The organism is Streptomyces sp. NPDC001493, from assembly GCF_053597235.1.
Map to the genome: position 1 here is coordinate 281921 of NZ_JBSFHV010000005.1, position 56662 is coordinate 338582.

Genomic DNA, 56662 nt, shown 5'->3' on the forward strand with positions numbered 1-56662 from the left:
ACCATCGCGGCGATCGGCAGCAACAGCGCGGAGAAGCCCGCTATCGCCTTGGTCCTGGCGCTTCTTCTGAGCGCCCAGCCGAATCTGGTCCGGCGTTCGGGGGTTGCGGTGCTCAACGGTGCTCCTCGGGTGAGGTCCGACAAACGGGGGGTGGTTCGTGGACTGCAGACCCTGCGCCGCCCTGAGTACGCTTTGTCATGCGCGCGCTCATCGCAGTGTGTTGCGGTGAGACTAGGAAGGTCTGGACCAATCGTCAAGAGGTCTGGACCATGGGAACTACTCGGTGGTAGTGGGTGTGATCACAGGCCCAACTCCCTTGCCAGTACCGCCGCCTGGGCGCGACTCCGCAGCTCCAGCTTGGCCAGAACCCTGCTGACGTGCGTCTTCGCCGTGGCCTCCGCCATCGAGAGCCGCTCCGCGATCTCCGCGTTGGAGAGGCCCGCCGCGAGGCATCCGAGCACTTCCCGTTCCCGCCGGGTGAGCGCCTCGACGGCGGCCCGGCCGGCCTCGTCGCCGCGTGGCGCGGAGGCCGTCGCCCCTGCGAACTCCGCGATCAGCCGGCGCGTCACCGCGGGGGCGATCAGCCCCTCGCCCCGGGCGACCGCGCGGACCGCCGCCAGCAGGTCGCGGGCCTCGATGTTCTTGAGCAGGAAGCCCGACGCCCCGGCCCGCAGCGCCCCGAAGACGTAACTGTCCAGGTCGAACGTGGTCAGCACCAGCACGTCGGCGGTTCCCTCGGCCACCACCCGCTCCGTCGCCGCCACCCCGTCCAGGCGCGGCATCGACAGATCCATCAGGACGACGTCGGGGCGCAGCTCCCGGGCGAGCCGTACCGCCTCCTCGCCGTCCTCCGCCTCGCCCGCCACCTCGATGTCCGGCGCGCTCCGCAGGATCAGCACCAGCCCCGCGCGAACGGCCGACTGGTCCTCGGCCACCAGTACTCGGATCGTCATCGGCTCATCGTCCCCTCTCCGTCCTTTCCGGGAGCGGGAGTTCGGCCCGCACCCGCCAGACCGCGGCGCCCTCCTCCTCCCGCTCCTCGCCCGCCCGGACCGTCCCGCCGAGCAGCTCGACCCGCTCCCGCATACCGATCAGCCCCGCACCCGAGCCGGGCGCCCGGGGGCCCGGCCGTTCCCCGTACACGCTGGTCACCTCCACCGTCAGGACGCGGCCCGGCCGGGCCAGCCGGACCCGCACGATGCCCGGGGCGGCGTGCTTGAGCGCGTTCGTCAGGGCCTCCTGGACGATGCGGTAGGCGGCCAGTTCGACCGGTGCGGGCAGTGTCCCGCCGCCGTCGCGCGCGTCCTCCAGTACGCATGTCAGGCCGCTGGAGGCCGCACGGGCACGGGACTGCTCGATCAGCGCGTCCAGGGCCGAGAGCCGGGGCGCGGCGCCCGGCACGTCCGGATCGCCGCCCCGGCGCAGGAGGCCGATCAGGCGGCGCATCTCGGCGAGTCCGTCGACGGAGTTCTCCCGGATGACCTCCAGCGCCTCGCGGGAGGTCTTCGGCTCGTCGATGGAGAGCGCGGCCGTGGAATGGATGGCGATGGCCGAGAGATGACCGGCGACCATGTCGTGCAGCTCGCGCGCCATCCGCGAACGCTCCGCGGCCACCGCCAGCTTCCGGTCCGTCTCGGCCAGCAGCGCGGTCTGTTCGGCCCGCAGCCGGGCCGCGTCGGCGGCGTCCCGGTGACCGCGCACACTGACACCGGTGATCGCCGGCACGAAGGAGACCAGCCCGGCCAGGACCCCCACCAGCACGGCTTCGGCCGGGGGCAGCCGCGTGAGCAGACCGAGCGTGAGCGCCACCGTGCACAGCAGCGACACCACCGGGATGCGCCGGGCCGCCGCCGGGGAGCCGTACACCACGGCCGCGTAGACCACGTCGGTGTACATCAGGACCGTGGCCACGTTCCCCGGGGTGAGCTGATCCGCGATCAGGAGCGGTGTCGCGAGGGCGAGCGCCGCCATGGGCCGGGTGCGCCGCAGCAGCTCCGCCCCCGCCATCGGGACCAGCGGTACGAGGGCGGTCCAGAGCGCGTCGAAGAGGCGGCCGCTCTGCATGTGCAGCCCCAGCAGCCCCAGCAGCAGGCCGCCCGACAGCCCGAGAACCGCGATCAGTACGTCATGGCGGTGCGGGCGCGCGACGGGATCCACCCCGCCATCCAACACGGACGGGAGGCTTCCGGGGACGCACTTCGGACGAGCCGCCCGGACCGCTTCACGCGCTCCTCTTCGCTCTCCCCGTCCCCGCTCCCCGGGGAGCGGCGGGCCGACTACATCGAAGGATGCAGCCGTAATTCCTCACCGGTGACGACGATCCGGGCCCGTCCGGGCGGGACCCTGGAAGGGACGTGGGAGGAGCAGACCGTGATCGTCACGCTGATCGTCATCTGCGAGATCGCCTTCTGGGCGCTGCTGGCCACCGGACTCGCCCTGCGTTACGCGGCCCGCAGGCCACGCCTCGGCGCCGCGGTCCTGCTGTGCGAACCACTGCTCGAAGTGGTCCTGCTCGTGGTGACGGCGATCGACCTGAAGAACGGCGCCGACCCCGACTGGAAGCACGGACTGGCCGCCGTCTACATCGGGTTCACCCTGGGACTCGGCCGCTCGACCATCCGATGGGTCGACGCACGGCTCGCCCACCGGTACGCCGGCGGACCGAAGCCGGTGAAGCCGCCGAAGTACGGGTGGGCCCGCGCCGCCCACGAGTGGCGCGTCGCCGCCCGCTGGACCCTGGCGGCGGGTACCGCCATCGCCCTGCTCCAGGCGGCCGTCTGGTACGTCGGCGGCGACGGGAACACCGACCCGCTGCGGGCGTGGCAGCTGCGGATGGTCTGGGTGATCGGGATCAACCTGGTCGTCGCCGGGTCCTACACGGTGTTCCCCAAGCGGGCACCGGCGAATAGCCGTCCGCCGGGCGAACGACGGCGAATCTCTGACTCAGGTCACTAGCGGTCCCCGCCCGGCACCCAGAGCACGTCCCCGACCTCCTTGTTCGCCGTCCTCGCCAGGATGAACAGCAGGTCGGAGAGGCGGTTGAGATACGTCGCCGTCAGCGGGTTCATCACCTCGCCGTGCACCTCCAGTGCCGCCCACGTGGAGCGCTCCGCGCGCCGGACCACCGTGCACGCCTGGTGGAGCAGCGCCGCACCCGGCGTACCACCCGGAAGGATGAAGCTCCGCAGCTTCTCCAGGTCCTCCAGGAAGTGGTCGCAGTCGGCCTCCAGCTTGTCGACGTAACTCTGCTCCACCCGCAGCGGCGGGTACTTCGGGTTCTCCACCACCGGCGTCGACAGGTCGGCGCCCACGTCGAAGAGGTCGTTCTGCACCCGGACGAGGACCTTCACCACGTCTTCGGAGAGCTGCCCGAGCGCCACCGCCGTCCCGATGACCGCGTTGGCCTCGTTGGCGTCCGCGTACGCCGAGATCCGCAGATCGGTCTTGGCGGTACGGCTCATGTCGCCGAGGGCGGTCGTGCCCTTGTCGCCGGTACGGGTGTAGATGCGCGTCAGATTGACCATGTGACCAGGCTATGCGGAGCCGAGGGTGCTCAGGCGTGTTCCTCGCGTGGCCGTGGTCACGCGGCAACTGCCCCCGGAGCGCCACCGCCTGACGCCGGGCGGTGTGATGTCCGTCATGTGAGACGTGACGCGCATCTCTAAGCGGTCACACCGCCCCTCACGGGTACTAATCTCCGCCGAGGAGCACATGCAGGACAGTCGGAGAGAGTGCGTCAGAAACTGCCGCACGGGTGACAAGACCAAAGGGGTGTGACGTGGCCGGGAAGCTCGCCGTCATCGGGGCCGGACTCATGGGGTCCGGTATCGCACAGGTCTCCGCCCAGGCCGGCTGGGACGTCGTGCTGAGGGACGTCACCGACCAGGCACTCAGCCGTGGGCTCGACTCGGTGAAGGCGTCGTACGAGAGGTTCGTCGCGAAGGGCAGGCTGACGGCGGACGACGCCGAGGCCGCGCTCGCCCGCATCACCACGACCACCGACCTGGACGCCGTCACCGACGTCGACGTCGTGGTCGAGGCCGTGTTCGAGAAGCTGGAGGTCAAGCACGAGATCTTCCGCACCCTCGACAAGGTCGTGCGGGAGGACACCGTCCTCGCCTCCAACACCTCCGCCATCCCGATCACCAAGATCGCGGCCGTGACGGAGCGCCCGGAGCGGGTGGTCGGGGTGCACTTCTTCTCGCCGGTGCCGATGATGCAGCTCTGCGAACTCGTCCGGGGCTACAAGACGAGCGACGAAACCCTGGCCACGGCACGGCAGTTCGCCGAGTCGGTCGGCAAGACCTGCATCGTCGTCAACCGGGACGTGGCGGGGTTCGTCACCACCCGTCTCATCTCCGCGCTCGTGGTCGAGGCCGCGAAGCTCTACGAGTCGGGCGTCGCCACCGCCGAGGACATCGACACCGCCTGCAAGCTCGGCTTCGGCCACGCCATGGGGCCCCTCGCGACCGCCGACCTGACCGGCGTCGACATCCTCCTGCACGCGACGTCCAACATCTACACGGAGTCGCAGGACGAGAAGTTCGCCGCCCCGGAGCTGATGCGCCGGATGGTCGACGCGGGTGACATCGGCCGCAAGAGCGGGCAGGGCTTCTACACCTACTGAGCACCACCCCGGTCCCCCCGGGGGTCCTCGCGCCGCGCGCCGCGCCGTCGCCCGGGCCCCGGGGCGCCCGGGCCACGCGGGGCCGGACCTGTCCGGCCCAGGGGAAGCCGCACCGGAAACGGTGCGGGACCAGCGGACCGACATCACCCCACAGGGTGAATTCGGTATCGGTTCGCTTACAGGCGGCAACTTCCCCGCTCCAGCCACAGTCAGTTGTGGCAGGAGCGGGGCGGCCACACGGACTCTTGTACGAAGCGACACCGGGGAGCGCATATGCACATCAGGGGCGACCACGCCGAGCTGGTCGTCGGGGGCCGCCTCGACGTCCGAAGCGCGGCGGACGCCCGTACGGCTCTGCACGCCGCCGTCGACGACGGTGTCGGCGACCTCGTGCTCGACCTGACCGAGCTGGACTCCTGGGACGCCACCGGGCTCGGCGTCATCATGGGAGTGCACCGCAGGGCGGGCCGTGCCGGACGCCGCCTGGTGCTGCGCGGGGTACCCCCGCAGATGCAGCGCCTGCTGGTGGCGACCCGGCTGCACCGCATCCTGGCCATCGAGGGCGGGATCGCCGCCGAGTCGCTGCCGCGCGTCTGACGGGACGCCGGCCGTCCGACGGCCGGTGCCGGGGGACGGAGACCGGGCGGGGTCGTCGGGATCCTCGCCGCGGCGGATCCTGCGGGGCGGATCTGCGGGGCGGATCCTGCGGGGCGGATCCGGTGGGGCATGACCGCCTGCCGAACCGGGCAATACACATGAGACCGTGACGTCCCGGGCCACGTCCACCCCCGCCGACGCGACGGAGCGGACGACGGATTAGGGTTCGGCCGTCCGCCGATCGACCGAACCCACGGGCGGACACCACGAGCAACAGCGGTACGTGCGCGCCGGACGGGCAGCAGCGCGACGCGTCTGGGGGACTTGGACGATGAATCCGACACCACGGGACCCGGAGCAGTACGGCGGTCGCGACACCGACGGGAACGGCGAGGCGCCCGCCCGGCGCAGGCCGTCCCGTGACGTCCTGCCGACCGAACTCGTGCCCCAGACCGGGGCCAAGGCCCGCGTCGTGCGCCTCATATCCGGCGACCTCCTGATCACGGTCAACCCCGTGGACGGCAGCGAGGCCGAACCCTGCCCGCCCGGCGTACGGCCGGCCGCACCGCAGAAGCGCACCGCCGAGGACCGCGCCGCCCGCGAGCGGGCCGCGGAACCCCCCGTACCGCCGGGCCCGCCCGCCCCGCAGCTGCCGCTGCTGGAGCGTCAGGAAGAGCGCGGACGGCTCGTACGGCTCCTCACCCGGGGCCGCTCCGTCCGCCTCAGCGGCCCGTCCGGCTCCGGCCGCACGGCCCTGCTGGACGCCGTCGCCGCCGACTGCGCGGAGCTCGCGCCCGACGGTGTCGTCCGGCTCTCCGGCCACCGGCGTACCGCCCCCGACCTGCTCCAGGCGCTCTACGAGACCGTGTACGACGCCCCGCTGTACCGGCCGGGACACGACGAACTGCTGACCGCCCTCTCCGGGATCGGCGCGGTCGTCGTCGTGGACGACCTGGAGATCGAAGGCGCCGCCCTGGACGAACTCCTCGACGCCACACCCGAGTGCGCCTTCCTCTTCGGTACGACCCCCGACGTCGCCGCCGAGGCCGAACTCGACGAGGTCTCCCTCGCCGGACTGAGCCGCGCCGCCGCGACCGACCTGCTCGGCCGGGTGGCCGGACGGCCGCTCACCGACGAGGAGGCGAACTGGTCGGGCGACCTCTGGTTCGAGTCCGAGGGGCTGCCGCTCCGGTTCGTCCAGGCGGGCGCCCTGCTGCGCCAGCGCGACCAGCTCCGGGAGATCCCGGAGGACTTCGACGAGTACGGAGCCTTCGAGGAACGCCCCGCCGGGGCTCCGCCCGTCCCTCTCGTCCCGGTCCCCGGCGACGACGTGCCGCTGCCCAGCATCGGCGAGGCCGCCGCGCCCGCCCTGCTGCTCGCCTCCCGCCTCAGCGAGGCCGCCCGCGAAGCCCTGCGGTTCGCCGTGGCGCTCGGCGGTGAAGTACCGCACCAGGCGCACCTTCCGGCGCTGATCGGGCACACCCACGCCGATGCCGCGCTCGGCGAGCTCGCCGGCTGCGGGCTCCTCTCACCGGCCGGCTCCCGCTACCGGCTGGCCGCCGGGGCGCAGACCCAGCTTGAGCTGGGCGGCTACGCCGAGGACGCCGAGGGCCGCGCCCGTACCGCGGCGGACCACTACGCCTGGTGGGCCAAGCACCCCTCGGTCACCCCGGCCCGCGCGGTCGCCGAGGCCGACGCCGTCCTCGCGGCGATGGCCGCCCTGCTCCCCGGCGGCCCGGAGGCGGCCCCGGCCGTCGTCCGGCTCGCCCGGAGCGCCGGACCCGCCTTCGCCGCCGCCCTGCAGTGGGGTGCCTGGGAGAAGACTCTGAGGGTCGGTCAGGAGGCGTCCCGGCTGGCCGGCGAGGTCGCCGAAGAGGCGTACTTCCACCATGAGTTGGGCGTCCTCGCGCTCTGCGCCGGGCACCTGGACCGGGCGCGGGCCGAGCTGGAGGCGTCGATCGGGCTGCGCGGCGCGCTCGCCGACCGGTCCGGCACGGTCGCCGGCCGCCGCGCGCTCGCCCTCGTCACGGACCTGTCCGGCGTCCTGCCGTCCGGGCCCGTACCGGCCGCGCTCCTGCCCGGGACGGGCGGGGACACCGCCGCGGGCGGGTGGGGCGACCACGCCGTGACGGAGATCCTGCCGGCCCTGCCCCCGCTGCCCGCCCTGCCCCGGCAGACGCTGGTGGTGGAAGAGCCGCACACGGTGGTCACGCACGCGGCCCCGGGCAAGGGCGGACGCCCGGCCGGAGTGAAGGCCGTGGGCCGGACCGTCGTCGCGGGGGCCCGGCGCAACCTGGTGGCCGTGGGCGCGGGAGCGCTGCTCGTCGCGGTGCTCGGTACCGTCGTGACGCTCGGCGCCACCGCGGGCAGCGAGGACACGGGCAACCGGAGTGTCACCCCGGGGCACTCGGCCGAGGACGGCGACCAGGAGAGCACGGTCCCGGACGAGGACACCCCGGCCCAGGACGACGGCACGGGCGGCTCCGCACCGAGCGGCAGCGCCTCCGCCCCGCCCGGCCCGTCCGGTACGCCCACCCCGGACAGCACCGGCACCCCCACCCCCGGCAGCAGCGGTACGGCGCAGAGCCCGTCCCCGGGCGCGACCTCGCCCACCGCGGGCGACACCGACAGCTCGGTGCCGACCCCGCCGGCCGGCGGCTCCGCCTCGACCCAGCCCTCGGGCTCGGGCTCGGGCTCGGCGAGCTCCACCCCGACCGCCCCGGCAACCGGGGACGGCAGCGAGTCACCCTCCACGGCGCCCTCGGACACACCGACCGGCCCGACTCCCGGGACCGGGGACAGCGGTGGGGACGGGGACGGGCCCGGGACCGGTGAGGGCGGCGACGCCACGGCCACCGCGTCCGGTACCGCCGAGGCGAGTCCCTGGGGAAGCCCGTCCACCGCGACGGTCACGCCGACCGGAGCGTGAAGGCGGGGGCGCGTGCGGGCGGGGGCGCGTGCGGGCGGGTCGACGCCTGCACCGCCCCGTCCGGAACCTGAGACATCGATTTCCGGACGACATGGCGTTTTCCGGACAGTCAACGCCGCCCGAAACATCGATAACCGGACGGCTTGTCGATCAAGCCGTCCGGTCGTCCGTGCCCGGTGCGGGCCGGCGGAAAGTCAGAACAGACGCAGTTTGTCGTCCTCGATGCCGCGCATCGCGTCGTAGTCCAGGACCACGCAGCCGATCTTGCGGTCGGTGGCGAGAACCCGCGCCTGCGGCTTGATCTCCTGCGCCGCGAAGACTCCGCGCACCGGCGCCAGGTGGGGATCGCGGTTGAGCAGTTCCAGATAACGGGTGAGCTGTTCCACGCCGTCGATGTCACCGCGCCGCTTGAGCTCCACGGCCACGGTCGCACCCTCGGAGTCCCGGCAGAGGATGTCCACGGGGCCGATGGCGGTGGGGTATTCGCGGCGGATCAGGGTGTAGCCCTCGCCCAGGATCTCGATCCGGTCGGCGAGCAGCTCCTGGAGGTGCGCCTCCACACCGTCCTTGATCAGGCCCGGATCGACACCGAGCTCGTGCGAGGAGTCGTGAAGGATCTCCTCCATCGTGATGATCAGCTTTTCGCCTGCCTTGTTCACCACGGTCCAGACGCCCTGATCGTCGCCGGAGCCCTCCTTCAAGGTGCACGGCGGGGACATCCAGTTGAGCGGTTTGTACGCCCGGTCGTCGGCGTGGATCGAGACGCTGCCGTCCGCCTTCACCAGGATCAGACGGGGAGCGGAGGGCAGGTGGGCGGTGAGCCGGCCCGCGTAGTCGACGGAGCAACGGGCGATGACGAGACGCATGGTCGGCAACGCTACTCGACAACGGGCGGTCGGCGCGATTCGCACCTCCTGAGCCACTCCAGCACCTGTGGGAGCGCACAGGGTCTTGCCCCTCTTTGCTCGGGTTCGTTGTTGGCCGGTTGTGTTCCCAATCTCCTGGTGCGACCAGGACCGCGCCCTTACCGTGGATGCAGGAGGTCGCCGGGTGTGCACGCTGCGTCGCCGTCCTTCTGCCGTGCCCGTAAGGCCCCGGTCACCCGCCGGGGTCGCGAGAGGAGAACCCATGTCGCTCGACGTCTCACCGGCCCTCTTGGAACAGGCCGAGCGAGGCGAGGTCGACGAAGCCGACTTCGTCGACTGCGTCCGGACCTCCCTGCCCTACGCATGGGAGATGATCAGCTCACTGGTGGCCCAGCTGAAGGTGGACGGCGGACAGTTCGCCGACAACCAGACGCCGCCGCCCAACGAGCAGGCACGTGGTCAGCTGCTGCGCGCGCTCGCGAGTGACGCGATACGCGGAGCCCTGCAGCGGCACTTCGGAGTGCGACTGGCATTCCAGAACTGCCACCGTGTCGCGGTCTTCCCGCTCGACCCGTCGGTCGACGACCGGCTGGCCAAGTTCACTTCGGTGAGAGGCCAGTTGCTCAACCAGTCGCCCGAACTCCGGGACTGCTGACCATCTCCGCCGCCGCTCCGGGCCGGGTTCGGCGCCCCTGGGAGAAGGTCCCGCCCCGGAGCGGCGGCGTCCCGTGCCCCCGCACCGACAGGTCCTCGCCGCGCCCCTCACACCAGCAGCGGCAGCACCTCGGTGCCCAGCCGGCGCAGGTTCTCCTCCGTCGCCGCGAGGTCGCCGGACCCCTCGGAGAGGAGCGCGAAGCGGGTGATGCCCGTGCGTTCGGCCGTGGCCGCGAGCCGGTCGGCGGCGAGCCGGGGCGGCCCCACCGGGTGCAGCCCGCAGAGCAGTTCGGTGTACTCCACGGGGTCGCGCATCGCGCGGTACCGGCCGTCGACGGTCACATGCTTGCCCAGGCCGTCCCGCAGCCACTCCGGCATCGCCTTCACCAGCGTCTGTACGGCGTCCTCCTGACAGTCCCCGATCTGGGCCACGCCCGCCGAGACGTGTCCGGCCGCCGCGACGACCTCCGGCGGATGACCGGCCTCCCGGGCGCTGCGCCGCCACAACGCGACCATCTCCGCCTTCTCCTCGTCACCGCAGTGCATCCCGAGCAGCATCGGCAGGGCCTTCTCCGCGGCCAGCCGCACCGTCTTCGGCGAGGTGCACGCCACGATCACCTCCGGGCCGGGCTTCGGCGCCCCGTCCGCGTCGAGGAGTTCGTCCGCGCGCGGCACCACCGTCACCTCGCGGAAGGGATAGCGGCTGCCGCGCCCGGCCACCCGGGGCTCGCGCAGCCAGTCGAGCAGCAGGTCCAGGGATTCGGGGAAGCCGCTGTCGTACGCCTCCAGGCCGGCGCCGAAGACCTCCAGGTCCACCCACGGCCCGCCCCGGCCCACGCCGAGGCTGAACCGGCCGCCGGTCGTCAGGTGGAGCAGCGCCGCCTGTTCGCCGAGCGCGACGGGGTGCTGGGTCGGCAGCACGCTCACCGCCGTGCCGACCCGGATCCTGCGGGTGCGGCCGAGCAGCAGCGCGGCCAGGGTCACGGCCGAGGGGCAGACCCCGTACGGCACGAAATGGTGCTCCGCCAGCCACACGGAGTCGAGCCCCGACTCCTCCGCCACCTCGGCGGACCGGATCGCCCGGTGCAGGGCCTCGCCCTGTCCCTGACCCGGGAACTGTGCTGCCAGTACGAACGTTCCCACGCGCATCGCCTTCTGCCTCCTTGCGGCCGACGCGGTTTTCCCCTAGTGGCATCAACGCCTGACACGTGCCAAAGGCACGGGCCACGGGAGAAATTGTTGCGATTTTCCGGTAACCACCTCCGGTGCCCGCGTCCGGGCCGGCCATGCACGGGTGCTCCCGCGCCCCGCACGGGTGCTCGTACGGCCCATGCGGCCCCACTCGGTCCGCACAGGGTCCGCGCGCGACCCCCGCACACCGCGCGCGACCCCTCGGCCCGCTGGCTCTAGGCTTGACGGAAGTCCCTGTCCCCGCACACCCCCGTGAGGTGTCCCGTGTCCCCGCGCCGCAACCGCCCCAAGGGCGGCGAGAGCCCGTCCACCGATGCGAGCGTGACGGGGGACCGGTACGGCGGCGGCTCGGCCACCGAGGAGTGGCAGGGCGAGGAGTGGTCGGTGCGCCCGGTGGCCGGTGCGAGCGCGCAGGGCAAGCGCTACCGCTGCCCCGGCTGCGACCAGGAGATCCCCTCCGGCGTACCGCATCTGGTGGCGTGGCCCGAGTACGGCGGCATCGACGACCGGCGCCACTGGCACAAGGCGTGCTGGAACGCGAAGGACCGCCGCACCACGCGGGTGCAGCGGTCCCGGAACGCCCCGCGCCACTGACTCCCGGGGAGTGCGTGGCGGCGGCGCGTCAGACGTCGCGGCGGTTCAGCGCCAGGTGGGCGGCGCCGAACACGACGGCGGTCAGCAGGAACATGATCGCCACCGAGTCCCAGCCGGTCGGTCCGGAGCCGGAGACCGAGGAATCGTAGAGCGCCGCGATCTGGCTGGGGAGGGAGTACTCGAAGAGGAACTCCCGGAGCCGGTTCAGCTGCTCCACGGCCATGAACAGGGCCAGTACCAGCGGCAGCAGCACCACCCCGATCATGATGGTGATCGCCCCCGCCGAGTGCCGGACGATCGTGCCGACGCCGAGCGAGAGCAGCCCCAGCAGCCCGGTGTAGAGCCCCACCCCCACCGTGGCCCGCAGCCAGTCGGCGCCCGAGGCGGCGGAGCCCCCGCCGAGGACGGCCGTCTGGAGCATGGCGACGACGGTCGTCGTCACCGTGGTGAGGACGAAGACCAGCAGGAAGAAGACGACCGCCTTCGCCGTCAGTACCCGGCTCCGGCTCGGGCACGCCGTCAGCGTCGTACGGATCATGCCGGTGCCGAACTCCGACGCGATGGTCAGCACGCCGAGCGTGATCACGCAGATCGAGCCGAGCAGCACCCCGAAGAAGCCGAGGCTCAGCACGTCCGAGTCACCGTCGTCGAAGCCGGAGTCGCTCGCCGCGCTCACCCCGAAGGCGACGAGCATGCCGATACCCATCAGCAGCGCGACCATGACGCCGAGCGTCCACATCGTGGAGCGCACCGAGCGGATCTTCGTCCACTCGGAGGCCAGCGCGTCGCCGAAGGTGGCCGGGCGGACCGGGATCGGCGAGACGTAGTAGCTGAGCTGCGGAATCCCGCCGGGGGGAGTCGGCCCCTGGACGGCCGGACCCGGCTCGGGCTGCGGGTGGGCCTGGGGGAGCGGCGGTGTGGCCGGCGTCGTCATCGGGGGTCCTCGCTGGTCTTCTGCTCGGCGGCGGGCGCCGCCGGCGCGGGCTCGGCCTGTACGGATGCGGCGGCGGCCGGGGCGGGAGAGGCCGGGGCGGGCACGGCCTGTACGGATGCGGCGGCGGGTGCCGCTGCCGGACCGGAGGCGTACGGGTTCTGGCCGGGCGGCGCCGGCGCGTACCACTGCTGCGCCCACCCCTGCGACTGCTGTCCGTACGCGGCGGCGCCCTGGTCGGGCTGCGGGACCGTGTACGGGGACGTGGGCGGCCGGAGCCCCGCCTTCGCGTCATCCGTCGAACGGTAGTCCACGACGTGCTGCGTCATCCGCATGTACGCCTCCTCCAGGGACGCCTGGTGCGGCGACAGCTCCCACAGCCGCACCTGAGCCCCGTGGGCGAGGTCGCTGATCCTCGGCAGCGGCAGCCCGGTCACCCGCAGCGCCCCGTCCGGCTCGGAGAGCACCCGCCCGCCCGCCTCCGCCAACGCGGCGGACAGCTTCTCGCGGGGCTCCGGGGCGTCCTCGGCCACCCTGATCCGCGCGAAGTCCGCGGAGTTGACGGAGATGAACTCCTTGACGCTCATGTCGGAGAGGAGCCTGCCCCGCCCGATGACGATCAGATGGTCGGCCGTCAGCGCCATCTCGCTCATCAGGTGGCTGGAGACGAAGACCGTACGGCCCTCGGCCGCCAGCGCCTTCATCAGATTACGGACCCAGAGGATGCCCTCCGGGTCGAGACCGTTGACCGGCTCGTCGAAGAGCAGCACCTGCGGATCGCCCAGCAGCGCCGCGGCGATGCCGAGCCGCTGCCCCATCCCCAGCGAGAAGCCCCCGGAACGCCGGCCGGCCACCTCCCGCAGACCCACCACGCCGAGCACCTCGTCGACCCGCGCGGCCGGGATGCCCGCGAGCTGGGCCAGCGACAGCAGGTGGTTGCGGGCGCTGCGTCCGCCGTGCACCGCCTTCGCGTCCAGCAGCGCGCCCACCTGGCGCGGCGCGTTCGGCAGGCTCGGGTAGGGGTGACCGCCGATCGTCACGTGGCCGGCGGTCGGCCGGTCGAGTCCGAGCATCATCCGCATGGTGGTGGACTTGCCCGACCCGTTCGGTCCGAGGAAGCCCGTGACCATCCCCGGCCTGATCCGGAAGGAGAGGTCCTCCACGGCCGTCTGTGCGCCGTAACGCTTGGTCAGGCCGACTGCCTCGATCATTCCCAGCCCCATCGACTCATCCGTCGTCGGGGCCCGGCCCGCTCGGCCGCACACCCCCGTATGAGTGAGGAGGATAACCAGGCCCGGACGGTTCCGGCGAAGGCGCCGTCGATGCACGCCACTCCGGGGGCGATCCGAACGAAAGGCCCTACGCGTCCCGCTCCCGGAGCACGAGGTAGCCGCCCACCAGCGCCGCGACCACCCAGATCGCCATGATGCCGAGCCCGGCCCACGGCCCGTACGGCGCCTTGTCGCTGCCCATGGCGTCCGGCACCACCTGCATGATCTTGGAGCCCGCCTGGTCCGGGAAGTAGCGGGCCACCGTCTTGGCGCCCGGGACCGAGGAGAGGATCTGCGAGACGAGGAAGAAGAACGGCATCAGGATGCCCAGCGAGAGCATCGAGCTCCGCAGCATCGCGGCCACGCCCATCGAGAAGACCGCGATGAGCCCCATGTAGAGACCGCCGCCGACCACCGCGCGCAGCACGTTGTCCGCGCCGAGGTCCGTGCCGTGGTCACCGAGGAGCGCCTGCCCCAGGAGGAAGGTGACGAAGCTGGTGATCAGCCCGACGACCAGGGCCAGCACCCCGGCCACGGCGATCTTGCTGAAGAGGAGCGTGCCGCGCCGGGGCACGGCCGCCAGGGAGGTGCGGATCATCCCCGAGCTGTACTCCGTACCGACCACCAGCACGCCGAAGACGACCATCGCGAGCTGACCGAGGATCATCCCGGAGAAGCTGACGAAGGTCGGGTCGAAGGTGGCGCGCTCGGCGGCGTCGAGGTCGTCGAACCGCGACTTGAACAGCGCGCTCAGGGCGGCCCCCATGGCCACCGTGACGACGAACGCCGAGATGAGCGTCCAGGTGGTGGAGGAGACCGTACGGATCTTCGTCCACTCGGAGGTCAGGACCGCGGGCACCGATGCCATCGGTCACACCCCCTTGCCGTCGGTACGGGTACCGGCGCCGCCGGCGGGATCGTTCCAGCCGGCACCCCAGCTCCCGGCGGCCCGACCGGGCCCGCCGGCCGCCGCCGGGGGAACTGCGACCCCGCCGGCCCGGCCGTCGGCGTCGCCGTGCGCGTGATACTCCACCGAACCCGCCGTCATCTGCATGAACGCCTCCTCCAACGAGGCCCTTTGCGGGCTCAGTTCGTGGAGGACGAGCTGATGGCGGGCGGCCAGCTCACCGAGCTGCTCGCTGGTCGCGCCGTCGACCTCCAGGGTGCCGTTCCCCGCCTCCACGGGGGTGAAGCCCCCGGCGGCGAGCACGTCGCGCAGCCGCTCCTGCTCGGGGGAGCGCAGCCGGACGAAACTCCGTGAGTTCTGGTGGATGAAGTCGGCCATCGAGGTGTCGGCGAGCAGCCGCCCCTGGCCGATCACGATCAGATGGTCCGCCGTCAGCGCCATCTCGCTCATCAGGTGCGAGGAGACGAAGATCGTCCGGCCCTCGGCGGCGAGCGAGCGCATCAGGTTGCGGATCCAGTGGATGCCCTCGGGGTCGAGACCGTTCACCGGCTCGTCGAACATCAGGATCTGCGGATCGCCCAGCAGCGCCGACGCGATCCCGAGCCGCTGGCCCATGCCGAGGGAGAAGCCCTTCGACTTCTTCTTCGCCACCGCGCTCAGCCCGACGGTGTCCAGCACCTCCGCGACCCGTGACGAGGGGATGCGGTTGCTCTGGGCCAGACAGAGCAGATTGTTGTACGCGCTCCGGCCCCCGTGCATCGACTTGGCGTCGAGCAGCGCCCCGATGTACTTCAGCGGCTCGTCCAGCTCCCGGTACCGCCGGCCGTCGATGCGCACCGAACCGCTGGTCGGGTTGTCCAGATCGAGCATCATCCGCATCGTGGTGGACTTGCCCGCGCCGTTCGGGCCGAGGAACCCGGTGACCATCCCCGGTCTGATCCGGCAGGACAAGGCGTCGACGGCGACCTTCTGGCCGTAGCGCTTGGTCAGTCCTTCGAGCTCGATCATGCGTTCACGCTAGAACGGCCGCGCGCCCGGCGCCACCACAAGGGCGGAACCGGGCGCACGGAGGTGGGCCGGAGGCGTGAGAGGGCGTCAGCGGGTCTGCTGGGCCGGGACACCACGCGTGGCGGGCTCGTCGTCCACCGGGGACGAGGCGGCGGCCACGGCCGCGCCGGTCAGCGTCGCCAGCATCTCGCGGACGTTGGTCAGCTGGGCGTTGATCGAGTCGCGGCGGTTGGTGAGCGCCGCCAGCTCGCGCTCCGACTCGCTGCGGATGCGGTCGGCCTTGGCGTTCGCGTCGGCCACGATGTCCTCGGACTGGCGCTGCGCGGTCTCCACCGTCTGGCGGGCCCGGCGCTCGGCGTCCGTACGGAGCTTCTCGGCCTCCAGGCGGAGCTGCTCCGCGCGGTGCTCGATCTCCGCCAGACGCTTCTCGGCCTTGGCCTGACGGGACGCGAGGTCGCGCTCCGACTGGTCGCGGCGCTTCGCCAGGTTGGTCTCGAAGTCCGCGGCGGCCTGGGCGGCCTTGGCGCGGGTCTCCTCGAAGAGGGCGTCCGCCTCCTCGCGCTTCTGCTGCGCGTCCTTCTGCGCCTCGGTGCGCAGCGTGGTCGCCTCGCCCTTGGCCTTGTCGACGATGCGGACCCCGTCGTCCTCCGCCTTCGCCTTCCGCTCGGCGGCGAAGTTCTCCGCGTCGTTGCGCACCTGCTGGGCGGCCGACTCGGCCAGCTCGCGGTGCTGCTCGGCGGCGCGGCGGGCCTCTTCACGCAGGTCCTTGGCCTCCTCCTCGGCGAGGCGGAGGATCTTCTCGACGCGGGCACCGAGGCCGGCGTACGAGGGCTCGGCGTCGCTCACCTGGGCCTGGGCGTTCTGCGTTTCGAGGTGGAGCTCCTCGATGCGCTTCTCCAGGGAGGTGATGCGCGCCAGCGCACTGTCACGGTCGGCGACGAGCTTGGTGATGCGGTCGTCCACCTGACCGCGGTCGTAACCACGTCGCACGAGCTCGAAGCCGAAGGGGGAAGAGGGGTCGCTCATGGGTTTCCTGTCGAATGAGACCGGTGAGGTGATAGAGGGAATCCTAGGGGCCAAAGCGGCGTGTCAGCGTGGAGATACCAGTTTGATCTGGAGAATGACACCTCTTTCGGGTGGCCGGCCCGTGGAGCGATGATCACTCCCCGGTACGTCGGAATCACTGTCCGGGCGTGAGCGCCCGGCCCGACTCTCTCCTCCCGCGACCGTCCCGTCACCCCCGCCGTGTGCCGTCGGGGGACGCCGGGGGTACGCCCCCTCAGCTCTCCGTCGGCTTGCCGCCCGCCCGGGTGCCCGCGCCCGCGGCGGCCTTGATGCCGGCCCCGAGGGTGCCTCCGCCGGAGGTCTTCCCGCCCCCTGTCGGAACCTCGAAAGACTCCAACGCCTCCAGCACGTCCTGGACACGGGAGATCTCCGTATTGATGTCCGCGCGCCTGCGCACCAGGACGTCGAGCTCGCGCTGTCCCTCGTCCACCGTACGCTTCGCCTCGGCCGCGGCCTCGGCCCGCAGCTTCTCGGCCTCGCGGATGAGCTCGGCCTTCTTGGCCTCCGCCTCCTTGAGCAGGGACTCCGCGCGCTTGACCGCCGCGATACGGACCTTGCCGGCCTCCGAATTCGCGTCCGACAGCAGCTCCTTGGCCTTCTTCTCGGCCTCGTCGCGCTGCTCGGTCGCCACCTTCATCAGATGGTCGACCCGCTCGCCGGCCGTCTTCATCTGCTCGGAGGTCTCCCGGCGGGCCCGCTCGTGCAGCTCCTCGACCTCGGCCTCCGTGCGGGCGCGGTGCTCCTCCGCGCGCTCCCGGGTGGCGGTGGCGTCGCGCCGCGCGCCGACCAGCAGCTCGTCGGCGTCCGTACGCGCCCGCTCCACCAGGGTGTTGCCCTCCACGGTGGCCTCCGAGGTGATCCGGACGGCCTCCTTGCGGGCGGCGTCGACCATGGTGTCGGCCTGCGCCTCCGACTCGGTGGCCGTCCGCAGTGCCTCCTCGCGCGCCTTGTTGATCAGCTGGTCGGCCTGCTCGGCCGCGTCCGTCCGGCGCTTGGCCGCCGCCTGGCGCGCCTCGTCCAGCACGCGCTCGGCCTCCTTGCGGGCGTCGCCCCGCAGCTTCTCGGCCGCCTCCTCCGCGTCTCCCCGCAGCTTCTCGGCCGCCTCCTCCGCGTCGGACCGCACCTTCGCGGCCTCCTCGCGGGTACGGTCCGCGTGCTCCTGCGCCGAGGCGACCGTCTTCGCAGCCTCCGTCCGCCGCCGCTCGGCCTCCTTGGTGGCCTCGCCGACGAGCTGGTTCGACGAGTCGGTCGCCTCCTGGCAGATGCGCTCGCCCTCGGCCGTCGCCTCCGCGACCAGCCGGTCGGCCTGCGCCGCAGCGTCCGACCGCATGCGGTTGGCGTCCTCGCGGGCCTCCGCACGCGACCTCGACGCGTCGCGCTCGGCGGAGGCGAGGGCGTCCGACGCCTCGGTACGCACCCGCTGGCTGTACTCCGCGGCCTCCGTGCGCAGCCGCTCGGCCTCCGCGATGGCGTCGGTGACGGTCCGTTCGGCGAGCGCCTTCGCAGCGTCCGACTCCTCGGCCGCGACCTGACGGATGCGGTTGGCGTCCTCCCCGGCCCGTTCCCGCTCGGCGGCGGCGTCGGCGCGCAGCCGGTCCGCCTCCTCCTGGGCCTCGTTCCGCGTCCGGGTGGCCTCCTGCTCGGCGGCCGTGCGCTGCGCGGTGATCTCCGTCTCGGCCTGCTCGTGCAGCCCGGCGACCGCGTCGCGCACCTGCTGGGCGGTCTGCTCGGCGGCGGTGACCATCTCCGCCGACCGGCTCTCCGCCTCCCCGACGAGCCGCTGCGCCTCGGCCTGCGCCTCCTCGACCCGCGTACGGGCGGACGCGAGGAGCTCCTCGCTCTGCTCCCGGGCCCGCTCGCGCTCCTGACCGGCCTCGGACCGTGCGGCCTCCAGGGTCTCCTCGGCCGTGCGGCGGCGCCGGTTGGCCTCCTCCTGGGCGGCCTCCAGCGCCTCCGCCGCCTCGGCCGCGACGCGCTCGGCGGCGGCAGCCGCCTCGGCCCGCACCCGGTCGGCCGTCTCCTGCGCCTCGGACTTGAGGCGCTCCGCCTCGGCGGCCGCCTCGCCGCGCAGCCGTACGGCAACGGTCTCGCCCTCCGCACGCGACTGCGCCGCGTCGGCCGCGGCCTCGTCGCGCAGCCGCTGCGCCTCCGCCTCGGCCTGCTCCTGGAGGGTGCGCAGCCGCTCGGCGGCCTCGCCGCGCAGCCGCTCGGACTCCTCGGCCGTCTCGCGGCGGATCCGCTCCGCCTCCGTACGGGCCGTGCCGAGGGCCTCCTCGGCGTTGGCGACCCGGGTCTCGGCGTCGGTGCGCAGCCGGTCCAGCTCCGCCGCCGCTTCCTCGGCGCGGGCCGCGACCTGGCGCTCGGTCTCGGCGCGGAGCCCGGCGGCGGCCTCCTCGGCCGCCGTCTTCGTGGACTCCGCCTGCTCCTCGGCCTCGGCGCGCAGGGTCTCGGCCTCGGCGCGCGCGCTCTCCAGCGACTCCTCGGCCTGCTTGCGCAGGGCGGTGGCGCGCTCGCCGGCCTCGGTACGGACCCGCTCGCTCTCGGCGGTCGCGGAGGCACGCTGCTCCTCGGCGTCCGTCCTCGCCTTGGTCAGCAGCTCCTCGGCGGTGCGGGCACCCTCCTCGATCTGCTGGACGGCCTCCCGGCGGGCCTCGCCCCGGATGCGCTCGCCCTCGGCGACCGCCTCGGAACGCAGCTGCTCGGCCTCGCCGCGCAGCCGCCGGGCCTCCTCCTGGAGCTCGACCGTCTTGGCCCGGTACTCCTTGGTGCCCTCCTCGGCGGCGCCCTTGAGCTGGTCGGCCTGCTCGGCGGCCTCACCGCGCAGCCGGTCCGCCTCCGCCTCCGCCTCGCGGCGGATGCGCTCGGCCTCCTCGGCCGCGGCGCGGGTGGTGGACGACGCGTCCTCGGACGCCTTGGTCAGCACCTCCTCGGCGCTGCGGGCGGCCTTGGCCAGCTGGGCGGCGGTGTCCTCGGCAGCCGCCGTACGCGCCTTCTCGGCCGCTTCCGCGAGGAGCCGCTCGGCCTCGGCGCGGGCGTCGGCGAGCGACTGCTCGGCCTCTTCCTTCAGCGTCTCGGCGTTCTTGGTGGCCTCGCCGACGAGGCGGGCGATCTCCGACTTGGCGGTGCGGGTGCGCTGTTCGTTCTGCGACTCGGCGCCGGCCAGCGTCTTCGACGCGGACTCCTTGGCCTCGGAGAGCAGCTTCTCCGCCTCCAGCCGCGCCTCGCGCAGCCGGGTCGCGGCCTCCTGGGCCTGCTGCTCGGCGGTGCGCTGGAGCTCGGTGGCCTGCCGACGGGCCCGGTCGGCCTCGGCGGTGGTGGTGGACCGCAGGTTCTCGGCGTGCTGGGTGGCCTCCTGCGCCTGGCCGGCGGCGGTGCTCAGCATCCGCTCGGCGTCCCGGCGGGCGCGCAGCAGGATCGCCTCGGCCTCGGCGCGGGAGGTCTCGGCCTCGGCGCCGAGCCGCTGGCGGGTCTCCTCGGCGACCCGGGCGGCCTCGCCACGGGCGGCGTTGACGGACTGCTCGGCCTCGGCGCGCGACTCCTCCATGAGCCGGCGGGCCTGGGACTCCGTACGGGCGCGCAACTGCTCGGCCCAGGCGACGTTCTCGTTGACGTGGGCCTCGACGGTCTGCCGGCGCTCGGCCAGCTCCTGGTCGAGGCGCTGGCGGCGCTGGACCGCCTCGTTGTGGAGTTCGGCCTGGAGCCGGGCCTGGTGCTCGGCGTGCTCCTGGAGGATGCGCTGGGTCTGCGCCCGGGCGTCGCGGAGCTCGCGTTCGGCGTCGGCGCGCAGCTGCTCGGCCTGGGCCTGGGCGTCGCGGAGCACTTGCTCGGCCTGGTATCCCAGGTCCGCGCCGCCGTAGGCGGGACGCGTCGCGAGACTGCGCCGCGCCTCGTGCAGCTTGGCGCGCAAGACCTCGACCTGGTAACCGAGGTCCTCGGCGTGCTGGACGGCCTTCTCCCGGTCGGTCTTCAGCCGGTCCATCTCGGCTTCGAACCGCGAGAGGTGGTCGTCTTCAGCTCGGTGGCTCTCCTGGCGTTCGTAGCCCCGCACTGCGCGGTCCCATCCGTCCCCTGGTCGCAACTCTCCACACAGGACCGCCCGCCGGCGAGCGGTCCCCCGGGGAATGGTGACAGACAAACGACAGGGACGTGATGACGGCCCCGACCCGGCCCCGGCCCGGAACGGCCCACTCTACCGGGCCGGGTATCCGGCGGTCAGTGCTCCGTCCGGGACGTGACCAGTTCGGTGAGCACCCCGTGGCAGTCCTTCGGGTGGAGGAAGGTGATCCGGGAGCCCATGGAGCCGGTGCGGGGCTCGTCGTAGAGGACCCGTACCCCCTTCTCGCGGATGTCCGAGGAGTCCTGGTCGACGTCCTCGGTGCCGAAGGCGATGTGGTGGACGCCCTCGCCGTTCTTCGCCAGCCACTTGCCGACGGCCGAGTCGGGCCGGGTCGGCTCCAGCAGCTGGAGGTAGGAGGCGCCGCCGTCGGAGGTGCCGTTGATCCTCAGCATGGCCTCGCGTACGCCCTGCTCCTCGTTGACCTCGGAGTGGTGGACTTCGAAGCCGTACGTGGAGCGGTAGAACTCCACCGTCTTGTCGAGGTCGAAGCAGGCGATCCCGATGTGGTCGATTCGCGTCAGCATGGGACCAGTGCAGCGCCCGGGAGGAGGATTCGCAAGGTGCGCGCGATCACACACGCTGCCGGATGACGCGCGGTGGGGCGCTCAGTACATTCAAGTCAACCCTCGTTAACACCCTCACCTCTTAGGGGCCGTGCCCATGTCAGGAACGACAGGTACCACCACCTCAGTGATCGTCGCGGGCGCCCGTACGCCCATGGGCCGGCTGCTCGGCTCCCTGAAGAGCTTCTCCGGCGCGGACCTCGGAGGCTTCGCCATCAAGGCGGCGCTGGACCGGGCCGGCATCGGCGGCGACCAGGTCGAGTACGTGATCATGGGCCAGGTGCTCCAGGCCGGCGCGGGCCAGATCCCGGCCCGGCAGGCGGCCGTCAAGGCGGGCATCCCGATGAACGTCCCCGCGCTCACCGTCAACAAGGTGTGCCTCTCCGGGCTCGACGCCATCGCCCTGGCGGACCAGCTGATCCGCGCCGGCGAGTTCGACGTGGTGGTGGCCGGCGGCCAGGAGTCGATGACCAACGCCCCGCACCTGCTGCCGAAGTCCCGCGAGGGATACAAGTACGGCGCGATCGAGATGCTCGACGCGATGGCGTACGACGGTCTGACCGACGCCTTCGAGAACATCGCGATGGGGGAGTCGACCGAGAAGCACAACACCCGTCTGGGCCTGGAGCGCGCCGAGCAGGACGCGGTCGCCGCCCTCTCCCACCAGCGGGCCGCCGCCGCCCGTAAGAACGGTCTCTTCGAGGCCGAGATCACCCCGGTCGAGATCCCGCAGCGCAAGGGCGATCCGGTGCTCTTCTCCGAGGACGAGGGCATCCGCCCCGAGACGACCGCCGAGTCGCTCGGCAGGCTCCGCCCCGCGTTCGCCAAGGACGGCACGATCACCGCCGGTTCCTCCTCGCAGATCTCGGACGGCGCCGCCGCGGTCGTGGTGATGAGCAAGGCGAAGGCCCAGGAGCTGGGGCTCGACTGGCTCGCCGAGATCGGCGCCCACGGCAATGTGGCCGGCCCGGACAACTCGCTCCAGTCCCAGCCGTCCAACGCCATCCGGCACGCCCTGAAGAAGGACGGGCTCACCGTCGGCGACCTGGACCTGGTGGAGATCAACGAGGCGTTCGCGGCGGTCGCCGTGCAGTCCATGAAGGACCTCGGCATCACCTCGGAGAAGGTCAACGTCAACGGTGGCGCCATCGCGCTCGGTCACCCCATCGGGATGTCCGGCGCCCGCGTGGTGCTGCACCTGGCGCTGGAGCTGAAGCGGCGCGGCGGCGGGACCGGTGCGGCGGCGCTCTGCGGCGGCGGCGGTCAGGGCGACGCGCTGATCATCCGCGTACCGGGCAAGTAGCAGGGGTAGCCCACGGGCGGCACGGTACGCGCGGTGAGAAGGAACGGAGCGGTGATGGTGGACGTCCCCACCCTGGTCGAACAGGCACGGCAGGGCAGGCCCCGCGCCGTCGCCCGGCTCATCTCGCTGGTGGAGGGGGCCTCGCCGCAGCTGCGCGAGGTGATGGCCGCACTCGCCCCGCTGGCGGGGCACGCGTACGTCGTCGGGCTGACCGGTTCGCCGGGGGTCGGCAAGTCCACCTCCACCTCGGCGCTGGTCGCCGCGTACCGGAAGGCCGGGAAGCGGGTCGGGGTGCTCGCGGTCGACCCGTCGTCGCCGTTCTCCGGCGGGGCGCTCCTCGGCGACCGGGTGCGGATGGCGGACCACGCCTCCGACCCCGGCGTCTACATCCGGTCCATGGCGACCCGGGGCCATCTGGGCGGCCTCGCCCGTTCGGCGCCGCAGGCCGTCCGGGTGCTGGACGCGGCCGGGTGCGACGTGGTGCTGGTGGAGACGGTCGGGGTGGGCCAGTCCGAGGTGGAGATCGCCTCGCAGGCCGACACCTCGGTGGTGATGCTCGCGCCGGGCATGGGCGACGGCATCCAGGCGGCGAAGGCCGGAATCCTGGAGATCGGCGACGTGTACGTGGTCAACAAGGCGGACCGGGACGGCGCGGACGCCACCGCCCGGGAGCTGAACCACATGCTCGGCCTCGGGGAGTCCAGGGGCCCGGACGACTGGCGGCCCCCGATCGTGAAGACCGTGGCCGCCCGGGGCGAGGGTGTCGACGAGCTCGTCGAGGCGCTGGAGAAGCACCGGGCGTGGATGGAGGAGCACGGGGTGCTGGCGGCCCGGCGCACCGCGCGGGCGGCCCGGGAAGTGGAGACGATCGCGGTGACGGCCCTGCGCGAGCGGATCGCCGACCTGCACGGCGACCGCCGGCTCGAAGCGCTGGCGGAGCGCATCGTGGCGGGCCGGCTCGACCCGTACGGCGCGGCCGACGAACTGGTCGCGGGGGTCACCTCGGCAGCGCCCTGAGCGGGCGCGCGTACCGGTGCGGCGTGCGGGCCGCCCCGGTACGCACTGGGCCGTGCTGTGAAAGAACAACACGGCCTCGGGCAGCGGTTACGGCCGGCCGCGCCGGCCGCGCAGATGCTCCGCGATCGGGGTGAGGGCCGCGTGCAGTTCGGCCAGCGCCTCGGGGGACAGCAGGTCCATGAAGTGCTTGCGGACGGAAGCGACGTGGTGCGGCGCCACCTTCCGCATCGTCTCCCCGCCGAGGTCGGTGAGGACCGCGAAGAGTCCGCGCCGGTCCGACTCGCAGTTCTCGCGCTTGACCAGCCCGGCGTTCTCCATGCGGGTGATCTGGTGCGAGAGCCGGCTCTTGGACTGGAGGGTGAGCGAGGCGAGGTCGCTCATCCGCAGGCGCTGCTCCTCGGCCTCGGAGAGGTTGACGAGGATCTCGTAGTCGTTCATGGTCAGGCCGAACGGCTGGAGGTCTCTCTCCAGCTGGTGCGTGAGCAGTCTGCTGACGTCCAGGTGCGTGCGCCAGGCACGCTGCTCCGTGTCGCTCAGCCAGCGTGTGGCCGTCTCGGTCTCCATATATGGATTCTACCTAAGAAGTTGAAAGCCGGACGAAGTGGGGGCTGTGACCCCCGGCACCGCCCGGCGCCCACCGCGGCATCCGCCGCCGGTCACCGGGCCGCGCGCGGCCCGCGCCGCGGGCCGGGCACGCGAAGGGGCCGGGCCCGGGGCGTACCCCTGGGAATCACGCTCCGCAGAGTACAGCTCACAGACCGAACCGACGCTGGAGATCCCCCAGCTGGCCGGGGAGGCGGGGTGCGGACCCAGGTTGACCCCCGCCGTGGACGCCGGGACGGCCCCCGCCCGGCACCCCCGCCTCCACCGGAACCGCGCCCACCGGCTGCTCCGCCATCAGCACCTCGGTCGACTGCAGCAGCACCGTCCCCGCCCCGACGAACTCGAACTGGTGCTCCTCGCCGGACGTCCCGCCGATCCCCGTCAGCGACCGCAGCCCGCCCATCACGCCCCGCATGTACCCGTGGTCGTAGTGGTGGCACGGGGACGGGCAGTCGGCCCAGCCGACCAGGGCCTGCGGATCCACCCGCAGCGGCGGCTCCATGAAGACCACCGGCCCGTTCGAGGCCGCCACGAACTTCCCCGTACCGATCAGCGTGAGGAACCCCGGCACGATCGACTGCTTCAGCGCCAGCGACGGCTGGAAGGCCAGCAGGTTCCCGGAGCGGATCGTCAGGTTGCCGTCGTCGAGGTCGTACGAGTTGACGTCGAAGGCCCGGTCCGCGAGGAGCATCTTGCCGCTGCCCTCGGCCACCACCCAGTCGCTCGCGTGCATCGGCGAGTGGAAGCTCGTCCGCAGCAGCCGGTCGAAGCGGCCGTTGCCCACCCCGTCGAAGTCGATGCGCCCGTAGTAGGCGATCATCTTCCCCTTCTGGAGGAACCACTGACCGCCCTTCAGCTCCACGCAGAAGGTGTAGGCGTTGACGTTGTCGTCCGACGGCAGCGTCATCGGATCGAAGATCACGGGCGTGCTCACAGCTTCTCCTCCGACGCCTGGACGTACACCGCACCACTGCCGCTCAGCTCCAGCTGGAACGCCTCGCCCGAGCCGCGCCCCACCATGTCGCGCCAGCCGAGCGCGGTGGAGAGCTTGTTCCGCACGTCCCCGTGGTGCGCGACGTACGCCTGCGGGTCCACGTGCACCTCGCGGCCGGGCGTGATCGGCAGCTCGATCACCCCGCCGTGGGCCATCACCGCGACCGCGCCGTGGCCCTTGAGGGTCGTGGTGAACAGGCCCTGCCCGGTGACCTGACCGCGCACCATCCCCATGACCCCGCCCTGCGAGCCCATGAACATCGTGCCCTGCTGGAGCGTCCCGTCGAACGCCAGCAGCCGGTCGGCCTCGACGTAGAGGGTGTCGCCCGCGAGGTTGATGACCTGGATGTGGTGGCCGCCGTGGCCGAACATCACCGTGCCGCTGCCCTCCACCGTCATCAGTGGGGTCGCCTCGTTCGCCACCCGCCGGCCGATCATCGACATCAGCCCGCCCTGGCCGCCCTGGATGTTCGGGGTGAACGAGACCTCGCCCCGGTAGGCGAGCATCGCGCCGCGCTGGCTGTACATCTTCTGACCGGGGACGACCGTCGCCTCGATCATCTTCGAGTTGATCTCGCGGAACGGCATCAGACGTCGCCCCCGATCGTGTTCCGCTCGCTGGGCTGCACGTACACGAGTCCCTCGCCCTCGAAGCGGATCTGGAACGACTCCCCGGAACCCTCGCCCATGAAGGTGCGGAAGCCCACCCCGGACTGGAAGTGCTGCTGGAGGTTGCCCTGGTGGGCGATGTACGCGCCGGGGTCCACGTTGAGCGGGTACTGCGGGGTCACCCGGAGCACCACCGCCGAACCGTCCGACATGATCGCCGCCTGCCCGGTGCCCTCCACGGTGGTGGTGAACAGGCCGTTGCCCGTGGCCCCGCCGCGCAGCCCGGTGAAGCTGGTGCCGGTGCGCAGGGCGGCGTCCGTGCAGAGCAGGTTGCTCGCCTCCACCCAGAGCTTCTCGCCCCGCAGCGAGACGAGGTTGATCTCGCTCGCGCGGTCGGCGAAATAGCAGGTGCCCTGCCCCTGCACCTCCATCACCGTCATCTGCTCGCCGGTCAGCCGGCGGGTCACCATGCCGCGCAGCCCCTCACCGCCGCCGGAGAGTTTTTTGAACGCCATCCGGCCGTCGTACGCGACCATCGAGCCGTTCTTCGCCTTGACGGCATCGCCCGTCAGATCGACGGCGAGCGTCTTGCTGCCTTGGAGTCGGAACATCGCCACGGACCGACGGTAGCCGCCCGCGAGCCGCCCGGGCCAGTGTCCGGGGAAGGATCACAGAGCGCCGTCGCGGCCCGCGGCGACCCTCGCGCCCCACCCGTCCCGCACGCCCCCGGGGCGGGAGCGGCGGGCGGGCGGTGCCACAATGGGTGCGGCTTGTGCTCGCGTTCACAAGCCGTGACGACCCTCCCACCGAAGGTGCCCCCGTGGACATCAAGACCGCTACCGCCCTGCACCGGCTGCGCCTCATCTCGATTCCCGAGGCGCTCTCCTTCCCGGCCCTGATCATCTTCGGATCGATCCTCAGCCGGGTCTCCGACATCGACTTCCTGATGATGCCGCTGGGGGCCCTGCACGGCCTCCTCTTCGTGATCTACGTCCTCTTCCTGCTGGACGTGTGGATCAAGGCGAAGTGGCCCGTCAAGCGCGTCGCCCTCTTCTTCGTGCTCTGCCTCCTGCCGTTCGGCGGGCTCTACGGCGACAAGCTCCTCAAGCGGTACGAGACGGACGGCGTCATCGCCGCCCGCGCCCGCCGCGAAGGCACGGTGAACGCGTGATCGTCGCCTTCTCGGTCTCCCCGCTGGGCGTCGGCGAGGACGTCGGCGAGTACGTGGCCGACGCCGTCCGCGTCGTCCGCGAGTCCGGACTGCCCAACCGCACCGACGCCATGTTCACCTCGATCGAAGGCGAATGGGACGAGGTGATGGACGTCGTCAAGCGCGCCGTCGCCGCCGTCGAGGCCCGCGCCGGACGCGTCTCCCTCGTGCTGAAGGCAGACATCCGACCCGGCGTCACCGACGGACTCACCTCCAAGGTCGAGACCGTGGAACGGTACTTGGCCACCTGACGCCCCGTCCGGTCCCCGGACCGCCCCGCACTCCCGAGGAGCCCCCCGCCGCAACACGGCGGGGGGCTCCCCGCGTTCCGGCCCCGGACGCCCGCGACGCGCCGGTGTTCCCGGTCCGCGGCCGCTCACTCGGCCCTGCCGAGTCGCCCCGTTCCGGAAGATCCATTTATGTGGGGAGACACACCGGTTCGACATAGGAGGCAGGGTGCGGTCGGAGGTCTACGACTACGACTCCCACAGCCGGCTCGCGGGCCCGCTCACCGAACCGGAGGGACCGGCGTACCGGGTCCGGTACCGGAGTCTCCTCGCGGCGGAGAAGCGGCGCACCCGGGCCGTCCTCCTGATGACCCTCGCCCCGGTGCTCACCGGGGCGCTGCTGCTCTACCTCGTCTGGCCGACGCACTGGACCCGCCGCGAGAACGGCGAGCCGTGGCTCGTCGCCGCCGACACCGCGATGCTCGTCTCCATCGCGCTGATCGAACTCTTCATGCTCGTCAACGTCGTCTCCATCGCGCACGCCACGATGGCCGCCAGGGACCCGGTGCCCGTCGTCCCCGAACCCGGCACCCGGGTCGCCTTCGTCACCACGTACGTACCGGGCAAGGAACCCCTCTCCATGGTCCGCGCCACCCTCCGGGGCGCCGTACGGATCCGGCACGACGGGCCGCTCGACGTGTGGCTGCTCGACGAGGGCGACGACCCGGCGGCCCGCGCGCTCTGCGCGGAGCTCGGGGTCCGCCACTTCACCCGGCGCGGCGTCCCCGAGTGGAACCGCCCGAAGGGGACCCACCGGGCGAAGACCAAGCACGGCAACTACAACGCCTGGCTCGACGCGCACGGCGACGCCTACGACTTCTTCGCCTCCGTCGACACCGACCACGTGCCGCTGCCCGACTTCCTGGAGCGGATGCTGGGCTGGTTCCGCGACCCCGACACCGCCTTCGTCGTCGGCCCGCAGGTCTACGGGAACTACGACGCGGCCGTCACCAAGGCCGCCGAATCGCAGCAGTTCCTCTTCCACGCCCTGATCCAGCGCGCCGGGAACCGCTACGGGGCACCCATGTTCGTCGGCACCAACAACGTCGTCCGCGTCGCCGCGCTCCGGCAGGCCGGCGGACTGTACGACTCGATCACCGAGGACATGGCGACCGGCTTCGAGATCCACCGCCGCCGCAACCCCCTCACCGGACGCCACTGGCGGTCCGTCTACACCCCGGACGTGCTGGCCGTCGGCGAGGGCCCGTCCTCCTGGACCGACTTCTTCACCCAGCAGCTGCGCTGGTCGCGCGGGACGTACGAGACGCTGTTGCGGCAGTACCCCAGGGGGCTGTTCCGGCTCCCGCCGGGCCGGCTCCTCAGCTACACCCTGATGCTCGTCTACTACCCGATGACCGCCGTCAACTGGCTGCTCGGGATCTTCAGCTGCGTGCTCTTCCTCTGGCTCGGCGCCTCCGGCACCGAGGTCTCCGCCTCCCTCTGGCTGATGCTCTACAGCGACGCGGCGGCCCTCCAGATCGGCCTCTACCTCTGGAACCGGCGGCACAACGTCTCCCCGCACGAACCCGAGGGCTCCGGCGGCATCGCCGGCATGGCCATGTCCGCCCTCTGCGCACCGATCTACCTGAAGTCGCTCGGCGCCGCCGTGCTGCGGACCGACGGGCGCTTCGTCGTCACGCCCAAGGGGGGCGCCACCAGCCCCGACCGGCTCCTCACCTTCCGCGTCCACCTCTTCTGGGCCGCCGTGCTGCTGGTCTCGCTCGCCGCGTCCGTACCCCTGCACCACACCCACGCGGCGATGCGCACCTGGGCCGTGCTGGCGCTGGCCGTCGCGCTCTCCCCGGTCGCGGTGTGGTCGTACACCCGGCAGCGGGCCGGGCGCCCCGCGCGGCCCCGGCGGACCGCCCCGCGCCCGGCCGGGCGTCCCGCCCCGCACCCGCTGCCCGACGGGACGACCTTCATCACCACGACCAGCACCGAGGCCCCGGCCACCACCCCGGCCGGACCCGTCCACAGCGCCGCCGGTACGACGGCGCGCAGCACCGCAGGAGGGAACTGACCCATGGCGCACCGGCCCACCGCACGGATCAGGAGGGCGGTCCTCGGCAGCGGGGCCGTCGTGGTGCTCGCGGGGCTCAACGCCCCCGCGGCGCTCTCGTTCGCCCAGGACCACTACCACGCGTACAAGATCGCCCAGCCCGGCTACCAAGCGCGGTACGGCTCCTGGCAGCGGGTGGACATCCCGGAGGAGTACCGGACCAACGCCATCCACGCGGCGCTGCTCCACACCGGCAAGGTGCTGATCATCGCGGGCTCGGGCAACAACCAGCAGCACTTCGACGCGGGCACCTTCGACACGGTCCTGTGGGACCCGGTGGCCGACACCTTCAAGAAGGTCGCCACCCCGGTGGACTTCTTCTGCGGCGGCCACGCCCAGCTCCCCGACGGCCGCCTGCTGGTGGCCGGCGGCACCGCCCGCTACGAGGTGCTCGACGGCGAGGTGAGCCGGGCCGGCGGCGGGATGCGGGTGAAGAACGAGAACCCGGACAAGGCGCTGTTCCTGAAGAAGGGCACGGTCTTCCGCTCTCCCTCGGGGGTCGAGTACCGCTCCCTCTTCGACGTGACCGTGCCCCGGGCCGCCAAGCGCGGCTTCGCCGTCACGTACTGGGCGGACGGCGGGATGAAGCCGTGGAAGAGCAAGGTGACCGCCGGCGAGGAGCGGGTCTTCGTGGAGGCGGTGGAGACGGGCCCCGACTCGGTCACCGCCGAGTCCGCCCAGTACGAGATCGAGGGGCTCACCGGCAGGGACGCCGACAACTCCTACGGCCTCGCGGAGAAGATCACCACGGAGAAGCAGGACTTCCAGGGCATCCGGTCGGCGTACGAGTTCGACGCGGTGGCCGAGAAGTACATCAGGGTCGACCCGATGAAGCAGGCCCGCTGGTACCCGACGCTCGTCGGGCTCGGCGACGGGCGGGTGCTCGCCGTCTCGGGGCTCGACGACGTCGGCGAGATCGACTCGGGCGACACCGAGATCTACGACCAGGCGACCAGGAAGTGGTCCAAGGGCCCGTTCCGCTACTTCCCGACCTATCCCGCCCTCTTCCTCACCAAGGGCGGCAAGCTCTTCTACCCGGGCGCCAACGCCGGTTACGGCCCCGCCGACAAGGGCCGCGCCGCCGGGCTCTGGGACCTGCGGAAGAACACCTTCAAGGCGGTCGGCGGGCTGAAGGACTTCGACGCCACGGAGACCGCCTCCTCGCTGCTGCTGCCCCCGGTCCAGGACCAGAAGGTCATGATCCTCGGCGGCGGCGGGGTGGGGGAGTCCAAGGTCTCGACCGCCCGCACCGCGGTCGTGGACCTCAAGGCGAAGAGCCCGGTCTTCGAGCCGGGCCCCGACCTGCCGCAGGGCACCCGCTACCTCAACAGCGTGATCATGCCGGACGACACCGTCTTCACCACCGGCGGATCGAGCGACTACCGGGGGCGCGGCGACAGCAACATCCTCAAGGCGCAGACGTACGACCCGAAGACCGGCGAGTTCACCGAGGCGGCCGCGCCCACCATCGGCCGGAACTACCACTCGGAGGCGCTGCTGCTGCCCGACGGGCGGGTGGCGACCTTCGGCTCCGACTCGCTCTACGGCGACAAGGCCAACACCAAGCTGGGCAAGTTCGAGCAGCGGATGGAGGTCTTCACCCCGGCGGTGCTGCACCGCGCGCGCGGCGACCGGCCGGTGATCGGTGCCGGGCCCGGGGAGGTGGAGCGCGGTGGCACCGCCACGTACGCGCTGACCGGCGGGGGCCGTCCGGCGACGGCCCGGCTGATGCGGCCGAGCGCCGTCACCCACACCACCGACGTCGAGCAGCGGTCGATCGCGCTGGAGCTGCGCAAGGAGGAGGGCAGGATCACCGTGACGGTGCCCGGGGACAGCACCCTGGTGCCGCCGGGCTGGTACATGCTCTTCGTCACGGACACCGACGGCATCTCGTCGGTGGCGAAGTGGGTCAAGGTCGGCTGAGAGCCCTGCCCGCGCCTCCCGTACGACCCTGGGGTTCTGGGGTCCTGGTCGTACGGGAGGCGCGGGCGCGTCCGGGCCGGGTCAGGATCCGGCGGCGCGGGCCAGGCCGAGGGCGTAACTCGGCCACCAGGTGCCGGCCGCCGGGCCGCCCCGGCAGGGGCCGTCGGAGTCGCCGGGCCGCTTGATCCAGAGGTACGCGTCCAGCCGCCCGTCCCCGGTGTCGGTGGTCGGGGGAGTGCCCAGGGCCCGGCCCGGCGGGTTGCACCAGGCCTCCGACCGGCCGCCTACGAGCGGCCCCCGGCCGTTGCGGCTGCTGTCGATCACGTAGTGCGCGCCGCCCAGGAGGGCGGAGAGCCGGTCCCCGTACGCCTTCACCGTCTCGTCGGTCTGGAAGTTGGAGACGTTGAGCGAGAAGCCGTCTGCCCGGTCGACGCCCGCCCGGTGGAGCGGCTCGACCAGCTTGGCGGGGTCGGCGAGCCAGTCCGGGTTCCCCGCGTCCAGGTAGACCTCGGTCCCCGGCCGGGCCTTGAAGGTGTCCACCGCCCCGGCCAGCAGGTCGAGCCGCTCGGCGTGCTTCTCCGGCGGGGTGCAGCCGTCCACGACGTGCGCGACGGCGTCCGGCTCCAGGACCACCGTGGCCGGGGCGTCCCCGATCGCCCCGGCGAACCGCTCCGTCCACGCCCGGTACGCGTTCGCGTCGGGCGCCCCGCCCGCCGAGTAGGCGCCGCAGTCGCGGTGCGGGATGTTGTACGCGACGAACAGCACGCTCCGGTGCGAGGCCGAGGCGCCCTCGACGGCGGTGCGGACGTCCGGTTCCGGATCGTCGCCCGCGGGCCAGTCGGCCACCGGGTGGGTGGAGATCCGCTCCAGCAGCTTCGCGTCCGCCGATCGCCCCGCCTCCTTCCAGGCACGGACCTGACGGGCGGCGTCGCTCTCCGGATCCACCCAGTACGGCGAGGACGCGGTGCCGGGCGCCGATCCGCCCCGGACGGCGTCCGCCGCGTTCGCGGTGGGTTCCTCGCCGCCCCCGGACGGTGTCCCCGGGGACGAGCAGCCCACCGCGAGGGCGGCCGACACGGCCACGGCGGCGGAGACGACGGGCAAGATCCTGCGGCCGGACATCCAGCCCCCTCGGACGGTGGCTCAACGGGTACGGGCACAACGTGTGGGACACACGTGCGAGGCACGCCCGTGCGGCGGCCTCGCGAGGTACAGAGATGCGGGCGATCCTGGCATATCGGTCACGGAGCGTGGTGCTGCGACACCGGTCGCCCTCGTGCGTCAATCGCGTGCCCCGCAAACCATCCCCGTTCGGGCGTTCGCGGGCGCCCGATCTTTCCGTACGCATATTCGGTACCGAACTCCGAGACGGCGCCCGCCACGATGTGACCAGTGGGTAAGGTCGGGGCTGTGCCGAAGCCGCTCAGCCTTCCCTTCGACCCCATCGCCCGCGCCGACGAGCTCTGGCAGCAGCGTTGGGGACCCGTGCCCTCCATGCAGGCGATCACCTCGATCATGAGGGCGCAGCAGATCCTCCTCGCGGAGGTCGACGCGGTGGTGAAACCGTACGGGCTGACGTTCGCCCGGTACGAGGCGCTGGTGCTGCTCACCTTCTCCAAGGAGGGCGAGCTGCCGATGTCGAAGATCGGCGAGCGCCTGATGGTCCACCCGACCTCGGTCACCAACACCGTGGACCGGCTGGTGAAGTCCGGCCTCGTCGACAAGCGCCCCAACCCCAACGACGGCCGCGGCACGCTCGCCTCCATCACGGCCAAGGGGCGCGAGGTGGTCGAGGCGGCCACCGAGGAGCTGATGGCGATGGACTTCGGGCTGGGCGCGTACGACGCCGAGGAGTGCGCGGAGATCTTCGCGATGCTCCGGCCGCTGCGGGTCGCCGCGCGGGACTTCGAGGACGCCTAGGCCTGTGCGCGGGGCCGCGCGGGCCGCTCGCCGTGAGGGGTGCCCGCCGCAAGATCGCCCCCGGGCTCCGGCTAACCTCGATGTCATGAAACGCAGCGTGCTGACCCGCTATCGGGTGATGGCTTATGTCACCGCCGTCATGTTGTTGATCCTCTGCCTCTGCATGGTCTTCAAGTACGGATTCGACAAGGGCGAGGGCCTGACGCTCGTCGTCTCCCAGATCCACGGCGTGCTCTACATCATCTATCTGCTCTTCGCCTTCGACCTGGGCTCCAAGGCGAAGTGGCCGATCGGCAAGCTCCTCTGGGTGCTGATCGCCGGCACCATCCCGACCGCCGCGTTCTTCGTGGAGCGCACGGTCGTCCGGGAGGTCGAGCCGCTGATCGCGGGCGCCGCACCGGCCGCCGCGACCGCCTCCGCGCAGGGCAGCCCCGTCAAGAACGGCTGACGCCCGGCCGTATGCCCCGCAGGACGCGAGGCGCAGGGCCGTACGCCCCGCAGGACCCACGAACCGCCCCGCACCGGACTCCGTCCGAGTGCCGGGCGGTTTGTCATCGACAGATAGTAGGACGTCCTAGTAAATTCGACTCCATGGACGCTGACGCGATCGAGGAGGGCCGCCGACGCTGGCAGGCCCGTTACGACAAGGCCCGCACGCGGGACGCGGACTTCACCACCCTGTCCGGCGACCCGGTGGACCCGGTGTACGGTCCCCGGCCCGGCGACACGTACGACGGGTTCGAACGGATCGGCTGGCCCGGCGAGTACCCGTTCACCCGGGGCCTCCACCCGACCGGCTACCGGGGCCGTACCTGGACCATCCGCCAGTTCGCCGGCTTCGGCAACGCCGAGCAGACCAACGAGCGGTACAAGATGATCCTCGCCGCGGGCGGCGGCGGGCTCAGTGTGGCCTTCGACATGCCGACCCTGATGGGCCGGGACTCCGACGAGCCCCGTTCGCTCGGCGAGGTCGGACACTGCGGCGTCGCCATCGACTCCGCCGCCGACATGGAGGTCCTCTTCCGGGACATCCCGCTCGGCGAGGTCACCACCTCCATGACGATCAGCGGACCCGCCGTCCCCGTCTTCTGCATGTACCTCGTCGCCGCCGAACGCCAGGGCGTCGACCCCGCCGTACTCAACGGCACCCTGCAGACCGACATCTTCAAGGAGTACATCGCCCAGAAGGAGTGGCTGTTCCAGCCCGAACCGCATCTGCGGCTCATCGGCGACCTGATGGAGCACTGCGCCCGCGCCATCCCCGCGTACAAACCGCTCTCCGTCTCCGGCTACCACATCCGCGAGGCCGGATCCACGGCCGCGCAGGAGCTCGCCTACACCCTCGCCGACGGCTTCGGATACGTGGAGCTGGGCCTCTCCCGGGGGCTCGACGTGGACACCTTCGCGCCAGGGCTCTCCTTCTTCTTCGACGCCCACCTCGACTTCTTCGAGGAGATCGCCAAGTTCCGTGCCGCCCGCCGCATCTGGGCCCGCTGGATGAAGGAGACGTACGGCGCGAAGACCGACAAGGCCCAGTGGCTCCGCTTCCACACCCAGACCGCCGGGGTCTCCCTCACCGCCCAGCAGCCGTACAACAACGTCGTACGCACCGCCGTCGAGGCGCTCTCCGCCGTCCTCGGCGGCACCAGCTCGCTGCACACCAACGCCCTCGACGAGACCCTGGCGCTCCCCTCCGAACAGGCCGCCGAGATCGCGCTCCGCACCCAGCAGGTGCTGATGGAGGAGACCGGCGTCGCCAACGTGGCCGACCCGCTGGGCGGCTCCTGGTACGTCGAACAGCTCACCGACCGGATCGAGGCCGAGGCCGAGAAGATCTTCGAGCAGATCCGCGAACGCGGCACCCGCGCCCACCCCGACGGGCGCCACCCCATCGGCCCCATCACCTCGGGCATCCTGCGCGGCATCGAGGACGGCTGGTTCACCGGGGAGATCGCGGACTCCGCGTTCCAGTACCAGCGCTCCCTGGAGAAGGGCGACAAGCGGGTCGTCGGCGTCAACGTCCACCACGGCTCGGTCACCGGCGACCTGGAGATCCTGCGCGTCAGCCACGAGGTCGAACGCGAGCAGGTCCGCGCCCTCGGCGCCCGCCGGGCGGCCCGCGACGAGGCGAAGGTGCGCGGCTCGCTGGACGCCATGCTCGCCGCCGCCCGGGACGGCTCGAACATGATCGCCCCGATGCTGGATGCGGTACGCGCCGAGGCGACCCTCGGCGAGATCTGCGGGGTGCTGCGCGAGGAGTGGGGCGTCTACACGGAGCCGCCGGGGTTCTGAGCGGGCTTCTCCCGGGGCGGCTTCTCCGGGGCGGCGGCAGGCGCTACGCCACCGCGCCGAGTCCGGAGAGCAGCAGTGCGGTGAAGCGCCGGGCCCAGTCGGCGTCGACGGGCTCGGCGCTGACCAGCGCCCGGTGCACCACCGCGCCCGCGATCACGTCGAAGATCAGGTCGGCCGTCGGCCCGGCCGTCCGGCCGTCCGGCTCGGGCGGCAGCTCGCCGCGCTCCTGGGCCCGCCGGCGGCCCTGGACCACCAGCCGCTTCTGGCGGTTGACGATCGAGTCCTGGATGCGTGTGCGCAGGGCCGCGTCGCGCGTAGCCTCGGCGACCACCGCCATCAGCGCCGTCCGGGTCTCCGGCCGCTCCAGCAGCTCCGCGAACTGGAGCACCACACCCTGCACGTCGGCGGCGAGACTGCCGAGATCGGGGAGTTCGAGCTCGTCGAAGAGGACGGCGACCGCGTCCACGACCAGCTCGTTCTTGCCGGCCCACCGCCGGTAGAGCGTCGTCTTGGCGACCCCGGCGCGCGTCGCCACGTCCCCCATCGTCAGCTTCGACCAGCCGAGTTCGACCAGGGACGCCCGGGTCGCCTCCAGTATCGCGGCGTCGGCGTCGACGCTGCGCGGGCGGCCGGGACGGGCGGACGGGGGGTCGTTGCGGCTCGGCATGGAGCGACCTTACCCGCGAGTAGGTACGCGGGTGCGCCCCGGGTGCGGGTGAGACAGATCACCGAGGTGTCCTGTTCAGGAGGGCTACTCGCCAGTTACGCTACGGGTCGTAGCGTAAGGACCGCCGGGCAGTGGCCCGTTGGCCCGCGCCACGAACGAGCGACAGCCACGTGGGGGCGCCGGATGGGGATCCGGTGCCGACCGAGCGGCGCGGGATGGGGATCCGGCGTCGCGACCGGGGGGTTCAGGCCCCCCGAACCGTGTCCGTCCGCCCGCCCCGCACACCGGCCGGGGCTGCGGCAGGACCCGGTTGACCGATCGCTTTCCGGAACGGCGGGCACAGGGGGGAGGATGTACTCATGCAGCCTAGGAACATGTCCATGAGCGGCGTCGTCGACCTCGCCGCTGTCAAGGCGGCCGGAGAGGCCAAGGCCAAGGCGGAGCAGGCCCGTGCCGAGGCCGCCCGCAAGGGGGGCACCGGCGCCGTCGCGCCGTCCGCCCTGGTGATCGACGTCGACGAAGCCGGATTCGAGCGCGACGTTCTCCAGCGCTCCGCCGAAGTACCCGTCGTCATCGACTTCTGGGCCGAGTGGTGCGAGCCCTGCAAGCAGCTCGGCCCCCTTCTGGAGCGGCTGGCCGTCGCGTACAACGGCCGCTTCCTGCTCGCCAAGGTCGACGTCGACGCCAACCAGATGCTGATGCAGCAGTTCGGCATCCAGGGCATCCCGGCGGTCTTCGCCGTCGTCGCGGGCCAGGCCCTCCCGCTCTTCCAGGGCGCCGCACCCGAGGCCCAGATCCGCGAGACCCTGGACCAGTTGATCCAGGTCGGCGAGGAGCGCTTCGGCCTCACCGGGATCGTCGTCGACCCGGACGCGGAGGGCGCCGACGCGGCCCCCGCCGAGGCTCCGGCCGGCCCGTACGACGCGCTGCTGGAAGCCGCCTCCCAGGCGCTGGACGCCAACGATTTCCCGGGCGCGGTTCAGGCGTACCGCAACGTCCTCTCCGACGACCCGGCCAACCCGGAGGCCAAGCTGGGCCTCGCGCAGGCCGAACTCCTGGGCCGGGTACAGAAGATGAACCCGCAGGAGGTCCGGGAGAAGGCCGCCGCCGGTCCGGCCGACGTCGCCGCCCAGATCGACGCCGCCGACCTCGACCTCGTCGGGGGCCATGTGGAGGACGCCTTCGGGCGGCTCGTGGAGACGGTCCGCCGCACGTTCGGCGACGACCGGGACGCCGTGCGGGTGCGGCTGCTCGAACTCTTCGAGGTCATCGGCCCGGAGGACCCGCGGGTCGCCTCGGCCCGTGCGGCCCTCGCGCGCGTGCTGTTCTGATGCGAGCCGTTCCGGCGCGAGTCGTTCCGATGGGAGTTGTCCCGACGCGACTTGTTCCGATGTGACAAGACGGCCGTGGCGCCCACCGGGTGGCACGGCCGTTTTCGCGTCCAGGCGACAACTCGGGGCGTTCCACGGCTCCGCTTTACCAAATCTTGACCTGATGGGCTGCTGTTACTCGCAGTAAACCGGATCGGGTTCTCTGTCTGGTTGCACCCGGTTTTCCGACGGTTTGGACGTCCCTTTCGTGCCACCCTGCGTGGCCGGTTCATGCCATGGCGTCGCGGGGCGGTTATCAGCCCGTTACTAGCGAGTAACGACACCCCTTGTGTACCGGCCCCGAATGCACGACGATCGGCCACGCTCGGTCCAATAACCGCCAGCCCGACCGCCAGTCGGCGCCGGGGGCAGTTGGTCCCCACCGGGCGGGCCGGCTCCATGGGCGCCGGCCGAGGACAGGGGGGTTCCTGCCCGAGGGCGGGGCCTGTCCGACCGACTGCGCGGACCGCGCGGTCAGTGGTTTGTCGCTCGGGGGTGATCGCCGGTGCATCGGATGCGGTACAGCCTCCGGAACGGGCGCTCTCCTTCCCGAGGACGTAGCACTTCTCCCATCCCGGGACGGGCAACGGCCCGGCCGGAGATGTACGTCCGAGAAGGAGGAAATATATGAGTTCCCAGATCCGCGGTGGAACCAGATGGAAGCGCTTCGCCCTGGTCATGGTGCCGAGCGTCGTCGCTACGGCGGCGGTGGGCGTGGGGCTGGCGCAGGGTGCGCTGGCGGCTTCGTTCAGCATCTCGGGGCAGGACTTCAAGGTCACTGCCGACCAGCTGGTGGGTCATGACTTCGTCCAGTACGGGAACGTCGCCGCCGGCGACGCGGGTAAGCACCCGGTTGCCGTCTCCGGCTTCCACGACGCGACGATCACGAACATGTGCCAGTCGGTCGTGACGGACATCCCGGGCCTCGGTAAGTGGACGTTGATGCTGACGGCCGGTACCGACCCGAAGAAGCCGGTCGAGGCGACCGGCCTCTACCTGGATGTCTCCCAGCTCGATGCCGACGCCTACTTCGAGAAGATCGACATCGGTGTCGCAGCGGGGCATCTCGGCGAGGGCACGAAGACCGGTACCGGCATCCAGCCGAACACCACGGGAGCCAGCCCGTACGGTTTTGCTCAGCGTGCCGAGACCGCGACGCTGGACAACGTTGAGCAGAGGGCATGGGCCACCACGGCCGGCACCTTCAAGCTCACCAACCTGAGCCTGCGCCTGAACCCCAACGACCACGAGTGCCAGCTTTCGAACAAGGACAAGTAGGCACGTCTTGCGGACGGCCGGGGTCCTCATGGATCCCGGTCGTCCACCCTCCCTTTCTCACAGCAACACCGGTTCCAGGGAGATGTTTTCCATGAGCCCCGAGTCCACAGGGCAGAACGAGCACTACCTCACCGTCTCCCGGCGGGGATTCCGCACCTGGCGGGGTAACAGGCCCTTCTGGGCCGGCCTGTTCACCATGGCGGGCGGTGTGCCGATCGCCTACTTCCCGTACGCCAACATGCACCTCGGCAACGTCACGCTGGCGATGTCCACGACGGCCGGCGCCGGCTCGCTGATCATCGGCGTACTGCTCATCACGCTGGGCCTGACGATGTGGTTCCATCACATAGTCCGGGTGTTCGCCGGTGTCGCGGCGATTCTGCTCGCCCTGATCTCCATACCGGTCGCCAACATAGGCGGCTTCGTCATGGGCTTCGTCCTCGCCCTGCTCGGTGGTGCGCTCTCCGTCTCGTGGGCCCCGGGCCGCCCGGACGACGAGGCCGACAACCGCCAGGCATCCGAGGGCGCAGAGTACGCGCCGGTCACCGCTGCCCCTGCGCCCTACGACGCCGACAAGCCGGCGTTCGCGTACGGGCAACCCTCGGACGAGCCGCACGGCATCACCACTTTCCCCGCGCAGGAGCCCGCCCCCTCCGGGACGGTGGACGCCGACGCAGACGGCGGGAGGCACCGTGCGTGAGGACGGGTATCCCGAGGTCTTCGCGGGCGAAGCCGCCCGCGAGCGGAGAGGCCCGCGTCACGCGGCTCCCCGTAAGTCGCTGTTGATGAAGCTGAACCTGCCGTCCGGGAAGAAGGCGTTCGCGCTCGCCGCGATGCCGACGGCGGTCTTCGTGGGCATGAGCCTCACGCCCAAGCTCGCCATGGCCGACGACGCCTCCGACATCCCGTTCGCGCCCGGCCCGTGCGTCACCCGGTCCGACGAGCCGAGCGAGTCGGCGGAGCCGTCGGCGTCCGCCTCACCGTCCCCCTCGGCCTCCGACTCCGCTTCGGCGGGCAAGGACGAGGACGCGGGTACGGACAAGGGCGAGGACTCCGGTCCCACGCCGACCACGACTCCGTCCCCCTCCGCGACGTCGGACGCGCCCGCCGCCGACGACACCGCAGGCGTAGCCGCCGGGGCCAAGCCCACCGCCGAGCCCACGCCGTCCGCGACGAAGAGCACCAACCCGCTCGACCCGCTCGGTGTCGGCGACGCGATCAAGGGCCTCTTCGACAGCCTCGATCCGAACAAGGCGACACCGACTCCGAGCGCCACCACCGAGGCGCCGAAGGCCGAGGAGACCACCGGCTCCGGCACCTCCGGTGCGGAGAAGTCCGCCGGGTCATCCACCGATGACACCGACGCTTCCCCGACCGACGCCGCGAAGGAAGCCGACGCCGCGAAGAACGAAGCAGCCGCCAAGGCCGAGAAGACCGCGGCCGAGATCCGCGCGGCGGCCGCCGAGGCGGGCCAGACGGTCGAGGAGCTGGACGAGAGCGCCAAGGGCCTCGACGCCAAGAAGGACGAGGACATCCCGGACGGCGCCAAGCCGTCGTTCCCGTGCCCGACCGAAGACCCGGAAGCCCTCGCGGCGGCCGAGCTGGAGCCGGGGATCCCCCTGCTCCCGACCGACCCGTGGATCCTGCAGTCCTCGCTGCTCACCCTCGCGGGGCTGGACTACGCGGGCATCGTGGAGGTGAAGACGGCGGACGGCACGGTCAAGAAGGTGCTCAAGTTCACCGCCGACTCCATCGACATCAGGGACCTGCACCAGACGGCGGTCGGCCCGGACGGCACCACCATGCATGTCGAGGCGCGCAAGGGTTCCACGTCCACCATCCGCGGCGGCAAGGTGACGATGTACACGGAGGAGCTGAAGGGCAACCTCTTCGGCATCATCCCGATCACCTTCAGCCCCACCGCGCCGCCCCCGATCAACGTGCCCTTCGCGTTCTTCACGAACGTCAAGGTCACCCAGGCCGGCCAGTTCGGCGGTTCGCTCACGGTGCCGGGTCTGCACAACTACCTGACGAAGAACGCGAGCTGACGCCGGCCGCACCCCCGACCAGTCCGGGAGCCGCACAACACCTGTGGCCCGCAGCCCTGTTCACCAGGGAGGCGGGCCACAGGTGCGTCCGCGCCCGCCTCTCCCGTACGGCCTCCGCGACCCGTACGGCAGAACGGCCGTGGGCCGCACACCGGGCTCTCGCCGAAGTGTGCGGCCCACGGCCGTCGCTGTGCCGGTGGCGTGCGCCGTCAGGCGCGGTCGCCGCCGCCCACGTGGTGGACGCGGACCATGTTGGTGGTGCCGGGGATGCCGGGGGGCGAACCGGCGGTGATGATCATCGTGTCGCCCTCGTTGTAGCGGCCGAGCTTCAGCAGCTCGGCGTCGACCATGTCGACCATCGCGTCGGTGGTCTCCACGTGCGGCACGACGTGGGCCTCGACGCCCCAGCTCAGCGTGAGCTGGTTGCGGGTGGACTCGTCCGTGGTGAACGCGAGCACCGGCTGCGCGGCGCGGTAGCGGGACAGACGGCGGGCGGTGTCACCGGACTTGGTGAACGCGACCAGCGCCTTGCCGTCCAGGAAGTCCGCGATCTCCGTGGCGGCGCGGGCGACCGCACCACCCTGGGTGCGCGGCTTCTTGCCCGGGACCAGCGGCTGGAGGCCCTTCGAGAGGAGCTCCTCCTCGGCCGCGACGACGATCTTCGCCATCGTCTTGACCGTCTCGATCGGGTACGCGCCGACCGAGGACTCGGCGGACAGCATGACCGCGTCCGCGCCGTCCAGGATCGCGTTGGCGACGTCGGACGCCTCGGCGCGGGTCGGACGGGAGTTGGTGATCATCGACTCCATCATCTGGGTCGCCACGATCACCGGCTTGGCGTTGCGCCGGCAGAGCTCCACGAGGCGCTTCTGCACCATCGGGACCTTCTCCAGCGGGTACTCGACGGCGAGGTCGCCACGGGCCACCATCACACCGTCGAACGCCAGGACGACGCCCTCCATGTGCTCGACCGCCTGCGGCTTCTCCACCTTGGCGATGACGGGGACCCGGCGGCCCTCCTCGTCCATCACCTTGTGGACGTCCTTGACGTCCTCGGCGTCACGGACGAAGGACAGGGCGACCATGTCGCAGCCCATCCGCAGGGCGAACCGGAGGTCCTCCACGTCCTTCTCGGACAGGGCGGGGACGTTGACCGCCGCGCCGGGCAGGTTGATGCCCTTGTGGTCGGAGATGACACCGCCCTCGATGACGATGGTCTTGACCCGGGGGCCCTCGACCTCGACGACCTTCAGCTCGACGTTGCCGTCGTTGATGAGGATCGGGTCGCCCTTGACGACGTCGCCCGGCAGACCCTTGTAGGTCGTGCCGCAGATCGACTTGTCGCCGGGGACGTCCTCGGCGGTGATGGTGAACTCGTCACCGCGGACCAGCTCGACGGGGCCTTCGGCGAACTTCGCGAGGCGGATCTTCGGGCCCTGGAGGTCGGCGAGCACGCCCACCGCCCGCCCGGTCTCGGCGGCAGCCTTGCGGACACGGTCGTACCGGCCCTGGTGCTCTTCGTGGGTGCCGTGGCTGAAGTTGAATCGGGCCACGCTCATGCCGGCCTCGATCAGAGCGACCAGCTTCTCGTGGGAGTCGACGGCGGGACCGAGGGTGCAGACGATTTTGGAACGGCGCATGGGGCGGATCCTATCGGTTTGTTTCACTGCGGAATATTCCGTCTGGTGGAAAGTACAAAGGGGCGTGGGGGTGCTCAGTTGTGGGCCTCTACGGCTGCGTCGCCCCGGCCTCCTCCGGCCCGGTGCCGCTTCCGTCGCCGCCGTCCCCGGCGGCCCGTCCGACCAGCGCGAACGTCTGTCCGGCGATCTCCAGCTCCTCGTCCGTCGGCACCACGGCGACCGCGACCCGGGCGTACTCGGGGGAGATCAGCCGGGGCTGGGACGACCGTACGGCGTTCAGATCGCCGTCCACCGCCATGCCGAGCTCCTCCAGACCGGCGATGGCGGCCTCCCGCACCGGGGCCGAGTTCTCGCCGACCCCCGCCGTGAAGGCCACCGCGTCCACCCGGCCGAGGACGGCCGTGTAGGCGCCGATGTACTTCTTCAGGCGGTGGATGTAGATGTCGAAGGCGAGGGCGGCACGCTCGTCGCCCTCGTCCACGCGGCGGCGGATCTCCCGCATGTCGTTGTCGCCGCAGAGGCCGACCAGGCCGCTCTTCTTGTTGAGCAGCTCGTCGATCTCGTCCGCCGACATCCCCGCCACCCGCTTCAGGTGGAAGGTGACCGCCGGGTCGATGTCCCCGGAGCGGGTCCCCATGACCAGGCCCTCCAGCGGGGTCAGGCCCATCGAGGTGTCCACGCACCGCCCGCCCGCCACGGCGGACGCCGAGGCGCCGTTGCCGAGGTGCAGCACGATGATGTTGAGGTCCTCGACCGGCCGGCCCAGCAGCTTCGCCGTGCGGCGCGAGACGTACGCGTGCGAGGTGCCGTGGAAGCCGTACCGGCGCACCCGGTGGGCGTCGGCGGTCTCCACGTCGATCGCGTACCGGGCCGCGTGCTCGGGCATCGTCGTGTGGAACGCGGTGTCGAAGACCGCGACCTGCGGCAGATCCGGCCGCAGCTCCTGGGCCGTACGGATGCCGGTGATGTTCGCCGGGTTGTGCAGCGGGGCGACCGGCACCAGGCGCTCGATCTCCTTGAGCACGTCGTCGGTGACCACGGTCGGCTCGGTGAACCGGAGCCCGCCGTGCACCACCCGGTGCCCGATCGCCGCCAGCTCGGGGGAGTCGAGCCCCAGCCCGTCGGCCGCCAGCTCCTCGGCCGCGGCCTTCAGGGCCGCCGTGTGGTCGGCGATCCGGCCGGTGCGTGTCCGGGCCTCGCCGCCGTCGCCCGGACGCGGGGTGTGCACCAGGCGGGACGTTTCCTCACCGATGCGCTCCACCAGCCCGGAGGCGAGCCGGGAGTGGTCGCGCATGTCCAGCAGCTGGTACTTCACCGACGAGGAGCCGGAGTTGAGCACGAGCACCCGGTGCGCGCCGGAGGGCGCCGCGCCCGCCCCGTCCCGCTCGGTCGTCGCGTCGGTCGTCGTGTGGGTCATGCGGGTCACTCCTCGCCCTGCGCCTGGATGGCTGTAATGGCCACGGTGTTGACGATGTCCTGGACCAGGGCGCCGCGCGACAGGTCGTTGACCGGCTTGCGCAGCCCCTGGAGCACCGGGCCCACCGCGACGGCGCCCGCCGAGCGCTGTACGGCCTTGTACGTATTGTTGCCGGTGTTGAGGTCCGGGAAGATCAGCACGGTGGCCTGGCCCGCCACCGGGGACTCGGGCATCTTCGTCGCCGCGACGGTCGGCTCGACCGCCGCGTCGTACTGGATCGGGCCCTCGATGAGCAGGTCGGGCCGCGCCGAGCGGACCCGCTCCGTCGCCTCCCGCACCTTCTCGACGTCCGCACCGGACCCCGAGGTCCCGGTGGAGTACGACAGCATCGCGATCCGCGGGTCCACCCCGAAGCGGGCCGCCGTCGCCGCCGACTGCACCGCGATGTCCGAGAGCTGCTCGGCGTCCGGGTCCGGGTTGACCGCGCAGTCGCCGTACACCAGCACCTTGTCGGCGAGGCACATGAAGAACACCGAGGAGACGATCCGCGCGTCCGGCTTCGTCTTGATGATCTCGAACGCCGGCCGGATGGTCGCCGCCGTGGAGTGCACGGAACCGGAGACCATGCCGTGCGCCAGGCCCTCCTGGACCATCAGGGTGCCGAAGTAGTTCACGTCGGAGACCACGTCGTACGCCAGCTCCACCGTCACCCCGCGGTGCGCGCGCAGCTGGGCGTACCGCTCCGCGAAGGCCTGCCGCAGCTCGGAGGTGGCCGGGTCGATGAGCTGGGTGTCCGCGAGGTCGATGCCGAGGTCGGCCGCCTTCTTGCGGATCAGGTCCACGTCCCCGAGGAGCGTCAGCTCGCACACGTCACGGCGGAGCAGCACGTCGGCGGCGCGCAGCACGCGCTCCTCGGAACCCTCCGGCAGCACCACCCGGCGCCGGTCGGCGCGCGCCTGCTCCAGCAGGTCGTGCTCGAACATCATCGGCGTGACACGTCCGGTACGGGCCACCGAGACCCGCTCCAGGAGCGCGGCGGTGTCCACGTGGCGCTCGAAGAGGCCGAGCGCGGTCTCCGCCTTGCGGGGCGTGGCCGCGTTCAGCTTGCCTTCGAGGGCGAAGAGTTCACCGGCGGTGGGGAAGGAACCCCCCGGCACCGAGATCACCGGGGTGCCGGGCGCGAGCCGGGCCGACAGCTGGAGGATCTCGTCGCCGGGGCGCTCGTCCAGCGTCAGCAGCACCCCCGCGATGGGCGGGGTACCGGCGCTGTGCGCGGCGAGCGAGCCCACCACCAGGTCGGCCCGGTCGCCCGGGGTGACGACCATGCAGCCGGGCGTCAGCGCCTTCAGGAACCTCGGCAGCATCGCCCCGCCGAACACGAAGTCCAGCGCGTCCCGCGCGAGGCCCGCGTCGTCGCCGAGCAGCACCGTGCCGCCCAGCGCTGCGGTGACCTGCGCGACCGTGGGCGCCGAGAGCGCGGGATCGTCGGGCAGTACGTACACCGGGACGGTCAGCCGCTCCACGATGCGCCCGGCGAGGGCGTCCCGGTCCTCGGGCGCGACCCGGTTGACCACCATCGCCAGCACGTCGCAGCCGAGCCCGGCGTAGGCCCGGTACGCGTTGTGGGTCTCGGCCCGCACCGACTCGGCGGGCTGGTCCTTCCCGCCGACCACCGCGATGACGGAGGCCCCGAACTCGTTGGCGAGGCGGGCGTTGAGCGCCAGCTCGTCGGGGAGCTGGGTGTCCGCGTAGTCGGTACCGAGCACCAGCACCACTTCGTACGCGCGCGAGACCTGGTGGAAGCGCTCGACGAGCCGGGAGACGAGTTCGTCGGTACCCTGCTCCGCCTGGATCGCCGACGCCTCGTGGTAGTCGAGGCCGTAGACGGTCTCCGGGCTCTGGGAGAGCCGGTAGCGGGCGCGCAGCAGCTCGAACAGCCGGTCGGGACCGTCGTGGACCAGCGGCCGGAAGACTCCGACGCGGTCCACCTGCCGTGTCAGTAGCTCCATGACCCCGAGTTCGACGACCTGACGGCCGTCTCCCCGGTCGATCCCGGTCACGTACACGCTGCGCGTCACGCGTGGTCTCCCGTCCTGATGCGGCTGTTCGCCCGATACGGGCGGTGATATCCCGGTAGGGGTGGCATTGGCTTGCATTATTTCCGACGATACCTTCGGGGGCCGCAGGGCCGCCCGCCGGAGACCCCTTCCCGCTTTTCCGCGCGGGGCCGCACCGTTGCCGGTGCGTGCGTATGTGCACGCGTACACCCGGGGGCATTGCTTCCCCGCCCCGGCTCCCCGGTAGCCATGAGGCCCCACGTAACGTGGGGCCGGAGGCAGCTTCCGGACCTGTTACCCGGATTTTCGCCCCCTGTTCGTGCGCCGGAGCAGCCGAAAGCGCGGGGTGTACCCCTGCCGTGGGAGAATCGGGACGGCTCACGGCGCGGGGGCCGCTCACCAAGGCCCCGAACAGTCCGGTACTAGCGAGCAGGAGACAACGCACGATGCGCATCGGAATTCTCACCGCAGGCGGCGACTGCCCCGGCCTGAACGCAGTGATCCGTTCGGTCGTGCACCGCGCAGTCGTGGGTCACGGCGACGAGGTCATCGGCTTCGAGGACGGCTTCAAGGGCCTCCTGGACGGACACTTCCGCCCGCTGGACCTGAACGCCGTCAGCGGCATCCTGGCGCGCGGCGGCACCATCCTCGGCTCCGCCCGCCTGGAACGCGACCGGCTCCGCGAGGCCGCCGAGAACTGCGAGGAGCTGTCCCGCCGTTACGGCATAGACGCCCTCATCCCCATCGGCGGCGAAGGCACCCTCACCGCGGCCCGGATGCTCTCCGAGGCCGGCATGCCCGTCGTCGGCGTCCCGAAGACCATCGACAACGACATCTCCGCCACCGACCGCACCTTCGGCTTCGACACCGCGGTGGGCGTCGCGACGGAGGCCATAGACCGCCTCAAGACCACCGCCGAATCCCACCAGCGCGTCATGGTCGTCGAGGTGATGGGCCGTCACGCCGGCTGGATCGCCCTGGAGTCCGGCATGGGCGGCGGCGCGCACGGCATCTGCCTGCCCGAGCGCCCCTTCCAGGTCGACGACCTGGTCAAGATGGTCGAGGAACGCTTCGCCCGCGGCAAGAAGTTCGCGGTCATCTGCGTCGCCGAGGGCGCGCACCCCGCCGAGGGCTCCATGGCGTACGCCAAGGGCGAGATCGACCAGTTCGGCCACGAGCGCTTCCAGGGCATCGGCAACCGCCTCGCCGTCGAGCTGGAGCGCCGCCTCGGCAAGGAGGCCCGCCCGGTTATCCTCGGCCACGTCCAGCGCGGCGGCACCCCGACCGCGTACGACCGCGTCCTCGCGACCCGCTTCGGCTGGCACGCGGTGGAGGCCGTGCACCGCGGCGAGTTCGGCAACATGACCGCCCTGCGCGGGACCACCATCGAGATGGTGCCGCTCGCCGACGCGGTGACCCAGCTGAAGACCGTACCGGCGGACCGGATGTTCGAAGCGGAGTCGGTGTTCTAGGAACGCACGGCGCGAGCGCGTGAAGGCTGTTCCGTCGTCCCGCGAGGGACGGGGAACAGCCTTCCGCCGTTTTTCCGGTGCCGTGCCCGCCGGCCCGGCCGCCTCAGGCGCGCAGGGTCTTCAGCGCACCGGCCCAGCGCTCCAACTGGTCCAGCACACGGATCAGTTCCTTCTCGCGGGCCTTGGTGGGCGCGAAGGCCGGGTACTCGGCGAAGTCGTCCGTGAGGGTCAGCGCGAGCTGCGCCTGCACGGTGGCGATCTGGAGTTCGGCCGCGACGTGGCGCAGATGCTCCGCCGCGCGCACCCCGCCCGCGAACCCCAGGCTGACGAAACCGGCGGCCTTGTCGTTCCACTCGTCGTAGAGGTAGTCGAGCGCGTTCTTCAGTACGGCCGGGGCGCTGTGGTTGTACTCGGGAGTGACGAAGAGGAAGCCGTCGAACTCGGCGACCCTCGCCGCCCAGCGCCGGGTGTGGGCGTGCTCGTACTGCCCGTACCGGGGCGGCAGCGCCTCGTCGTAGAGGGGCAGGTCGTGGTCGGCGAGGTCGACGAGCTCGTAACGGGCGTCCGGTCGCCCGGCGGCGACGGTGTGCACCCAGTCGGCCACCGCGCGGGTCACGCGACCCGGGCGGACACTGCCGACGACGACGGCGATCCTGGTCATGGCTGCTGTTTCCTTTCTCTGAGGTGAGGGTGGTCGGGAAGCGTCAGCCGAACTGGCCGGGCTGGTAGTCGCCGGCCGGCTGGCGGACCATGACGTTCAGCCGCTTGAAGGCGTTGATGACCGCGATGAGGGAGACCAGGGCGGCGAGCTGCTCCTCGTCGTAGTGCTTGGCGGCGGCCTCCCACGCCTCGTCGGTGACCCCGCCGGACGCGTCCGCGATCCGGGTGCCCTGCTCGGCCAGTTCGAGGGCGGCCCGCTCGGCGTCGGTGAACACCGTGGCCTCCCGCCAGACCGCGACCAGGGCGAGGCGCACCGCGCTCTCCCCGGCCGCCGCGGCCTCCTTGGTGTGCATGTCGGTGCAGACTCCGCAGCCGTTGATCTGGCTGGCGCGGATCTTGATCAGCTCCTGCGTGGCGGCGGGCACGTTCAGCGCCGACACCGCCTTCCCCGCCGAGGTGAAGTGGCCCAGCATCCTTCTGACAGCCGGGTTGCCGAAGAGATCGAGTCGGGCGCTGTGGACGTTCACGGGAGGCTCCTTGGCCGGTCCGGGACACGCACCCCGGTGGGCGCGTACACACTCCAGACCGGACAGCCCCGCGAAACCTGACACAGGGCTCCGGCGATCCCGCTCCGGGACGCCGGTCAGTGCGCCTCCGGCACCCACCGGTAGTGCAGCTCCGGCCGTCCGACCTGGCCGTAGTGCGGCCGGCGGGCGGCCCGGCCGAGACCGACGAGGTGTTCGAGATAACGGCGCGCGGTGATGCGGGAGATGCCCAGCGCCTCGCCGGTGGCCGCCGCGGTCACCCCGTCCGGCGCCCCGCGCAGCTCGCGGGTGACCGCCTCCAGCGTGGGGGCGCTCAGCCCCTTCGGCAGCGCGGCCGGGTGCGGTGCGCGCAGCACCCCGAGTGCCCGGTCCACCTCCTCCTGGCCGCTCGCCTCCCCGGCCGCGGCCCGGAACTCCGCGTACCGCACCAGCCGGTCCCGCAGCGTCGGGTAGGTGAACGGCTTCAGCACGTACTGCACCACCCCCAGCGAGACACCCTCCCGCACCACCGCGAGGTCCCTCGCCGAGGTCACCGCGATCACGTCGGCGCCGTGCCCGGCCGCCCGCAGCGCGCGCAGCAGCTGGAGCCCGTGGCCGTCGGGGAGGTAGAGGTCGAGCAGCAGCAGATCGACGGGCTCCCGGTCCAGCGCCCGTACCGCCTCCGCCCGCGTGTGCGCCACCGCCGCCACCTCGAAGCCCTCCACACGTGCGACGTACATCCGGTGGGCGTCGGCGGCCACCGGGTCGTCCTCCACCACCAGGACCCGGATCATGCGCGCTCTCCCGCCGTGCTCGTGGTGCTCGTGGTGCTTGTGGTGCTCGTGGTGGTCCTCGTGCCCGTGGTGCTCGTGGCGCCGTTTCCGCGGCCCGTACGGTCCCCGATCGGCAGGCGTACGGAGAACTCCGCGCCCCCGTCCGGCCCCCGCCCCAGCTCCACCGTCCCGCCGTTGCGCCGCACGGTCTGGCGGACCAGCGCGAGGCCGAGCCCCCGCCCGCTGCCGTGCGTCGACCAGCCGGTACGGAACACAGCCTCGGCGTCGTCCCGTCCGATGCCGGGGCCGTTGTCCGCCACCTTCAGCAGCAGTTCCCGGGCGTCGGCCCCGGCGACGGCCGTCACCGTGACCCGGGGGCGGGCGGGTACGTGCGCGGCCGCCGGGTCCTCGCCGGCGGCCGGCGGGTCCTCGCCGCGCGGGGCGGGGACGACGGCCACCGGGGCGCCCGGGCCCTCGGCCGCCGCGTCCAGCGCGTTGTCGATCAGATTGCCCAGCACGGTCACCAGGTCCCGCTGCGCCAGGGTGTCGGGCAGCACCCCGTCGTCGATCCGGCTGTCCTCGGCCAGCACCAGCTCCACCCCGCGCTCGTTCGCCTGGGCCGCCTTGCCCAGCAGCAGCGCCGCGAGCACAGGTTCGGCGACCGAGCCCACCACCCGGTCCGTCAGCACCTGGGCCAGTTCCAGCTCGGCGGTCGCGAACCCCACCGCCTCCTCGGCGCGGCCGAGTTCGATCAGCGACACCACCGTGTGCAACCGGTTCGCCGCCTCGTGCGCCTGCGCGCGGAGCGCCTGCGAGAAACCGCGCTCCGAGTCCAACTCGCCGGACAACGCCTGAAGTTCGGTGTGGTCCCGCAGTGTCACCACGGTGCCCCGCTGCTCACCGCCCACCACCGGCCGGGAGTTCACCACGATCACCCGGTCCGCCGTCAGATGGAGCTCGTCCACGCGCGGCTCGGACGCCAGCAGCGCCCCGGTCAGCGAGGGCGGCAGCGCCAGCGCGTCCGCCTTCCGGCCGACCGCCTCGGGCCCCAGCCCCAGCAGCTCGCGTCCCGCGTCGTTGATCAACGCGATCCTCCGCTGCCCGTCCAGCATCAGCAGCCCCTCGCGCACCGCGTGCAGAGCGGCCTCGTGGTAGTCGTGCATCCGGCTCAGCTCCGCCGCGTTCATCCCGTGCGTGTGGCGGCGCAGCCGGGCGTTGATCACGTACGTACCGATCCCGCCGAGCGCCAGCGCACCCGCCGCCGCGAGGCTCAGCGCCCGCAGCTGCGCCCGCACCTGGGTGGAGACCCGCTCCACGGTGATGCCCGCGCTGACCAGCCCGGTGATCCGGCCCCCGTCGCGGACCGGGGTGACCACCCGGATCGACGGGCCGAGCGTGCCCGTGTACGTCTCCTCGAACGTCTCGCCCCTCAGCGCCCGCGCGGTGTGCCCGAGGAAGGTCTCGCCGATGCGCGACCTGTCCGGATGCGTCCAGCGCACGCCGTGCGGGTCCATGATCGTCACGAACGCGATCCCGGTGTCCGCACGGACCTGTTCCGCGTACGGCTGGAGCGCCGAGGACGGATCCGGGGTACGGATCGCCTCCCGCACGGAGGGCGACCCGGCGATCGCCACCGCCGCCGCCCGCACCTGCCGCCGCGCGGTCTCCTCGGCCCGCGCGGAGCCGGACACGTACGCGAAGAACGCCCCGCCGGCCACCACGGCGGCGATCAGGACGACCTGCATGGCGAAGAGCTGGCCGGCCAGGCTGCGGGGACGGGGACGGAAGGAACGCATGGCGGACAGTGTGCCCCGGGTGCGGTGACCGGGGTGAGGTGAGGTGACCGCAGTGAGGTGCGGCTACCGGCGTGAGGTGCGGTGACCGGGGTGAGGCGGGAGGAGCGGCGACGGCCTGGTTCGGCCTGCGGCGAAAGGGGTTTTCGCGGTACGGGCGTCCGGATATTTTCCCGGTATGACCGATCACCGCACCGTCGACGTCGGAGGCGTACGGCTGGCCTACCAGGTCTCAGGACCTGCGGACGCCCCGCCGCTCGTCCTGCTGCCCGCGCTCGGCATGGATTCCTCGGACTGGGACGCCGTGGCCCCCGCCCTCGCCCGCCGCCGGCGCGTCCACGCCCTCGACCTGCGCGGCCACGGCCGGAGCGACTGGCCCGGCACGTACTCGCTCCAGCTCATGCGGGACGACGTGCTCGGTTTCCTGGACGCGCTGGGGCTGGAGCGGGTGGACCTGGTGGGGCACTCGCTGGGCGGGATCGTCGCCTACCTGGTCGCCCAGGAGCATCCGCGGCGGGTGCACCGGCTGGTCGTGGAGGACGCGCCCGCTCCGCACCCCCGCGCGCGGACCGTACCGACCAGACCGGCGGGGGAGCTGTCGTTCGACTGGGACATGGTCCTGGCCGTCAAACCGCAGCTCGACACCCCGGAAGCGCAGTGGCTGGAGCGCCTCGGCCGGATCACCGCCGAGACCCTCGTCGTGGGCGGCGGGCCGGGCAGCCACGTTCCCCAGGAGGGCGTGGCCGACCTGGCCCGTCGCGTTCCGCACGGGCGGCTCGTCACCATCGAGGCCGGGCACCTGATCCACCGGGCCGAACCGGAGGAGTTCACACGGACCGTCGTGGAGTTCCTGTGGCCGGAGGGGGGAGCGGACCCGGGACCAATGGCCTGACCGTGGCACGGCCCTGAGCGGGCCGTCTTCCCTCAGGGCCGTCTTCCCGGTCGGGGCCGTCAGCCGGTGCTGCCGGCCGGCAGGTCCCAGGACCGGGGCCGGTCGAGGGCCTCCCACTCCTCCCGGAGCAGCGCGTGCACCGCGAGGTCGTGGCGGCGCCCCCGGTGCAGGCAGGTGGAGCGGCGTACCCCCTCGTGGACGAAACCGGCCCCGGCCAGGGCGCCCAGTGCCGCGGTGTTCGTGGTGTGGGTCTCGGCCTCGACGCGGTGCAGCGGCAGTTCACCGAAGCCGAGGTCGACCAGCGCGTCCACGGCGGCGGTGCCGTGCCCCTGTCCACGGTGGCCGGGGTCCAGCATCAGCGTGATCGCGGCCGTTCCGTCGACCAGGTTCTGTCCGGTCAGGGCGATGTGACCGATGGGAGTGCCGTCGGGGAGCAGGACGAGGAAGTCGTCGCGGTCCCCGTCTTCCTGGTCGCTCTCGACGCGCTCGCGTACCGCCGACAGCGAACGCGGCCACGTACCGACCTCGCGGGCGATGACGGGGTCGGAGCGCCAGGCGTGGATCAGCTCGGCGTCGTCGGGGTCCAGCGGCGTGAAGGCGATGCCCCGGCCCCGCCAGCAGACGGTCCGGAGCGGCTCGGTGCCACCGTCCTCCGACTCCGACTCCGACTCCGCATCGGCCTCGGTCTCGGTCTCGTCCGCCGCTGTTCCGGTTTCGGTCATGGGCGGAGGCTAATGGCGCCACGCACCGGTGGCCAGGCGTTTTCGGCCCCGCCGCTTCCGCCCGCGTCAGGCGGGCCGAACGGCGTGAGCGCGACGGGGCGCGTGAACGTTATGAACGCAAGGGTGACCCGCGTCACGGCTCGGTGGATAGTCACCGGGGCCCCCAGGGACGGGGGACGGTACGCGCCCCGAGGACGGGACCGTACGCGCCCCGGACCAGGTGGTGTCCGCCGGACGTCACCCGGGGGACCCGTACGCGCCCGGGGTCCGGGACCCGTACGCGACAAGAGCCGAGACCGAACCCAGGAGGCACCCGTGGCAGGGACAGCCGGACAGCGGGACCGCACCCAGTATCTGTACATCGCCGTCATCGGTGCCGTGGTGCTCGGCATCATCGTGGGGTTTGCCGCTCCCGGGGTCGCCGTCGAGCTGAAGCCCATCGGCACCGGCTTCGTCAACCTCATCAAGATGATGATCTCGCCGATCATCTTCTGCACGATCGTGCTGGGCGTCGGCTCGGTGCGCAAGGCCGCCAAGGTGGGCGCGGTGGGCGGGCTGGCACTCGGCTACTTCCTGGTCATGTCGACCGTCGCCCTCGCCATCGGCCTGATCGTCGGCAACATCCTGGAGCCCGGCTCCGGACTGCACCTCACCGAAACCGTCCGCGCGGCGGGCGAGAAGCAGGCGGAGGGGGCGAGCGAGTCCACCGCCGACTTCCTGCTCGGCATCATCCCGAAGACCATGGTCTCGGCCTTCACCGAGGGCGAGGTCCTCCAGACCCTGCTGATCGCGCTGCTCGCGGGCTTCGCCATCCAGGCCCTGGGCTCCGCCGGTGAACCCGTCCTGCGCGGCATCGGCCACATCCAGAAGCTCGTCTTCCGCATCCTCGCCATGATCATGTGGGCGGCCCCGGTCGGCGCGTTCGGCGCGATGGCGGCGGTGGTCGGCGAGACGGGCGTGGACGCGCTGAAGTCGCTCGCCATCATCATGGTCGGCTTCTACCTCACCTGCGCCATCTTCGTCGTCGTCGTCCTGGGCAGCATCCTGCGCCTGGTCGCCGGCGTGAACCTCTTCCTGCTGCTGAAGTACCTCGGCCGCGAATTCCTGCTGATCCTCTCCACCTCGTCCTCCGAGTCCGCCCTGCCGCGCCTCATCGCGAAGATGGAACACCTCGGCGTCAGCAAGCCCGTCGTCGGCATCACCGTGCCGACCGGCTACTCCTTCAACCTCGACGGCACCGCCATCTACCTCACGATGTCGTCCCTCTTCATCGCCAACGCCATGGGCGACCCGCTGAGCGCGGGCGAGCAGATCTCCCTCCTCGTCTTCATGGTCATCGCCTCCAAGGGCGCCGCCGGAGTCACCGGCGCCGGACTCGCCACCCTCGCGGGCGGCCTCCAGTCGCACCGCCCCGGACTCGTGGACGGCGTCGGCCTGATCGTCGGCATCGACCGCTTCATGAGCGAGGCACGCGCCCTGACCAACTTCGCCGGGAACGCCGTCGCCACCATCCTCGTCGGCACCTGGACGAAGGAGATCGACCGGGCCCGCGTGGACGAGGTCCTGGCCGGCAACCTGCCCTTCGACGAGCGGATGCTGGAGGATGGCGCACCTTCGGACCCGGCCACCAGCGCCGGTTCTCCGGCCACCGAAGAGGTGCCCGACCAGCGCGAGGGGGGCGGGATCCCGGCGAAGGTCTGACCCGGCCCTACGCCGACCTGCGCCGACCTGCTCCAGGGCCGTACGTTCCCGCGAGGACGCGTACGGAGCCCCCACAGACGTCGAGACCTTCGCCGAGAACCCCACCTCTGCCTCGGCCGTCTCGCCGGGAACGCCCGCACCGGGAGGTGCGGGCGTCTTGGGTTGCGGGGCGGTGCGCGTCGTGGCACACGCGGCCCGCGTGCGCACCCCGTCCGGCGCGCGGAGCGGCACCTCCAGGACCGACGCACCACCCGCCTCGCCGGCGGCCCCCGAGCCGCCCCCCTCTCATGGCACGGCACACCGATCCCTATGCTGTGCCGGTGGACGAGCGAGACCGTGAATGGGCCCAGGTCGAGGCCGGGTTGGCCCGCAACCGTCGAGGCCTGGGGCGCGCCGCGCGCCGAACGAAACGCCGCTCGGCCGCTGTCGCCGTCCCCCACCCGGTGGCACCCCCGGACGCCCGCCGCCGGAGGCTGCGAGGAGCGGGCGGCGTGTGGGCGGCGTGGGTGGTGGTGGTGCTCGTCGACGCGATGCTGATCCGAGCCCATGCGCTGACCGACGCCTGTACCGGGATGGCCGCGACGGCCGGGGCCGTCGCGGGCCCGCTGCTCCTCGGCATCCACCACGGATGGGCCGGGCAGCCGTTCCTCACCGAGTGCGAGGGGCGGCACCGGGTGTCCGCGAGGACGCTCACCGGCGTGCGCACGGTGGATCTCGACGGCCTGGTGAGCGTCCGCCGCTTCGAGACGGTCCAACGCGGCCGCCCCTACCTCGACCAGTTCCGTCTCCATGACCGGCACGGGATCCGGCTGACGGTCGACAACGGGCCTACGCTCAACGCCGCCCTCCGGCGGGCCCTGCTGTCGCCTCGTGCGCACCCGGACCATGCGGACGGTGAAGGTTCGTCGACGGTGCGCACGACCCGCCACGCCCGCACCGCGCTCGGCGAGCTGCCCCCCTCCCGGGTCCGCAGGGCGATGCACCGGTTCTGGGGCCTTTGGATGACGGCGGCATCGATCCTTGTCCCCGCGGTGGTCAGTTACCTGACGGCCTGCGCGCTCGCGGGCAGGAGCCTTTAGGCCCGGGGCCACCGAGCCGCCTGTACGGGTACGCGTCCGGCCGCCCGGCGCGACCGAACCCCGTGCCCCTGTACACGGCCGGTCCACGGAACAACTCGCCAGTATGAAGCGGGTGTTGCAAGTTCCTGGCGGCAACCGCACAAGGCTTACGCCCGGCGCCCCCCGAGGGCTAGCGTGCGCACGCGCCGGGCTCCCGCCGGTGCTTCCCCCGGAGCCGTACGGCCCCCGAAACCCCGGATCGAGAGCCTCCGTTGAATCCTGCCAAGCGCCTCCTGGGGCGCGCGCGCCGGGCCAGACCCCGCGCCGCCGTCGTCTCCCTCCTCGCCGCCGGAGCGCTGCTCGGCGGCGCCCTGGCCGCCGCCCCCACGGCGTCCGCGACCTCCGATCCGCTGCCCGCCGCCGGTGACCCCTGCCAGGGGCAGTGCCTGGACATCCTCACCGCGGGTGAGAACGGCCACGCCACCCTGGCCGGCATCCTGCTGCACCAGACGATCGGCACCCGCCCGGCGCACTCCGCCGACCAGATCGAGAAGTACGACAACCTGCTGCACGACTACTCCGGGCTCACCCCCGACCAGTTGGCGAACTACTTCAACGACGCCTCCTTCGGCGTACCGTCCGGGCAGACCGAGTCCACCCTCACCCCGCGCAGCGGCGTCACCATCACCCGGGACAAGGCCACCGGCACCCCGCACATCAAGGGCACCACCCGCGCCGACACCGAGTTCGGCGCCGGCTACGCGGCGGGCCAGGACCGGCTGTGGCTGATGGACATCCTGCGCCACGTCGGGCGCGGGCAGCTGTCCTCGTTCGCGGGCGGTGCGGCGGGCAACCGGGCGCTGGAGGAGAGCCTCTGGGCCGTCGCCCCGTACACCGAGGCCGACCTCCACGCCCAGCTCGACCGGGTCGCGGCCTCCGGGGCGCGCGGCGCCCAGGCCGTGCAGGACATCAACGACTACGTGGCGGGCGTCAACGCCTTCATCGACGCCGACCTGGACGCCAACAACTACCCGGGCGAGTACGAGCTCACCGG

The 56662-nt window shown here is 72.1% G+C and carries 51 protein-coding genes (2 of these 51 cut by a window edge); 24 read left to right on the top strand and 27 right to left on the bottom strand.

What is annotated here, in order from left to right; genetic code table 11:
• The 3 genes from ACWCWD_RS10765 to ACWCWD_RS10775 form a co-directional block, all read right to left on the bottom strand.
• Positions 1–116 carry the start of a glycosyl hydrolase family 18 protein gene (locus ACWCWD_RS10765; protein ID WP_450771825.1) on the bottom strand. The gene continues 1771 nt to the left of window position 1, outside the view, so 116 of the gene's 1887 nt are visible here — the first part of the coding sequence; its start codon is at positions 114–116; its stop codon lies beyond the left edge, outside the window.
• A 183-nt stretch (positions 117–299) separates the two neighbouring features.
• Positions 300–953 (bottom strand): response regulator, encoded by a 654-nt coding sequence (locus ACWCWD_RS10770; RefSeq protein WP_450771827.1) that lies wholly within the window; start codon positions 951–953, stop codon positions 300–302.
• A 4-nt stretch (positions 954–957) separates the two neighbouring features.
• Positions 958–2157, bottom strand: a complete 1200-nt coding sequence (locus tag ACWCWD_RS10775; protein ID WP_450771829.1) for a sensor histidine kinase — start codon at positions 2155–2157, stop codon at positions 958–960.
• Positions 2158–2370: 213 nt separating this feature from the next.
• On the opposite strand from ACWCWD_RS10775, the gene ACWCWD_RS10780 reads away from it, so the two are divergent.
• Complete coding sequence (locus tag ACWCWD_RS10780) at positions 2371–2955, top strand: hypothetical protein (RefSeq protein ID WP_450771831.1); 585 nt, start codon at positions 2371–2373, stop codon at positions 2953–2955.
• Here the strand turns inward: ACWCWD_RS10780 and ACWCWD_RS10785 are convergent.
• Positions 2952–3524 carry a cob(I)yrinic acid a,c-diamide adenosyltransferase gene (locus ACWCWD_RS10785; RefSeq protein ID WP_450771832.1) on the bottom strand — a complete coding sequence of 191 codons (573 nt, stop codon included), beginning with the start codon at positions 3522–3524 and terminating at the stop codon, positions 2952–2954. The two genes, ACWCWD_RS10780 and ACWCWD_RS10785, sit on opposite strands and share 4 nt — an antisense overlap.
• A 254-nt stretch (positions 3525–3778) precedes the next feature.
• Here ACWCWD_RS10785 and ACWCWD_RS10790 point away from each other — a divergent pair, with 254 nt between their 5' ends.
• The 3 genes from ACWCWD_RS10790 (at position 3779) to ACWCWD_RS10800 (ending at position 8153) form a co-directional block, all read left to right on the top strand.
• On the top strand, positions 3779–4627 hold the full coding sequence (locus ACWCWD_RS10790) for a 3-hydroxyacyl-CoA dehydrogenase family protein (RefSeq protein ID WP_327178005.1): 849 nt from the start codon (positions 3779–3781) through the stop codon (positions 4625–4627).
• 273 nt (positions 4628–4900) lie between these two features.
• The gene (locus tag ACWCWD_RS10795) at positions 4901–5224 is read left to right on the top strand and encodes an STAS domain-containing protein (protein WP_328719394.1); all 324 of its coding nucleotides are present in this window, start codon (positions 4901–4903) and stop codon (positions 5222–5224) included.
• Positions 5225–5555: 331 nt separating this feature from the next.
• A complete protein-coding gene (locus tag ACWCWD_RS10800; protein WP_450771835.1) occupies positions 5556–8153 on the top strand; it encodes an ATP-binding protein in 2598 nt (865 codons plus the stop codon).
• 194 nt (positions 8154–8347) lie between these two features.
• Here the strand turns inward: ACWCWD_RS10800 and nucS are convergent, their stop codons facing one another.
• On the bottom strand, positions 8348–9019 hold the full coding sequence (gene nucS / locus ACWCWD_RS10805) for an endonuclease NucS (protein ID WP_450771836.1): 672 nt from the start codon (positions 9017–9019) through the stop codon (positions 8348–8350).
• Positions 9020–9281: 262 nt separating this feature from the next.
• Between nucS and ACWCWD_RS10810 the strand changes: the two genes are divergently transcribed.
• The gene (locus ACWCWD_RS10810; protein WP_266709169.1) at positions 9282–9674 is read left to right on the top strand and encodes an SCO5389 family protein; all 393 of its coding nucleotides are present in this window, start codon (positions 9282–9284) and stop codon (positions 9672–9674) included.
• A 107-nt stretch (positions 9675–9781) separates the two neighbouring features.
• On the opposite strand, the gene ACWCWD_RS10815 is transcribed toward ACWCWD_RS10810, so the two are convergent.
• Positions 9782–10822, bottom strand: a complete 1041-nt coding sequence (locus ACWCWD_RS10815; RefSeq protein WP_450771838.1) for an LLM class flavin-dependent oxidoreductase — start codon at positions 10820–10822, stop codon at positions 9782–9784.
• Positions 10823–11128: 306 nt separating this feature from the next.
• On the opposite strand from ACWCWD_RS10815, the gene ACWCWD_RS10820 reads away from it, so the two are divergent.
• Entirely contained in the window at positions 11129–11458 is a 330-nt protein-coding gene (locus tag ACWCWD_RS10820; RefSeq protein ID WP_450771840.1) for an ATP/GTP-binding protein, read from the top strand.
• A 28-nt stretch (positions 11459–11486) separates the two neighbouring features.
• On the opposite strand, the gene ACWCWD_RS10825 is transcribed toward ACWCWD_RS10820, so the two are convergent.
• The 7 genes from ACWCWD_RS10825 to mce form a co-directional block, all read right to left on the bottom strand.
• Positions 11487–12392: an ABC transporter permease subunit gene (locus ACWCWD_RS10825; RefSeq protein WP_450771842.1), complete on the bottom strand. Its 906-nt coding sequence runs from the start codon at positions 12390–12392 to the stop codon at positions 11487–11489.
• On the bottom strand, positions 12389–13600 hold the full coding sequence (locus ACWCWD_RS10830) for an ABC transporter ATP-binding protein (protein ID WP_450771843.1): 1212 nt from the start codon (positions 13598–13600) through the stop codon (positions 12389–12391). Before ACWCWD_RS10830 ends, ACWCWD_RS10825 begins: the two co-directional genes overlap by 4 nt.
• Before the next feature lie 148 nt (positions 13601–13748).
• Complete coding sequence (locus ACWCWD_RS10835) at positions 13749–14528, bottom strand: ABC transporter permease (protein WP_450771844.1); 780 nt, start codon at positions 14526–14528, stop codon at positions 13749–13751.
• Between the two features lie 3 nt (positions 14529–14531).
• Entirely contained in the window at positions 14532–15575 is a 1044-nt protein-coding gene (locus ACWCWD_RS10840; RefSeq protein WP_450771846.1) for an ATP-binding cassette domain-containing protein, read from the bottom strand.
• Between the two features lie 87 nt (positions 15576–15662).
• A complete protein-coding gene (locus ACWCWD_RS10845) occupies positions 15663–16601 on the bottom strand; it encodes a coiled-coil domain-containing protein (protein WP_266709183.1) in 939 nt (312 codons plus the stop codon).
• A 253-nt stretch (positions 16602–16854) separates the two neighbouring features.
• On the bottom strand, positions 16855–20688 hold the full coding sequence (gene scy / locus ACWCWD_RS10850) for a polarized growth protein Scy (RefSeq protein ID WP_450771847.1): 3834 nt from the start codon (positions 20686–20688) through the stop codon (positions 16855–16857).
• 164 nt (positions 20689–20852) lie between these two features.
• Positions 20853–21281, bottom strand: a complete 429-nt coding sequence (mce, locus tag ACWCWD_RS10855) for a methylmalonyl-CoA epimerase (RefSeq protein WP_450771849.1) — start codon at positions 21279–21281, stop codon at positions 20853–20855.
• 136 nt (positions 21282–21417) lie between these two features.
• Here mce and ACWCWD_RS10860 point away from each other — a divergent pair, with 136 nt between their 5' ends.
• Positions 21418–22623 carry an acetyl-CoA C-acetyltransferase gene (locus ACWCWD_RS10860; protein ID WP_450771851.1) on the top strand — a complete coding sequence of 402 codons (1206 nt, stop codon included), beginning with the start codon at positions 21418–21420 and terminating at the stop codon, positions 22621–22623.
• A gap of 54 nt (positions 22624–22677) precedes the next feature.
• The gene (meaB, locus tag ACWCWD_RS10865) at positions 22678–23640 is read left to right on the top strand and encodes a methylmalonyl Co-A mutase-associated GTPase MeaB (RefSeq protein ID WP_450771939.1); all 963 of its coding nucleotides are present in this window, start codon (positions 22678–22680) and stop codon (positions 23638–23640) included.
• Positions 23641–23727: 87 nt separating this feature from the next.
• Here the strand turns inward: meaB and ACWCWD_RS10870 are convergent, their stop codons facing one another.
• From ACWCWD_RS10870 to ACWCWD_RS10885, 4 genes are all read right to left on the bottom strand, one after another.
• Positions 23728–24204, bottom strand: a complete 477-nt coding sequence (locus ACWCWD_RS10870) for a MarR family winged helix-turn-helix transcriptional regulator (RefSeq protein WP_450771852.1) — start codon at positions 24202–24204, stop codon at positions 23728–23730.
• Between the two features lie 187 nt (positions 24205–24391).
• Positions 24392–25177 (bottom strand): AIM24 family protein, encoded by a 786-nt coding sequence (locus ACWCWD_RS10875; RefSeq protein ID WP_450771854.1) that lies wholly within the window; start codon positions 25175–25177, stop codon positions 24392–24394.
• Positions 25174–25824, bottom strand: a complete 651-nt coding sequence (locus ACWCWD_RS10880; RefSeq protein WP_387371271.1) for an AIM24 family protein — start codon at positions 25822–25824, stop codon at positions 25174–25176. Before ACWCWD_RS10880 ends, ACWCWD_RS10875 begins: the two co-directional genes overlap by 4 nt.
• Positions 25824–26456 (bottom strand): AIM24 family protein, encoded by a 633-nt coding sequence (locus tag ACWCWD_RS10885; RefSeq protein ID WP_450771941.1) that lies wholly within the window; start codon positions 26454–26456, stop codon positions 25824–25826. Before ACWCWD_RS10885 ends, ACWCWD_RS10880 begins: the two co-directional genes overlap by 1 nt.
• Before the next feature lie 209 nt (positions 26457–26665).
• On the opposite strand from ACWCWD_RS10885, the gene ACWCWD_RS10890 reads away from it, so the two are divergent.
• The 4 genes from ACWCWD_RS10890 (at position 26666) to ACWCWD_RS10905 (ending at position 31324) form a co-directional block, all read left to right on the top strand.
• A complete protein-coding gene (locus ACWCWD_RS10890; RefSeq protein WP_390965468.1) occupies positions 26666–27016 on the top strand; it encodes a DUF3817 domain-containing protein in 351 nt (116 codons plus the stop codon).
• On the top strand, positions 27013–27306 hold the full coding sequence (locus ACWCWD_RS10895) for an MTH1187 family thiamine-binding protein (RefSeq protein WP_266709201.1): 294 nt from the start codon (positions 27013–27015) through the stop codon (positions 27304–27306). Before ACWCWD_RS10890 ends, ACWCWD_RS10895 begins: the two co-directional genes overlap by 4 nt.
• A gap of 205 nt (positions 27307–27511) precedes the next feature.
• Positions 27512–29362: a glycosyltransferase family 2 protein gene (locus ACWCWD_RS10900; protein ID WP_450771857.1), complete on the top strand. Its 1851-nt coding sequence runs from the start codon at positions 27512–27514 to the stop codon at positions 29360–29362.
• 3 nt (positions 29363–29365) lie between these two features.
• Positions 29366–31324: a galactose oxidase-like domain-containing protein gene (locus ACWCWD_RS10905; protein ID WP_450771859.1), complete on the top strand. Its 1959-nt coding sequence runs from the start codon at positions 29366–29368 to the stop codon at positions 31322–31324.
• Between the two features lie 81 nt (positions 31325–31405).
• Here ACWCWD_RS10905 and ACWCWD_RS10910 read toward each other — a convergent pair whose 3' ends face one another.
• The gene (locus tag ACWCWD_RS10910; protein WP_450771860.1) at positions 31406–32446 is read right to left on the bottom strand and encodes a glycoside hydrolase family 6 protein; all 1041 of its coding nucleotides are present in this window, start codon (positions 32444–32446) and stop codon (positions 31406–31408) included.
• A 288-nt stretch (positions 32447–32734) separates the two neighbouring features.
• On the opposite strand from ACWCWD_RS10910, the gene ACWCWD_RS10915 reads away from it, so the two are divergent.
• The 3 genes from ACWCWD_RS10915 to ACWCWD_RS10925 all read left to right on the top strand — a co-directional run bounded on the left by ACWCWD_RS10915 (position 32735) and on the right by ACWCWD_RS10925 (position 35536).
• Entirely contained in the window at positions 32735–33244 is a 510-nt protein-coding gene (locus ACWCWD_RS10915) for a MarR family winged helix-turn-helix transcriptional regulator (protein WP_450771862.1), read from the top strand.
• 85 nt (positions 33245–33329) lie between these two features.
• Positions 33330–33692 carry a DUF3817 domain-containing protein gene (locus ACWCWD_RS10920; protein WP_450771864.1) on the top strand — a complete coding sequence of 121 codons (363 nt, stop codon included), beginning with the start codon at positions 33330–33332 and terminating at the stop codon, positions 33690–33692.
• A gap of 143 nt (positions 33693–33835) precedes the next feature.
• Entirely contained in the window at positions 33836–35536 is a 1701-nt protein-coding gene (locus ACWCWD_RS10925; protein ID WP_450771866.1) for an acyl-CoA mutase large subunit family protein, read from the top strand.
• A 43-nt stretch (positions 35537–35579) separates the two neighbouring features.
• On the opposite strand, the gene ACWCWD_RS10930 is transcribed toward ACWCWD_RS10925, so the two are convergent.
• Entirely contained in the window at positions 35580–36203 is a 624-nt protein-coding gene (locus tag ACWCWD_RS10930) for a TetR/AcrR family transcriptional regulator (protein ID WP_450771868.1), read from the bottom strand.
• A gap of 359 nt (positions 36204–36562) precedes the next feature.
• Here ACWCWD_RS10930 and ACWCWD_RS10935 point away from each other — a divergent pair, with 359 nt between their 5' ends.
• From ACWCWD_RS10935 to ACWCWD_RS10950, 4 genes are all read left to right on the top strand, one after another.
• On the top strand, positions 36563–37534 hold the full coding sequence (locus tag ACWCWD_RS10935) for a tetratricopeptide repeat protein (RefSeq protein WP_450771870.1): 972 nt from the start codon (positions 36563–36565) through the stop codon (positions 37532–37534).
• Between the two features lie 666 nt (positions 37535–38200).
• Positions 38201–38851 carry a DUF6230 family protein gene (locus tag ACWCWD_RS10940; RefSeq protein WP_450771872.1) on the top strand — a complete coding sequence of 217 codons (651 nt, stop codon included), beginning with the start codon at positions 38201–38203 and terminating at the stop codon, positions 38849–38851.
• A gap of 91 nt (positions 38852–38942) precedes the next feature.
• Positions 38943–39551 carry a DUF6114 domain-containing protein gene (locus ACWCWD_RS10945; protein WP_450771873.1) on the top strand — a complete coding sequence of 203 codons (609 nt, stop codon included), beginning with the start codon at positions 38943–38945 and terminating at the stop codon, positions 39549–39551.
• Positions 39544–40899, top strand: coding sequence for a hypothetical protein (locus ACWCWD_RS10950; RefSeq protein WP_450771875.1), 1356 nt, complete (start codon positions 39544–39546; stop codon positions 40897–40899). The genes ACWCWD_RS10945 and ACWCWD_RS10950 overlap by 8 nt, the downstream gene beginning before the upstream one ends.
• 209 nt (positions 40900–41108) lie before the next feature.
• Here ACWCWD_RS10950 and pyk read toward each other — a convergent pair whose 3' ends face one another.
• The 3 genes from pyk to pta all read right to left on the bottom strand — a co-directional run bounded on the left by pyk (position 41109) and on the right by pta (position 46034).
• Positions 41109–42539: a pyruvate kinase gene (pyk, locus tag ACWCWD_RS10955; RefSeq protein ID WP_450771876.1), complete on the bottom strand. Its 1431-nt coding sequence runs from the start codon at positions 42537–42539 to the stop codon at positions 41109–41111.
• A gap of 88 nt (positions 42540–42627) precedes the next feature.
• Complete coding sequence (locus ACWCWD_RS10960) at positions 42628–43956, bottom strand: acetate kinase (protein ID WP_450771878.1); 1329 nt, start codon at positions 43954–43956, stop codon at positions 42628–42630.
• A gap of 5 nt (positions 43957–43961) precedes the next feature.
• Positions 43962–46034 (bottom strand): phosphate acetyltransferase, encoded by a 2073-nt coding sequence (gene pta, locus ACWCWD_RS10965; RefSeq protein WP_450771880.1) that lies wholly within the window; start codon positions 46032–46034, stop codon positions 43962–43964.
• Positions 46035–46459: 425 nt separating this feature from the next.
• Between pta and ACWCWD_RS10970 the strand changes: the two genes are divergently transcribed.
• Entirely contained in the window at positions 46460–47485 is a 1026-nt protein-coding gene (locus ACWCWD_RS10970; RefSeq protein ID WP_450771881.1) for an ATP-dependent 6-phosphofructokinase, read from the top strand.
• A 103-nt stretch (positions 47486–47588) separates the two neighbouring features.
• Here ACWCWD_RS10970 and ACWCWD_RS10975 read toward each other — a convergent pair whose 3' ends face one another.
• From ACWCWD_RS10975 to ACWCWD_RS10990, 4 genes are all read right to left on the bottom strand, one after another.
• Positions 47589–48146: an NADPH-dependent FMN reductase gene (locus tag ACWCWD_RS10975; protein ID WP_450771883.1), complete on the bottom strand. Its 558-nt coding sequence runs from the start codon at positions 48144–48146 to the stop codon at positions 47589–47591.
• Positions 48147–48189: 43 nt separating this feature from the next.
• Positions 48190–48618, bottom strand: a complete 429-nt coding sequence (locus ACWCWD_RS10980; RefSeq protein WP_450771943.1) for a carboxymuconolactone decarboxylase family protein — start codon at positions 48616–48618, stop codon at positions 48190–48192.
• Positions 48619–48788: 170 nt separating this feature from the next.
• Positions 48789–49463 (bottom strand): response regulator, encoded by a 675-nt coding sequence (locus ACWCWD_RS10985; RefSeq protein WP_327178041.1) that lies wholly within the window; start codon positions 49461–49463, stop codon positions 48789–48791.
• Positions 49460–51238: a sensor histidine kinase gene (locus ACWCWD_RS10990; RefSeq protein WP_450771884.1), complete on the bottom strand. Its 1779-nt coding sequence runs from the start codon at positions 51236–51238 to the stop codon at positions 49460–49462. The genes ACWCWD_RS10985 and ACWCWD_RS10990 overlap by 4 nt, the downstream gene beginning before the upstream one ends.
• A 175-nt stretch (positions 51239–51413) precedes the next feature.
• Here ACWCWD_RS10990 and ACWCWD_RS10995 point away from each other — a divergent pair, with 175 nt between their 5' ends.
• Positions 51414–52127 (top strand): alpha/beta fold hydrolase, encoded by a 714-nt coding sequence (locus ACWCWD_RS10995; protein ID WP_450771886.1) that lies wholly within the window; start codon positions 51414–51416, stop codon positions 52125–52127.
• Between the two features lie 59 nt (positions 52128–52186).
• Here ACWCWD_RS10995 and ACWCWD_RS11000 read toward each other — a convergent pair whose 3' ends face one another.
• Positions 52187–52849 (bottom strand): GNAT family N-acetyltransferase, encoded by a 663-nt coding sequence (locus ACWCWD_RS11000; RefSeq protein WP_450771888.1) that lies wholly within the window; start codon positions 52847–52849, stop codon positions 52187–52189.
• 315 nt (positions 52850–53164) lie between these two features.
• On the opposite strand from ACWCWD_RS11000, the gene ACWCWD_RS11005 reads away from it, so the two are divergent.
• The 3 genes from ACWCWD_RS11005 to ACWCWD_RS11015 form a co-directional block, all read left to right on the top strand.
• Positions 53165–54550, top strand: a complete 1386-nt coding sequence (locus tag ACWCWD_RS11005) for a cation:dicarboxylate symporter family transporter (protein ID WP_450771890.1) — start codon at positions 53165–53167, stop codon at positions 54548–54550.
• A gap of 320 nt (positions 54551–54870) precedes the next feature.
• Positions 54871–55629, top strand: a complete 759-nt coding sequence (locus ACWCWD_RS11010) for a hypothetical protein (protein ID WP_450771891.1) — start codon at positions 54871–54873, stop codon at positions 55627–55629.
• Between the two features lie 251 nt (positions 55630–55880).
• Positions 55881–56662, top strand: the 5' end (the start) of a protein-coding gene (locus ACWCWD_RS11015) for a penicillin acylase family protein (RefSeq protein WP_450771893.1). Its footprint extends 2449 nt past the window's final position; the window shows 782 of its 3231 coding nt (coding positions 1–782); the start codon lies at positions 55881–55883; its stop codon lies off the right edge, out of view.

Excerpts from the sequence above, each read along its gene's own strand:
- ACWCWD_RS10770 (WP_450771827.1), bottom strand. The coding sequence starts at position 953 with ATGACGATCCGAGTACTGGTGGCCGAGGACCAGTCGGCCGTTCGCGCG.
- ACWCWD_RS10785 (WP_450771832.1), bottom strand. The coding sequence starts at position 3,524 with ATGGTCAATCTGACGCGCATCTACACCCGTACCGGCGACAAGGGCACG.
- ACWCWD_RS10795 (WP_328719394.1), top strand. The coding sequence starts at position 4,901 with ATGCACATCAGGGGCGACCACGCCGAGCTGGTCGTCGGGGGCCGCCTC.
- ACWCWD_RS10800 (WP_450771835.1), top strand. The coding sequence starts at position 5,556 with ATGAATCCGACACCACGGGACCCGGAGCAGTACGGCGGTCGCGACACC.
- nucS (WP_450771836.1), bottom strand. The coding sequence starts at position 9,019 with ATGCGTCTCGTCATCGCCCGTTGCTCCGTCGACTACGCGGGCCGGCTC.
- ACWCWD_RS10810 (WP_266709169.1), top strand. The coding sequence starts at position 9,282 with ATGTCGCTCGACGTCTCACCGGCCCTCTTGGAACAGGCCGAGCGAGGC.
- ACWCWD_RS10815 (WP_450771838.1), bottom strand. The coding sequence starts at position 10,822 with ATGCGCGTGGGAACGTTCGTACTGGCAGCACAGTTCCCGGGTCAGGGA.
- ACWCWD_RS10825 (WP_450771842.1), bottom strand. The coding sequence starts at position 12,392 with ATGACGACGCCGGCCACACCGCCGCTCCCCCAGGCCCACCCGCAGCCC.
- ACWCWD_RS10830 (WP_450771843.1), bottom strand. The coding sequence starts at position 13,600 with ATGATCGAGGCAGTCGGCCTGACCAAGCGTTACGGCGCACAGACGGCC.
- ACWCWD_RS10835 (WP_450771844.1), bottom strand. The coding sequence starts at position 14,528 with ATGGCATCGGTGCCCGCGGTCCTGACCTCCGAGTGGACGAAGATCCGT.
- ACWCWD_RS10840 (WP_450771846.1), bottom strand. The coding sequence starts at position 15,575 with ATGATCGAGCTCGAAGGACTGACCAAGCGCTACGGCCAGAAGGTCGCC.
- ACWCWD_RS10845 (WP_266709183.1), bottom strand. The coding sequence starts at position 16,601 with ATGAGCGACCCCTCTTCCCCCTTCGGCTTCGAGCTCGTGCGACGTGGT.
- mce (WP_450771849.1), bottom strand. The coding sequence starts at position 21,281 with ATGCTGACGCGAATCGACCACATCGGGATCGCCTGCTTCGACCTCGAC.
- ACWCWD_RS10860 (WP_450771851.1), top strand. The coding sequence starts at position 21,418 with ATGTCAGGAACGACAGGTACCACCACCTCAGTGATCGTCGCGGGCGCC.
- meaB (WP_450771939.1), top strand. The coding sequence starts at position 22,678 with ATGGTGGACGTCCCCACCCTGGTCGAACAGGCACGGCAGGGCAGGCCC.
- ACWCWD_RS10870 (WP_450771852.1), bottom strand. The coding sequence starts at position 24,204 with ATGGAGACCGAGACGGCCACACGCTGGCTGAGCGACACGGAGCAGCGT.
- ACWCWD_RS10880 (WP_387371271.1), bottom strand. The coding sequence starts at position 25,824 with ATGCCGTTCCGCGAGATCAACTCGAAGATGATCGAGGCGACGGTCGTC.
- ACWCWD_RS10885 (WP_450771941.1), bottom strand. The coding sequence starts at position 26,456 with ATGTTCCGACTCCAAGGCAGCAAGACGCTCGCCGTCGATCTGACGGGC.
- ACWCWD_RS10905 (WP_450771859.1), top strand. The coding sequence starts at position 29,366 with ATGGCGCACCGGCCCACCGCACGGATCAGGAGGGCGGTCCTCGGCAGC.
- ACWCWD_RS10910 (WP_450771860.1), bottom strand. The coding sequence starts at position 32,446 with ATGTCCGGCCGCAGGATCTTGCCCGTCGTCTCCGCCGCCGTGGCCGTG.
- ACWCWD_RS10920 (WP_450771864.1), top strand. The coding sequence starts at position 33,330 with ATGAAACGCAGCGTGCTGACCCGCTATCGGGTGATGGCTTATGTCACC.
- ACWCWD_RS10925 (WP_450771866.1), top strand. The coding sequence starts at position 33,836 with ATGGACGCTGACGCGATCGAGGAGGGCCGCCGACGCTGGCAGGCCCGT.
- ACWCWD_RS10930 (WP_450771868.1), bottom strand. The coding sequence starts at position 36,203 with ATGCCGAGCCGCAACGACCCCCCGTCCGCCCGTCCCGGCCGCCCGCGC.
- ACWCWD_RS10935 (WP_450771870.1), top strand. The coding sequence starts at position 36,563 with ATGCAGCCTAGGAACATGTCCATGAGCGGCGTCGTCGACCTCGCCGCT.
- ACWCWD_RS10940 (WP_450771872.1), top strand. The coding sequence starts at position 38,201 with ATGAGTTCCCAGATCCGCGGTGGAACCAGATGGAAGCGCTTCGCCCTG.
- ACWCWD_RS10945 (WP_450771873.1), top strand. The coding sequence starts at position 38,943 with ATGAGCCCCGAGTCCACAGGGCAGAACGAGCACTACCTCACCGTCTCC.
- pyk (WP_450771876.1), bottom strand. The coding sequence starts at position 42,539 with ATGCGCCGTTCCAAAATCGTCTGCACCCTCGGTCCCGCCGTCGACTCC.
- ACWCWD_RS10960 (WP_450771878.1), bottom strand. The coding sequence starts at position 43,956 with ATGACCCACACGACGACCGACGCGACGACCGAGCGGGACGGGGCGGGC.
- ACWCWD_RS10970 (WP_450771881.1), top strand. The coding sequence starts at position 46,460 with ATGCGCATCGGAATTCTCACCGCAGGCGGCGACTGCCCCGGCCTGAAC.
- ACWCWD_RS10975 (WP_450771883.1), bottom strand. The coding sequence starts at position 48,146 with ATGACCAGGATCGCCGTCGTCGTCGGCAGTGTCCGCCCGGGTCGCGTG.
- ACWCWD_RS10980 (WP_450771943.1), bottom strand. The coding sequence starts at position 48,618 with ATGCTGGGCCACTTCACCTCGGCGGGGAAGGCGGTGTCGGCGCTGAAC.
- ACWCWD_RS10985 (WP_327178041.1), bottom strand. The coding sequence starts at position 49,463 with ATGATCCGGGTCCTGGTGGTGGAGGACGACCCGGTGGCCGCCGACGCC.
- ACWCWD_RS10990 (WP_450771884.1), bottom strand. The coding sequence starts at position 51,238 with ATGCGTTCCTTCCGTCCCCGTCCCCGCAGCCTGGCCGGCCAGCTCTTC.
- ACWCWD_RS10995 (WP_450771886.1), top strand. The coding sequence starts at position 51,414 with ATGACCGATCACCGCACCGTCGACGTCGGAGGCGTACGGCTGGCCTAC.
- ACWCWD_RS11000 (WP_450771888.1), bottom strand. The coding sequence starts at position 52,849 with ATGACCGAAACCGGAACAGCGGCGGACGAGACCGAGACCGAGGCCGAT.